This is a genomic window from Streptomyces mangrovisoli, assembly GCF_000974985.2.
GTDB classification, from domain to species: domain Bacteria; phylum Actinomycetota; class Actinomycetes; order Streptomycetales; family Streptomycetaceae; genus Streptomyces; species Streptomyces mangrovisoli.
Genome location: NZ_LAVA02000070.1, coordinates 1 through 46,177 on the forward strand (window position 1 = coordinate 1; position 46,177 = coordinate 46,177).

The window sequence follows — 46,177 nt, forward strand, 5'->3', positions numbered from 1 at the left end:
GCTGGGAGGGGGCGGCGGCCGCCGTCGGGGGCGTGTGGCGGGGGCCTGCGGCGGGGGCCTGCGGTGGGTGGGGCGGCGGGCCGGGGCGGAAATTCGTGAGGGGAGCCTGGGCTGAAATTCGTGAGGGGAGCCGGGGCGGAAACTCGTGGGCGGAATCGTGAACCGATCGTCGGGGCTCGTCCGATGAGGGGGTGTGAGGCGGATGAGGGACGGGGGTGGGCGGCGGATGCACGAGGGGGGTGTGCGGGAGATGCGGAGCGTGAGCGACGGGGAGCTGCTGCGGGCGATCGCGGCGGACCGTGACCGGCGCGCCTTCGAAGAGCTGTACCGGCGGTACGCGCCCTGGCTCACCGCGCGGATGCGCGGCAGGTGCGCCGACCCGGGCACGGTCGACGACGTCGTGCAGGAGACCTTCCTCGCGGTCTGGCGCGGCACCGCCCGCTACCGCGAGGAGGGCGACGTGGCGGGCTGGCTGTGGCGCATCGGCGCCCGCCGGCTGGTCGACGCGCTGCGGGGCGACGGCGCCCGTGGCCGGCTGCGCCAGGCGCTGGCGCGGCTGCGCCACCGGGACGAGGCGTCCGCCGAGGAGCGCGTGCTGGCGGGGGTCGAGCACGGCGACCTGGCGGGCGCTCTCATACGGCTCTCGCCGGAGCTGCGGGCGGTGCTCCAGGCCACGGTCGTGGACGGCCTCAGCACGCGGGAGGCGGCCGTCCTGCTCGGCATCCCGCCGGGCACGGTCAAGACGCGGGCGCTCAGGGCCCGCAAGCAACTGCGGGAGGAGCTGGCATGACCTGGCATGTCACCGAGGAGGACCTGCGGGCCTACGCCCGGGGCGAGCTGACCGCACCCCTGCTCTGGTCCGCCGACACGCACCTCATGACCTGCGCCGACTGCCGCGAGGCGCTCACCCGGACGAGCGACCCGCAGACCCTCGACGCGGGCTGGGAGCGGCTCGACGCCGAGCTGGACGCCCCGCGCCCCGCGCTCTTCGAGCGGCTACTGCTGCGCCTCGGCGTCGCCGACCACACGGCACGGCTGCTCACCGCGACGCCGGTGCTGCGCCGCTCCTGGGTGTCCTCGGTGGCGCTGCTGCTGATGATGACCGTGGTCATGGTGCGGACGGCGGACTCCCCGGTGCTCTTCCTCGGCCTCGCCCCGCTGATGCCGCTCGCGGGCGTCGCCCTGTCCTACGGCCCGGTCCTCGACCCGACCTACGAGATGACGGTGGTGGCCCCCCTCGCGGGCTTCCGCCTGCTGATGATCCGCACGGTCGCGGTGCTCACCGCGGGCCTGGCGCTCAACGGCCTGGCGACCCTCGCCCTGCCGGGGTACGGCCTGCTGGCGCTGGCCTGGCTGCTGCCCGCCCTCGCGCTCACCGCGGTGGGCCTCGCCCTCGCCGCCCGCCTGGGCCCGCTCGCCGGGCCGCTGCTGGTGGGCGGCGCCTGGATCGGCACGCTGCTGGTCGCCCAGGCCCGGGAGAGCGGCACGCTCGCGCCGTTCACCCCGGCCGGCCAGTCGGCCGCCGCCGCCGTCACCGTCCTGGCGGCCTTCCTGCTGTACCGGGCGCGGGACCGCTTCGACGCCCGGCCCGCCGGGGGTCTCGCGAACGGCCCCGGACGGTGACCCGCCGCGCCGCCACGACCGGCCCGCGCAGGAGCGCCCCGCGGAGCGCCCGGCCGCAGACAGGCGGGACCCCTTCACCCCGTTCGCACCCCCGGCCGAACCGCCGTACCTCCAGGAGCCCCGCATGACCACCACCGTCTCCGCCACCGGCCTGACCCTGCGCTACGGCGGCACACGCGCCCTGGACGACGTCTCTCTGCAGCTGACCCGCGGGGTGACCGGCCTGCTCGGGCCGAACGGGGCGGGGAAGACCACCCTGCTGCGCGTGCTGGCCACGGTCCTGCCGCCGGACCGGGGCGAGTTCACCGTCCTCGGCCATGACCCCGGCACGGCGGGCGGCCGTCGGAGCGCGCGCCGCACGATCGGCTATCTCCCGCAGAGCCCCGGCTTCCACCCCGACTTCACGGCGTTCGAGTTCGTGGACTACGTGGCGATCCTCAAGGAGCTCACCGACCGCGGCGCCCGCCACCGCGAGGTGCGGCGGGTGCTGGAGGAGGTGGGCCTGGGCGAGGTGCGCGGGCGGCGGATGAAACGCCTCTCCGGCGGGATGAGGCAGCGGGTGGCGCTGGCCGCGGCCCTGGCCGGCGATCCCGGCTTCCTCGTCCTGGACGAGCCCACCGTCGGCCTCGACCCCGAACAGCGGATGCGTTTTCGCGAACTGGTCGCCCGTCGCGGCGAGGGCCGCACCGTGCTGCTCTCGACCCACCAGACGGAGGACGTGGCGATGCTCTGCCACCGCGTCGTGGTCCTGGCCGAGGGCAGGGTCCGCTTCGAGGGCACACCGGCGGAGCTGACCGCGCGGGCGGCGGGCCGGGTCTGGCGCAGCACGGAGCGCGACCCGGGCGCCCGCGCGGGCTGGCGCACCGGCACCGGCGACTTCCGCAACGTCGGCCACCCGCCCGAGGGAGCCGACCTGCTGGAACCCACGCTGGAGGACGGCTATCTGCTGGTCCTCGACGCGTCGCGCGCGGAGGTGACGGCCCCATGAGCACCACCGTCCTGCGACCGGCCGGCCCGGTCGCCGCGGCTGCCCGTGCCGCGTACCCGGTCGCCGCGGTCCTTGCGCTCGCCCGCTTCGAGGCGCGTGAGCTGTCCCGGCAGATCTCGGTGGCCGCCTACCTTCTCCTCTACACCGGCTACACCGCGTACGTGCTGATCGCCCGGGGCGGCGGCATGGCCGACTTCCCCGTTCTCCAGGACGCCGACCGGAACACCCAGACCGCGCCGCTGCTCCTCGCCATAGCGCTGCTGGCCTGCGTCAACCGGGCCGCCCTGCGCTCGCGGCGGTGCGGCACCGACGAGCAGTTCGGTGGCCTGGTGGTGCGGCCGTGGCAGCGCACGGTCGCGCACGCGCTGTCGGCCGCGCCGTACGCCGTCTACACCGCGCTGGTCGTCGCCGTCCGGTTCGGCCGGCAGGCCGTCGAGCCCGGGGCGGTGGGGCACGGTTCCCTCGCGGAGCTGGCCGTGGGGCCGCTGTCGGTGCTGCTCGCCGGGGCCCTCGGCGTCCTGCTGGCCCGGCTGGTGCCCTACTCGATGGCGTCCCTGCTGTTCGTCGCCACCGCGTATGTCCTGGCGATCTACCTCTCCGCGACGACGGACCTCCCGCACGGCGTCCGCTGGCTCTCCCCGGTCGTCTCCGAGCCGGGCGAGACACCGGTCCCGTCCGCTCTGCTGGGCCGTCCGGCCGGGTGGCACGCGCTGTATCTGGCGGGCCTGTGCGTGCTGCTGCCGGGGATCGCGGTCCTGGTGGACGGGGGCCGTACCCGCGCGGTGAAGACCGCGACCGTCCTCGCCCTGCTCGCGACGGCCGCCGGGGCGATCGGTCAGGCGCCCGGCGGGGCGGGCGCCCTGCGGGCCGCCCGCGCGCGGGCGACCGACCGGCCCGCGGCCCTCCAGACCTGTGTCGCCCACGCCGGATCGGCGTACTGCGCGTTCCCGGAGTGGGCGGGTCAGACGGACGACTGGGCCGCGGTGGTCGACCGGGTCCGCTCCGCGGCGGGCGGTACCGCGGCGACCACCGCGCTGACCGTCCGGCAGCGGGTCGACGCCCGCGGCCACGGTGACGGCACCGATATCGCGCTCGCCCCCTCGACCACCCCCGGCGAGGTCACGGTGGGCACGCGGTGGGGCGGCGACCGGGTCCCGGAGTTCGCGGCGGGTGTCGCGGGCGTGCTGGTCGCGGGGCGGGAGGACGCGGCGGGTGAACTGTGCGGGGCCCGCGCGGTGACGGCCGTATGGCTGGCCGTCGGCACCGATCCCCATCCCTGGGCCGCCTATCGCGCCCTGCGGCCGGCCGAGGACGACGTCGAGGCGGCCAGTGTGGACACGCCCACCGAGCCGCTCACGCTGAGCGCCGCTCAGAGCGAGGTGCTCGCGCAGCTCCTGCGGCGGCCCGCGGCCACGGTGGCCGCCCGCGTCAGGGCCCACTGGAACGAACTGACCGCCCCCCGGACGACCACGGCGGAGGTGGCCCACCTCCTGGCCGTCCCGCCTCTGCGAGGAACGGACAACTGCGACCCCTGACCCTCACGCAGTCCCCCGCGCCCCTTGACCCTGCGGCCCGGTGGGGGTCGTTCGCGCAGTTCCCCGCGCCCCTTGATCCTGCGGCCCGGTGGGGGTCGTTCGCGCAGTTCCCCGCGCCCCTGACGGGTCACGGCCGCGAGAGCCCCTGAAGGGGGCGCGGGGAACTGCGCGAACGACCCCCACTCAGCCGCAGGTGATCAGGGGCGCGGGGAACTGCGCGAACGGTCCCACCGGCCCGCAGCCGGGTGCGAAGCCCGCCTCGCCGAAGCCCGCCTACGCCGAAGCCCGCCGACAGCGAGCCGCGCCTACCGCGAACCCCGCATACCGCGAACCGCGCCTGCGCATCACGTCTCCGTGCGGTACATCAGGTCCGTCTCATGCGTGGTGAACCCCAGACGCTCGTACACCGACACCGCCGCCTTGTTGTCGGCATCGACATAGAGCATCGCCGTAGGCAGCCCCAGCCCGGAAAGATGCCGCAGCCCGATCGTGGTCAGGGCCTTGCCGAGGCCACCCCCCTGCGCGCCGGGCCGGACGCCGAGGACGTAGACCTCGCCGAGCTGTTCGGCGGCGTGGACCTTGGTCCAGTGGAAGCCGACGAGCTCGTCGCCGCGGACGGCCAGGAAGAACCCCGCGGGGTCGAACCACGGCTCGGCCATGCGGTCGTCGAGGTCGCGCTGGGTCAGGGAGCCCTGCTCGGGATGGTGGGCGAAGGCAGCCGAGTTGACGGCGAGCCAGTCCGCGTCGTCCCGGCCCGGGACGAAGGCCCGCACGGCGACCCCGTCGGGCAGCTTCGGCTCGGCCAGGTCGAGCCCGGCCAACGGGCGCCGCATCTGGCGCAGTTCACGGAAGAGGGTGAGGCCGAGAACCTGGGCGAGGTGCCGGGCGGCGGCGTGCCCGCCGTGCGCCCACACCCGCAGCCGCTTGCCGGAGGCGGCGAGCAGGGCCGTGCCCAGCGCCCGCCCGTGGCCCCGGCCGCGGTGGGCGGGGTGCACGACCAGCTCGGCGGCCGGGGCCTCCACCGGGTCGGTGTCCTCCAGCTGGGCGTAGCCGACGAGTTCGCCGCCGCTGTGCAGCAGCAGATGCGAGACACCCTCCCGGGCACCGCCGCGCAGCTGGAGCCGGCCCTGCTCCGAGACCGCCTGCTGCCCGTCGTCGCGGGCGGCGTCCGCGAGCAGCGCCAGAACGGCCTCGGCCTGGTCCGGCCGGAGCGCGGAAAGGGTCTCGATGGATCGGGATGCGGGAGCCGGGAGTGCGGAATCGTCGCTGGTCATGCGTACGAGGGTAAGGGGAGTTCAGGGCAAAGTGGCGGCAAAAGGGAAACCAGGAATTAACCACGAACCTCCTTCCTCGCTACGCGCGTTGACCCTAGGCTGCGCCCCGACAAGGCCATCCTCAGCCGACTCACAGGGGGGCTCATGCCAGCCACATCCCAGCCGTACCGGCGCGCCGGACGCAGAGTGCGGGGGCTGCTCGCGGCGGCCGCCGTGCTCGCCACCGCGGGCGCGCTCGGCGCGGCGGTCCCGGCAGACACTCTCGGGCACGGCACCGGCCACCGGCCGGCGCCCGGCCGCTACCAGGACGTGCAACTGCTGTCCTTCAACGACCTGCACGGCAACCTCGAACCGCCGTCCGGCTCCTCGGGCCGGGTCACCGAGCAGGAGGCGGACGGCACGACGAAGACGATCGACGCGGGCGGCGTCGAGTACCTGGCCACGCATCTGCGCCAGGCCCGCGAGGGGCACCCGTACTCGATCACGGCGGCCGGCGGCGACCTGGTCGGCGCCTCCCCGCTGCTGTCCGGCCTGTTCCACGACGAGCCGACCATCGAGGCGCTCAACAAGCTGAAGCTGGACGTCACTTCGGTCGGCAACCACGAGTTCGACGAGGGCGCCACGGAGTTGGCCCGGCTGCAGAACGGCGGCTGCCACCCCACCGACGGCTGCTACTCCGGCCAGAAGTTCAAGGGCGCCGACTTCCCCTATCTCACGGCGAACGTGCTGGACGAGAAGACCGGCAAGCCGATCATGAAGCCGTACTGGGTGTGGAAGAAGAACGGCGTCAAGATCGGCTTCATCGGGGTGACCCTGGAGGGCACCCCGAACATCGTCTCGGCGGAGGGCGTCAAGGGCCTGAAGTTCGAGGACGAGGTGACGACGATCAACAAGTACGCCAAGGTGCTGGAGCGCCAGGGCGTGAAGTCGATCGTGGCGCTGATCCACGAGGGCGGCTACCCGGCGTCGTCGTCGTACAACTACGACTGCGACTCCGGGGGCGCGGGCTCGGGCATCTCGGGTCCGATCGTCGACATCGCCAAGAACGTCTCGCCGCAGGTGGACGCCCTGGTCACCGGGCACACGCACACGGCCTACGTGTGTACGATCCCCGACCCGTCGGGCCGGCCGCGCATGGTCACCTCGGCCGCGTCCTACGGCCGCCTGTTCACGGACACGACCCTGACGTACGACCGCAGGACGGGTGACATCGCGCGTACGGCGGTGAGGTCGGCGAACCGCGTGGTCACCCGGGACGTGCCGAAGGCCGCCGACATGACCGCGCTGATCGCGAAGTGGAACGCGCTGGCCGCGCCCATCGGCAACCGGGCGATCGGCTACATCTCCGGCGACATCGAGAGCACCGGCACCGAGTCCCCGATGGGCGACCTGATCGCGGACGCGCAGCTGGCGTACGGCAAGGGGCTCGATCCGGAGACGGATCTCGCGCTGATGAATCCGGGCGGCGTGCGGGCCGGGCTGACCTACAAGGCGTCGGGGTCCGAGGGCGACGGCGTGGTGACGTACGCGGAGGGGTTCACCGTGCAGCCCTTCTCCAACACGGTCAATCTCCAGGACTTCACCGGTGCGCAGGTGATCCAGGCGCTCAAGGAGCAGGTGAGCGGCGCCAACGCGGCCGCGCCGAAGATCCTCCAGGTCTCCTCCGGGCTCACCTACACCCTGGACCTGACGAAGACCGGAGCCGACCGGGTCGTCACGGACTCGATCCGGCTGAACGGCGCCGCGATCGACCCGGCCGCCACCTACCGCGTCGCGACGAACAGCTTCCTCGCGGGCGGCGGCGACGGCTTCACCACCCTCGGCCAGGGCACGAACGACCTGGTCGGCGGCGACGACCTGGCGGCCCTCCAGCAGTACCTGACCGCGAACTCCTCGCCCGCCGCGCCGATCGCCCCGCCGGCGACGGACCGGATCACGCTCGTGCAGTAGCCGTGTGACGGGCCCGAGGGCCCGATCCGCGCCCACCACGGCGCGGACCGGGCCCTCTTTCGTGTTTCCGGGCGGCCCGGAATTCATTTCGGCCCCGATTTAAATTCTGTGTGAGTGCCGTTCAATTCTGTGTGAGTGCGGCATTGGTTCCGGGATCCGCCTGAAAATCGTTTCAGGCGCAATTCATCGACGTCTCAGCCGTTTCGGGCTTTTCCGGCTTGCGGGTGCCGTAGTGTTTTCCATGTCGACAGCGAACGACGCGAAAGCGAAGGTCGCGAACGATCAACAAGCTCTCTGCCTGCCCGTTCCTTCCGGAATGGACTTACAGAGAATTCACCAAGGCAAATCAAAGGAAAGGCGGAACGCCATGAGCTTCCACAAGATCGTCCCCGTCAAGAAGCACCGCAAGCACACCCCGGCCCCGAAGCCGCTGGCCAGGAAGAAGCCGGCCCCCGCGAAGCCCGCCCCGCAGCGCCGCCCGGTCGGCCACCAGGGCTGAGCAGGCTGAGCCGATCCTCGAGGCGGGGTCACCGGAATGCGTGGTCGCACCGGTGACCCCGCCTCGGCCATGTCCGGAAAAGGACAAAAGGCCCGCACCGGCGGGCCCCTCCCGGACCGCGCACCACCCCCACGCACCCAACGGAGCCGACGACCATGAGGGAATCCCTCGCCGCCTTCCGCCGTTTCTGGCCGCTGACCCGCGGGGACCGCAGATGGCTGCTGGTCGTCGTGGCGTGCGTGGTGGTGGCCGCGCTCGCGGAGACCGCCGCGATCCTGCTCTTCTCCGAACTCACCGACACCGCCCTCCAGGCCGGTTCGCTGTCCGCCTTCTGGGGCCCGGCCGGCGCCTGGCTCGGTGTCGCCGTGGCCGGGGCGGTCGTCGGCTACCTCGGCAACTCGCTCGCCACCTGGACCGCGGAGCGGTTCGTGCTGCGGCTGCGCGCCGGGGTCTTCCGGCACGTCCAGGGCCTGCCCCCGCACTTCTTCCAGAAGCACCGGCGGGGCGACCTCGTGGAACGGCTGACCGGCGACGTCGAGGCCATCGAGCAGATGGTCGTCTCCGGTGTCGTCGGCGCGGTCTCCGCCGCGTTCTCCGCCGTCTTCTACGCGTGCGCCGCGTTCTGGCTGCGCTGGGACCTCGCCCTCGCCACGTTCGTCCTCGCCCCGCTCTTCCTGATCGCCGCGCGCCGCTTCTCCGGCCGTATCCGCGCCGCCTCCCGCGACGAGCGGGTCGCCGACGGCGCGATCACCTCCGTGGTCGAGGAGGCCCTCGGCAACGTCGTGCTCACGCAGGCGTACAACCGCGGCGCCGCCGAGGAGGCACGGCTCGACCGGGAGGCCCGCGCCTGGATGCGGGCCAGTGTGCGCGGGGCCCGGCTGAGCGAGATGTACGAGCAGTTCGTCGAGGTCGTCGAGACGCTGTGCGTGCTCGCGGTGATCGGCCTCGGGGTGTGGGAGATCTCCGCGGGCCGCATGACCCTCGGACAACTGCTGGCGTTCGCGGCCTTCGTCGGCTACCTCTACCCGCCGGTGCGCAGCCTCGGCCAGCTCGGCCTCACGCTCACCGCGGCGACCGCGGGCGCCGACCGCATCGGCGAGATCCTGGACGCCGAACCGGCCGTCACCGACCCCGTGTCACCCGTCCGCCCGTGGCCGGTGCGCGGACGGATCAGCCTGCACGGCGTGTCCTTCCGCTACCCGGACGCGCCGCGCGCCGCCCTGCGCGAGGTGTCCTTCGCCGTGAACCCCGGCGAACTGGTCCTGGTCACCGGCCCGAGCGGCGCCGGAAAGTCCACCCTCGCGGGGCTCCTCACCCGCTTCTACGACCCCGGCGCGGGCGCGCTCCACCTCGACGGCGTCCCCCTGGACGCCGTACCGCTGGAGTTCCTGCGCGAGAACGTCACGCTGCTGCCCCAGGAGACGCTGATCCTGCGCGGCACCGTCCGCGAGAACATCGCGTGCGGGCGGCCCGGCGCGAGCGCCGCCGAGATCGAGCGGGCCGCCCGCGCGGCGGCCGCGCACGACTTCGTCACCGCGCTGCCCGACGGCTACGACACCCTGATCGCGCCCGGCACGGCCGCCCTCTCCGGCGGCCAGCTCCAGCGGATCGCGATCGCCCGCGCGATGCTGCGCACGGCCCCGGTCCTCGTCCTCGACGAGCCCACGGCGGGCCTGGACGCGGTGGCCGCCCGGCAGGTCGTCCAGCCGCTCAGGCGACTGGCGGCGGGCCGTACCACCGTCATGATCACCCACGATCTGAGCCTCGCGCCCGACGCCGACCGCATCCTGGTCGTGGACGGCGGCCGCCTGGTCGAGGAGGGCACCCACACCCAGCTCCTCGCGCGGGGCGGCACCTACGCCCGGCTGGCGGCCCCGCTGCCGGCGGCGGTCGCCGAGACCCGGTCCCCGGTGGACGGGGCGGCCGCGGCGGTCGCCGAGACCCGGTCCCCGGCCGGCGGGGCGCCGGAGACGGTCCGCGACAAGACCCTGCTGCTGCGCCCCCGCCCGCCTCAGGCCGCGGCGCCCCGCAGGCTGTAGCCGAGCCCGCGCACGGTGTGGATGAGCCGCGGTCCGCCGCGGCTCTCCAGTTTCCGGCGCAGATACATGACATACACGTCCAGCGTGTTGGACGAGGGCTCGAAGTCGTAGCCCCACACCGAGTGCAGGATCTGGCTGCGGCTGAGCACCTTGCCGGGGTGGCGCAGCAGATACTCCAGCAGCGCGTACTCCGTCTTCGTCAGGTCCAGCGCATGGCCGGCCCGGACGACGGCGCGGGTGCGCTGGTCCAGCGTCACGTCCTGGAAGGCCAGCAGGTCGGCGTCGTGCGCCACGGGCTCGGCGGGCCGCGGGCAGCGCCGGAGCAGCGCCCGCACCCGCGCCAGCAGCTCCTCGCTCGCGAACGGCTTCATCAGGTAGTCGTCGGCACCGTTGTCCAGTGCGACGATCCGGTCGCCCACCGCGTCCCGCCCGGTGATCATGATGATCGGTACGGTGCACCCGGAGGCCCGCAGCCGCCGGGTCGCGGCCAGTCCGTCCAGGCCCGGCATGGTCACGTCCATGAGCACCAGGTCGGGGCCGCCCTCGGGTGCGGCGATGAGGTCGAGTGCCATGCGGCCGTCCCCGGCGAGGACGGTCTCGTATCCCTCGAACCTGAGCAGCCGGCCGATCCCCTCTCGCACGGCCGCGTCGTCGTCGGCCAGAAGTATCGTGCGCGCCATTGTTCAAAAATGTGACAGCCCGCTGTGCCGGAGCTGAGATCGGCGTGTGCGTGAGCTGGGGGAAGCGGTGCCGCGGGCGGCGGGGTGTGCGGTCTAGTGGGAGGAGATGTACACGACACCCCAGGCCATCAGCCCGACCACCAGCGTGATCACCACGACGACGCTGATCCTCTCGCGCCGCTTGCGCTGTGCCGCCGCGAGGAGGATGCGCTCCTCCACCTCGGGCCGCGTCGCCCACACCGCGCCCCATTGTTCGGTGGCCGCCAGGCGCAGCGCTTCGATCTCGGCGACGGGGTTCGGCAGCTGCCAGTCGTCGACGTGCGGGAGCAGGGTGCGGCGGCCGTCGTCGGTGTAGGCGTGGGCCAGGCACTTGCGGGCGTTCCCGGCGGCCTTCGGGATGAACTGGACCCGGATGTCGTAGATCTCGTGCCAGGACAGGGTGCGCCGGGTCAGGGCCCGCTGGACCGTGATCCCGTGCTGGTCGGCCAGGGTGCGTCCGCGCGTCATGACCAGGCACCAGTAGCCGATGCCGACCACGAGGAAGCCGCCGTAGGCGTACATGAGCCAGTCCGGAGTGAAGTGGTCGGTCGTCATGCGCATGGCGCTGATGAAGGCCGGCACCATCGCGAGGGCCAGCGGCCCTAGCGCCTTCCAGGTCCGCCTGCGGTACTCCCGCTCGATTCCCCCCGCGCACACGTCCATGAGCCCTCCCCGGCCAACGCTGGCGTGATCATATGGTGAACTCCCGCCGGTCGCCTACGTATTCGACCGGCGAGACGACGTGCGAGACGGCGTGCCGGGCGCCCGGCCGTATGCGATGCGCCACGCGGGCCGACGATGCCGTCAGACCGTGTCCGGCGGCGGCGTAGCCGCGCCCGGCAGCCGGATCGTGGCGACCGTGCCGCCGCCCTCGGCGGGGCCGAGCGCGACCTCGCCGCCGGCCTGCTGGACCGTGCGGGCCACGATCGACAGACCGAGGCCGGAGCCGGGCAGGGCGCGGGCGGTCGGCGAGCGCCAGAAGCGGTCGAAGACGTGCGGGAGTTCGTCCTGCGGGATGCCGGGCCCGTGGTCGCGCACGGTGAGCACCCCGTCGTTCAGGCGCACGTCGATGGTGCCGCCGTGCGGGCTGAACTTCACCGCGTTGTCGAGGATGTTGACCACGGCGCGCTCCATGGCCGCCGGTTCCGCCCGTACGTACCAGGGCCGCACGTCGGCGGTGATGGTCAGCTCGGGGCCGCGCAGCCGGGCGCGGCGCAGGGCGGCCTCCACGGTGTCCTCCAGGGCGATGACCTGGACGCGCTCGCCGCGCTGGCCCTCGGAGCGGGACAGCTCCTGGAGGTCGCCGATCAGCGAGGCCAGCTCGGTCATCTGCGCCGTCACCGAGGCGAGCAGCGCCTTGCGGTCGGCGGCCGGGATGGGCCGGCCGGTCTCCTCGCTGCGGGTGAGCAGTTCGATGTTGGTGCGCAGGGAGGTCAGCGGGGTGCGCAGTTCGTGGCCGGCGTCGGCGATGAGCTGCTGCTGGAGTTCGCGGGAGCTGGCGAGGGAGGCGGTCATCGAGTTGAAGGACCGCGACAGCCGGGCGATCTCGTCCTCGCTGTCCTCGTCCACGGGGATGCGGATGCCGAGGTCCTCGGTGCGGGCCACGTGCTCGACGGCCTCGGTGAGTTCGTCGACGGGACGCAGGCCCGCACGGGCCACGGCGAGACCGGCGGCGCCCGCTCCTATGACGCCGAGACCGGAGACGAACAGCAGGATCAGGGCGAGGTCGTTGAGGGTGGACTCGGTGCCCTTGAGCGAGACCGCCACCGACAGAGCCGTGTTCGAGCTGGTGTCGGTCTGCTGGTTGGTGACGACCAGGGGCAGGGGCGTGGTCAGGATCCGCACCGGGGTGCCGTCGCTCGCGGTGCCGTTGTGGAAGACGCTCTTGCCGCGGCCCGCCTGCTTGGCGATCTGCTTGTCGATCTGCGACACCTTCACCCAGCCGACCGACCCGGGCAGGACGCAGCTGGCCCCCTTCTCGGTGATCGCCTGGGAGTAGTTGTTGTTGAAGTTGAAGAAGTTGTTGTTGGTCTGCGTGGTGTGGGTGCAGTTCTTGAGGGCGGCTGCGGCCTGGTCGAGCCCGCCCCCGCCGCCGTCCCCGCCGCGCATGGAGGCGGCCCGCTTCAGATCGTTGTCGAGCTGGTCGACGAGCTTGCCGCGGACGATGAACCAGCAGGTCACCGAGACCGCCGCCACCGCGAACGCCACGGCCGCCGCGACGAGCATCGCGAGGCGGGTCCGGATCGGCAGGGACCGGTAGCGCCGAAGGAACCTGCTCACTCGGCCCCGCCCTGGCGCAGCACGTACCCGACGCCGCGCACGGTGTGCACGAGCCGAGGCTCGCCGCCCGCCTCGGTCTTGCGCCGCAGATACATCACGTACACGTCGAGGGAGTTCGACGACGGTTCGAAGTCGAAGCCCCAGACGGCCTTCAGGATCTGCTCCCGGGTGAGGACCTGGCGCGGGTGCGCCATGAACATCTCCAGCAGGGTGAACTCGGTGCGGGTCAGCTCCACCGGCCGCCCGCCCCGGGTGACCTCGCGGGTGGCGAGGTCCATGCGCAGGTCGGCGAAGGTGAGCGCCTCGTCGTCGTGGGCGGCGCCCGCCACCGCGGCCGCGTAGGAGCTGCGCCGCAGCAGCGCGCGGACGCGGGCGAACAGCTCGTCCAGCTCGAAGGGCTTGACCAGGTAGTCGTCGGCCCCGGCGTCGAGCCCGGTGACCCGGTCGCCGACCGTGTCGCGGGCCGTCAGCATGAGGATGGGCGTGGTGTTGCCCGCGCCGCGGATGCGCCGTGCGGCGGTCAGGCCGTCCATGCGCGGCATCTGGATGTCGAGGACGACCAGGTCGGGCTGGCAGGCCGTGGCCTTCTCCAGCGCGTCCGCGCCGTCGACGGCGACCTCGGTCTCGTAGCCCTCGAAGGCGAGGCTGCGCTGGAGTGCTTCGCGCACCGCAGGCTCGTCGTCGACGATGAGGATGCGCTGGGTGTCACGGTCGCCGTCGGCGGGGCTCATGGCTTCGGGTTCCTCTGGTGCGGTGGGACAACAGGGGCTGCAACGCTTCAGCCTCGCATGTTTCCCGGCTGGTGCGTGAGGAGGGACGGTGCGGGGTCAGCCGCGAACGGGAGTACGGCGCCGGCGGGCGGTGGTGCGGCGGCCCGCGGCCCGGTTCGCCGAGGCGGCGGGGGCCGCGACCTCCGGGGCCCGCGGCACCGGCGGGTGCAGGGCGTACGCCACCTCGAGGGCGAGCCGGACATCGGTCGGGCCGGTGCCGGCCGCCTGGTGGGACACCTGGTGGATCATGACGTACTCCCTGCGTACGGGGCCTGCGCGGCCGGTGGGGGGTGGCTTCAGTTGTTCGCGCCCGACCGGAGGCTGGCCAGGTCGGACTTGACGGTGTTGATCGGGATGGCGAAGCCGAGGCCGACGCTGCCCGCGTCCGAGGAGGACTGCTGGGAGGAGTCCGAGCTGGCCGAGTACATCGCGGAGTTGATGCCGATGATGTTGCCGCCGGCGTCGATCAGCGCGCCGCCGGAGTTGCCCGGGTTGAGGGACGCGTCGGTCTGGAGCGCCTTGTACGTCGTCGTGGACGAGCCGGTGTCGCCGTTGAACTGCTGGCCGCCGAACTGGAACGGCCAGTTGCCGTCGCCGCCCTGGTTCTGGCCCTGGTTCTCGTCGGTGGAGACGGTCACGTCACGGTTGAGGGCGGAGACGATGCCGCTGGTGACGGTCCCGGTCAGGCCCTCGGGGGAGCCGATCGCGACGACCTGGTCGCCGACCTGCACGCCGGAGGAGTCGCCGAGGGTGGCGGCCTTGAGGCCGGAGGCGCCCTCCAGCTTGATCAGCGCGAGGTCCTTCTTGCTGTCGGTGCCGACGACGTCGGCGGTGTAGGACTTGCCGTCGCTGGTCTTCACCTTGATCGACTGGGCGCCGGAGATCACGTGGTTGTTGGTGATGATCTCGCCGCCGGAGGTGATGATCACTCCGGAGCCGGTGGAGGTGCCGTTGGAGAGGGTCGCGTTGACCTCGACGACGCTCGGGCTGACCGCGGCGGCGATCGTGGCGACGTCGCCCTTCTTGCTGGAGGGCACCACGTTGGTCGTGGTGGAGCTGGTGGCGACGGTGTCCTTGCCGGTCAGCTCCTGGAAGGCGTACGCCGTTCCGCCGCCCACGGCCGCGGCGACGATCGCCACCGCGGCGAGCAGGGCGAGCGGGCCGCGGGTGCGCTTCTTCGGCTCGGGGGCGGTCGCGGTGGGGAGCAGGGCGGTGTTGCCGCCGTTCCCGTCGTGACCGCCGCCGTAACCGCCGTGGCCCGCGTCCCCGTAGCCGCCGTGGCCGCCGTAGCCGCCGTGGCCGAAGGCGGCCTCCGGGGCGACGGCGGGGGGCTGGGACGGCCAGACCGTGGTGCCGGGCTCGACGGTGACCGGCTGAGCGGGACCGTGCGCCGGCGGCGGCGGCCACTCCGGGTCCACGGGGGTGGAAGCGTGCTGCTGCTGGGCGTACGCGTTCTGGTGCTGGGCGTCACCCGTGTAGTCGTACTCGCCGCTGCGGCGGAAGCTCTCGGTCATGACATTGAGCTTGTCCCGCGACCATGAGAGCTTCCTGAGTGCGCGCTGAGAAGCCCGGCAGAACCTCGTATGCCCGATATAAAGGCGCTTCTCGCAGGTGAGCGGGGCCTCTCAGGAAGCCCTCACACGCGCGGCCGCGCCTTCAGCGAGCCCTCACTCGCAGCCGCAGGACCGCCGCAGCACCAGGCGGGAGGGGAAGACCTTCAGGCGTTCGCGGCGCGAGCCCGCGACCCGCAGGCCGTCGTCCAGCACCAGGTCCACCGCGGCCCGCGCCATCGCGGAGCGGTCCGATGCGATCGTTGTCAGAGGCGGGTCGGCGAGCGCCGCCTCCTTGATGTCGTCGAAGCCGATGACCGCCAGTTCGCCCGGCACGTCGATGCGCAGCTCGCGGGCGGCCCGCAGCACGCCGATCGCCTGGTCGTCGGTGGAGCAGAAGACGGCCGGCGGGCGGTCGGGCCCGGCGAGCAGCTCCAGCGCTATCTGATAGGCGTCGTAGCGGTTGTACGGCGCCTCGAACAGCCGGCCCTCGGAGCTGATGCCCGCCTCGCTCAGCGCGCGCCGCCAGCCCTCGACGTGGTCGGAGACGGGGTCGCCGACGGAGGGCGTCTCGGCGGTGCCGCCCATGCAGGCGACGTACTCGTAGCCGTGCTCCAGGAGGTGGCGCACCGCGAGCTGGGCGCCCCCGAGGTCGTCGGTGACGACGGCGACGTCGTCGATGGCCTCCGGGCGCTCGTGCAGCAGCACCACCCGGGCGTCCCAGGCCTCGATCTCGGCGGCGGCCAGGTCGTTCAGCGCGTGCGAGACGAGGATCAGGCCGGAGACCCGCATGCCGAGGAACGCGCGCAGATAGTGGACCTCGCGCTCGCCGATGTAGTCGGAGTTGCCGACCAGCACCATCTTCCCGCGCTCGGAGGCGGCCTGCTCGACCGCGTGGGCCATCTCCCCGAAGAAGGGCTGGCGGGCGTCGGGCACGATCAGGCCTATGAGATCCGTCCGCCGCGAGGCCATGGCCTGGGCGACCCGGTCGGGCCGGTACCCCAGCTCCTTGATCGCGGCGAGGACACGCTCGCGCGTGGCCGGGGCGACCGGCCGGGGTCCATTGTTGATGACATAGCTGACGACGGCAGTCGAAGTCCCTGCCAGCCGCGCCACATCATCGCGAGTCACCTTGGCCACGCGCGGAGTCTACGCGGAGAGATCCGTGCTGGGCAGGGCGTATCGCAGCATCTCTGTGCGGAAGCAATGCCCTGCCCGAGCGACGGCTATGCGTCCGCGGGGACCTCGGTCTCCTCCAGTGCGGGCACGGTGTCCGCCTCGCCCGCCTTTGCCCGGTCAGCCCTGGCCTTCGCCTCGTCCGTGGAGACTCCGCCCTTCTCGGGCGTAACGAATCGATAACCGACGTTCCGGACGGTCCCGATCAGCGACTCGTGCTCGGGGCCGAGCTTGGCGCGCAGCCGCCGTACGTGCACGTCCACCGTCCGGGTGCCGCCGAAGTAGTCGTAGCCCCAGACCTCCTGGAGCAGCTGGGCGCGGGTGAAGACCCGGCCCGGGTGCTGCGCCAGGTACTTCAGCAGCTCGAACTCCTTGAAGGTGAGGTCGAGCACGCGGCCCTTGAGCTTGGCGGAGTAGGTCGCCTCGTCGACGGAGAGGTCGCCGTTGCGGATCTCCATGGGGGAGTCGTCGTTGACGATCTGCTGACGGCCCATGGCCAGCCGCAGCCGGGCCTCCACCTCGGCGGGGCCGGCCGTGTCCAGCAGGACGTCGTCGATGCCCCAGTCGGCGGTGACGGCGGCGAGGCCGCCCTCGGTGACGACCAGGATGAGCGGGCAGCCGGGGCCCGTGGAGCGCAGCAGCTGGCACAGGCTGCGCACCTGGGGCAGATCGCGGCGGCCGTCGATGAGGATGACGTCGGCACCGGGGGTGTCGACGAGGGCCGGTCCTTCCGCCGGGGCGACCCGCACGTTGTGCAGCAGCAGGCCGAGGGCGGGAAGCACCTCCGTCGACGGCTGGAGGGCGTTGGTCAGGAGCAGCAGAGAACTCATACGTCTGGTTCCTCCTCGGTCCCTGCGAGGACGTGGGTGGTTCGGCACAGCTCTGCGATCCCGGGGCCCCGTACACCGGCGGTTTCCCGCTTCGTATACAACGCTTCCGAAAGCACAAAAGGACCCGGGGGCAACGATGCCCAGGTCCTCTGCGCAGCAGAATAGCCCACATGAGCATTGATCCGGCAGGTCGTACGGCCCGATCCCCCATCGGTCCGGCATATGAGACGAGCAGACGCACATCTATGCGGACGTTTCTGCACACGGTCGACGGCGTGACGATCGATTCCGTATACAACCCGGGGACGGCCGTATACGACGCCTCCGCGCCACCTGCCGATGACCTCGTGTTCGTCGTGGCGCACGGTTTCACCGGCGACGTCGACCGGCCGCACGTGCGCCGGGTGGCGGACGCGCTGGCCCGGCACGGCGCCGTCGTGACCTTCTCCTTCCGCGGTCACGGCGCCTCCGGCGGGCGCTCCACCGTCGGCGACCGCGAGGTCCTCGACCTGGCCGCCGCGGTCGGCTGGGCCCGCGAGCTCGGGCACGCGCGGGTGGCGACCGTCGGCTTCTCCATGGGCGGCTCGGTGGTGCTGCGCCACGCGGCGCTCCACCAGGGCGTCGACGCGGTGGTCTCGGTCAGTTCCCCGGCCCGCTGGTACTACCGGGGCACCGCGCCCATGCGCCGGCTGCACTGGCTGGTGACCCGCCCGGCCGGCCGGCTGGTCGGCCGCTACGGCTTCCGCACCCGCATCCACCACCGCGAATGGGCGCCCGTGCCGCTCTCCCCGGTCGAGGCGGTGCCGCGGATCGCACCCGCCCCGCTGCTGATCGTGCACGGCGACCGCGACGGCTACTTCCCCCTCGACCACCCCCGGATGCTGGCCGCCGCCGCGGGGGAGCACGGAGAGCTGTGGCTGGAGCACGGCATGGGCCACGCCGAGCACGCGGCCCCCGACGACCTGCTCCGCCGTATAGGTGACTGGACCGTTTCCCGGGCGGGCTAGCCTGACCGTGTTCACAGCCGAACCCGAGCAGAGGGACGACATGCCCAAGGTCACGGTGCGCTACTGGGCCGCAGCCAAGGCTGCCGCCCAGGTCGCGGAGGAGTCGTACGAGGCGGTGACGCTCGCCGAGGCGCTCGACGCCGTGCGCGAGCGGCACCCGGGCGAACTGACCCGCGTCCTGCGGCGCTGCTCGTTCCTGGTCGACGGTGACCCCGCCGGGATGCGGGATCATGAGACGGTACGGCTGGCCGAGGGCGGCACGGTCGAGGTGCTTCCGCCGTTCGCAGGAGGGTGACGACACACCGATGACCGATCAGCAGCCGTACCAGCAGCCGTACGAGGGGTACGACCCGCACGGCCGTGCCGCCGAGCCGCAGCCGCAGGCGTGGCCCGGTCAGCAGCCCCAACGGCAGCCCTACGACGACGACCCGCTGCAGCACACCCAGCAGTGGCAGGGCCAGACCTGGGAGACCCAGACCCACGCGCCGGTGCCGCCCGCGCCCGCGGGGCAGGGATACGCGCAGGGTCGGTCCCAGGCGCAGGACGCCGGATACGCGGCGGGCGGGCAGGCCCCGGCCGCCTACCAGGACCCCTACGCCCAGCAGGCGCAGGGGGCCGCCGCCCGGCAGGCGCCCGCCTACCAGGACCCGTTCGCGCAGCAGGACCCGCAGGACCCGTTCGCCCAGCAGGCTCCGCAGGACCCGTTCGCGCACGGGGCGGTCCAGGAACCCTTCGCACAGCCGCCGGTCCAGGAACCCTTCGCGCAGCCGCCGGTCCAGGAACCCTTCGCGCAGCCGCCGGCCCGGGACTCCTTCGTGCAGCAGGCCGCCCAGGACCCCTTCCTGTCGCCGGGGGCCGCGCCGCAGCCGGCCCCCGCCGCCGCGGACGGCTCGCCCGGACCCGCCTACGGGCCCGCGACCCTGGCCGGCAACAGCAGGATCACCGACGCGCAGCGCGCCCGGCTGGAGGGCCGCTCCCCGATCATCGACCCCGGTATGCAGCCGGCCGCGCTGACCGCCCTGCTCGGCCTGCTGCTGTCGGGCACGGCCGCCGTCGGCAGCTACGCGCTGCTCGTGCCGCTGGTGGCGCTCCAGGGCGTCACGGCGGCCGGCTGGTTCCGGCTGAACGGCATGTGGCCGGCCCGCCAGGGCATCGCGCTCGCCTTCCTCGGCGCGCTCGTCGCGGACGTGGCGCTGCTCGCCGCCGGACGCGGGAACGGCCCCGCCGCGATCCTCGGCACGCTGGGCGTGTGGGTGCTGCTCTGCCTGATCCTCCAGCTGCGCTCGCACGCCGACCCCGACACCCGGATGTACGGCCTGATGGCGACCGTCGCCTCCTCGGCGCTGGCGATCGTCGCGGGCGGCTTCCTCGCGGCCGACCCGGACGCGGTGACGACGGGCGCCGCCGCGGTGGCCGTCGCCGTCCTGGCCCGCGCGCTGCCGCTGCCGACCCCGGCCTCCGTGGCGGTGTCGCTGCTGGCCGCCGCCGGCGCGGGCATCGCGGTCGGCGGGATGACCGGGCTCGGCTCCGGGGGCGCGTTGCTGGGCGCCGCCGCCGCGGTCGCCGCCCTGATCGGCCACCGGGTCGCCGCCTACGACTACCCCTCCCGCTTCGTGCACTTCACGGCGGGTGTGGCGCTGCCGCTGGCGGCGTCCGCGCCCGTGGTCTGGCTCATCGGCCGGGCCATGGGCTGAACCTGACCTCGTGTCACAGGTGATCAACAATCCCCGGGCCGCCGGCGCGTGAAGGATTACGCTCGCGCTCGGCGGCCACCCGGTCGTCAGGACCGTCCCCGGTGGCCGTCGACTCCGACCGCTCCCGGTGACCGTCGCCGAGCGGACCGCCGAGGGTGGGGGAACGAGCATGCGCGCCTTACGAATACTCCTGATCGTGGTGGTGATCCTGGGCGGGCTGTTCGTGCTGGTGGACCGGGTCGCGGTGCACTTCGCGGAGGGCGAGGCCGCCGACAAGCTCAAGGCGACCCAGAACCTCGCGGACACCCCCGACGTGTCCATCGAGGGCTTCCCCTTCCTCACCCAGGTCGCCTCCGGCTCGCTCGACGACGTCCACGTCGGCATCAAGGACTACGAGGCGGCCACCGGCCAGAGCGGCCGCACGATCCGCATCGACGACCTCCAGGCCGACATGAAGGGCGTCGACTTCTCCGGCGACTACAGCTCCGCGACCGCGAGCACCGCCACCGGCAGCGCCCTCATCTCCTACGCCGAGCTGATGAAGGCCGCGCAGTTCAAGACCACGGACATCATCCCGGGCGTGACCGCCCTGGTGACCGGGCTCTCCGACGGCGGCAACGGCAAGATCAAGGTCGCCGTGAACCTCAAGACGCCGCTCGGCACCCAGACCGTCTCCGTGCTCAGCTCGGTGACCGTCGACGACGACCGGATCCAGGTGCACGCGGACTCCCTGCCCAAGGCGGTCGTCGACTTCGCCGAGTCCAAGGTGCGCAGCGTCACCGACTTCCGCCAGACCGTCGGACAGCTGCCCGGCGGGATCAAGCTGGACACGGTCCGGGCCGCGAAGGACGGCGTACGGATCACGGTGCGGGGTTCGCACGTGGAGCTGGCGGGGTAGGCGGGTAGGCGGGCCGGGACCGGGGTCAGGGCCGGGAGCAGGGCCCGAGACCGAGGCCGGGTGGCCGGGGAGACGCCGTGGACACGGATGACGCGTCCGAAAGGCGAGACGCGCCCGTCCGTACCGCAGATGCCGAGACCCCCGCACCGGCCCGACGGCCGTGCGGGGACGGCCCCGACCCGTCATCCGTCCCACAGTACGGACGATCGCGTCTCATCATGCGACACACCGGTGACATGCCCGCCTTTCCGTCCTTACGATCGACGGCATGAAGCGACAGGCGGATCTCACGAAGCGGCGGGCAGTGGACCTGTGCCGCGTTGCCGCCATGCTCTGTCGCCCCTGCTGAGCGGAAGCGCCGAAGCGCTGTTCTCCGCGCACCCCAGCCGCCCCGACCAGGGCACCCTTGCGCGTCGCTCCCGTCCGGTGAGCCGCGCCCCCTCGCACTTGCACGCCCCGCCGCACCTGCCCCGGAGGAGAAAGAGCATGAGCCGCAGCGACGTCCTCGTAGACGCCGACTGGGTCCAGGAGCACCTGGACGACCCGTCCGTCGCCATTGTCGAGGTGGACGAGGACACGTCCGCCTACGAGAAGAACCACATCCGCAACGCCATCCGGATCGACTGGACCAAGGACCTCCAGGACCCGGTCCGCCGTGACTTCGTCGACCAGGAGGGCTTCGAGAAGCTCCTGTCGGCCAAGGGCATTGCCAACGACACCCTGGTGATCCTCTACGGCGGCAACAACAACTGGTTCGCGTCGTACGCCTACTGGTACTTCAAGCTCTACGGCCACGAGAACGTCAAGCTGCTCGACGGCGGACGCAAGAAGTGGGAGCTGGACGCCCGCGAGCTGGTCGAGGAGGTCCCGGCCCGCGCGGAGACCACGTACTCGGCCAAGCCGCAGAACACCGCGATCCGCGCCTTCCGCGACGACGTCGTGGCGGCCATCGGCTCGTACAACCTGGTCGACGTCCGCTCGCCCGACGAGTTCTCCGGCAAGCTGCTCGCCCCCGCGCACCTGCCGCAGGAGCAGTCGCAGCGCCCCGGCCACGTGCCGTCCGCCAAGAACATCCCGTGGTCGAAGAACGCCAACGACGACGGCACCTTCAAGTCGGACGACGAGCTCAAGGAGCTCTACGCCGACGAGAACGTGGACCTGGCCAAGGACACCATCGCCTACTGCCGCATCGGTGAGCGCTCCGCGCTGACCTGGTTCGTCCTGCACGAGCTGCTCGGCGTGGAGAACGTCAAGAACTACGACGGCTCCTGGACCGAGTACGGCAGCCTCGTCGGCGTGCCGATCGAGCTCGGCGCCGGCAAGTAACGACCCCCGACCGACCTTTCAAGACCCTCTCTTCAGGAGTACGACATGTGTGGAGCGAAGGCCGGCGGCCCGGACGCCTCGACGATCAAGCCCGGTGAGACCACGATCCAGGGCCAGGTGACCCGCGACGGCGAGCCGGTGGTGGGCTACGTGCGCCTGCTGGACTCGACCGGCGAGTTCACCGCGGAGGTCCCGACCTCCGCCACGGGCCAGTTCCGCTTCTACGCGGCCGAGGGCACCTGGACTCTCCGCGCCCTCGTCCCCGGCGCCACCGCCGACCGCACGGTCGTCGCCCAGCAGGGCGGTCTCGCGGAGGTCGCGATCGCGGTCTGACCGACCGGGACGCCGGAGCGCACGGTCGTACGGGGACCGGGCGCCGAGGCGCAGGGCAGTGCGTGAAGGGACCGCATCCTCGCCGGATGCGGTCCCTTCGCACGTCCGGCTGCGGACCGCCGCGGCGGACCTACCCTGGAGCTATGTACGCACGACGGCGTCACGTGTACTTCGGCATGATGAGTGTCTGCATCGTGCTGTTCGTGCTGGCCTGGGCGGTCGTCCGGCTCTGGTCGGTACCGGCCGCCGTGGGCATGTGCGTGGCCGCGATGCTGATCCCGCCGGTGGCCGCGATGGTCGCGAACCGGCGGGGCCCGGAGGACCGCTGGTGGGACGACCCCTCCGGGGACCGCCAGTCCGACGAGTGGTGGGACGAGCTGGACGGCAAGAAGCGTCCGCGTCAGTGAGCGGGGCGGCCCGGCGGACCGGCCGGGCCGGGGCAGTGGGCGAGCCGGGTCAGTAGACGAGAGCCTGGGTGTCGTCGGCCAGGGCCTCCTGCACGAACACCTGCGCCCCCGCGATCCGTACGCCCTCGATGACGTCCTTCTCCGTGATCTCGCGGCGGGCCGCGCACTGCGTGCACAGCGTCAGCCGGCCGCCCGCGAGGAGCGAGGCGATCAGGTCGGGCAGCGGGGCCGCGTGCGGCAGCTCGAATTCCGCGGCCCGCCCCGGCAGCGCGAACCACGCGGACTCGCCGGTCAGCCACAGGGACACGTCGACTCCGCTGGCCACGGCCACCGCCGCGACCGTGAACGCCTGCGAGCAGCGTTCGGGGGCGTCGGCCCCCGCGGTCACCTTGATCACGAGTTTCTTCGCCATGGCTGAATCGTAATCAACTCGCTTACAACTACATGCGTTACCCATGGGTCTGCTGTGAAGCGCGGATATGGAATCCGCGCTTCACCTTCTGTGGGGGGACGTCTTGGAAGTATCGGAAGTACCGGAAGATGCCGAACGCCCGGAAGGGGGCGAAGAGTCGACCGGCGCGGTCGGCGCCGACACCACGGCCCCCGAGGCTCCCGGGGCGTCCGGCGAGGCACCTCGCCCCCGGCGCCGGGGGCGGACCACGCTGCTCATCGCCGGCGCCGCCGCTCTCGGCGTGGTGGCGGGAACCTGCACGGGCTTTCTGATCCAGGCCGACCGCGAGCCCACCCGGCTGCCGTCGCTCTCCCAGCCGGTGCTCGCCCAGGCGAAGGGCGCCGGCCCCGAGCCGCTGTCCGCCGCGCAGGACCGCCAGGTCAAGACCGACGGCGACCTGCGCAAACTGCTGCTGAAGCGGCCGTCGGGGGCCCGGGACTGGCCGGTCAGCATCGGCGACGACGGCTGGTACAGCCTCGACGCCATCGCGGAGACCTACGAAAAGCCGGCCCGCGGCTACCACGACATGGTCGACCACGACTTCCGTCGGGCCGCCGTCGCCACGTGGACGATCGGCCACTACGCGGTCGAGATCCGGCTGGTCCAGTTCCACCAGGACGAGGCGGTCCAGGCGGCCGACTACAGCAACAACGACTACTACTGGGCCGAGCAGGAGGGCAGCACCGACAGCTGGTCCGTCCCCGGCACCGGTGACGGTCAGGCGTACGTCCACCACAAGCCCCACACCGAGGCGGGTTACCTGCCGGAGTACCAGGCCGAGGCGCACGCCTGGCGCGGTGACATCTCGATGGAGATCTGGATCACCGACACCAAGCCGGTCCCCAAGAACAAGATCATGGACCTGGCCGAGCGGCAGATGGAGCGGCTGTGACCGAGCACATCGAGAACGAGGAGAGCGGGGCGCCGCCGCAGGAGCCTTCGGCGGCGGCGGTCGAGGAAATCTCCCTGATGAAGGAGCCGGCCACGGCCGAGGAGCCCGCCGAGGTGCCTGCGGAGGGCCTCGCGGAGGCGCCTGCGGAGGAGCTGGCCGAGGTGTCCGCGGAGGCGCCCGCCGAGGAGCCCGGCAAGCCGCGCCGTCGGCTGGGCGCGCGCCGGATCGTCGCGATCGCCGCGTCCGTCGTCGTGCTCGGCGCCGTCGCTGGCGGCGTCGGCTACACGGTCGACACCGTGCGGAGCGCCGACGTCGACGCCGGCGCCCCCGTCTGGAAGCTGCCGAAGCAGGCCAAGGACACCACGGCCAAGAAGGCCGACGCCAAGGGCCTGCTCGGCGCGCTCGTGCCCTTCGGCACCGACGACTGGAACCGCGGCCCGGACCTGGACCAGTTCGGTGCCGAGGTGGACCTCACCGGGCGGCAGGCCACCGAGCTGAGCAAGCAGGCGCTGAAGGACCTGCCCCGGACCCAGCGCAAGCAGCTGGAGAAGGCCATCGACGACGAGCACATCAAGGGCATCGCGATGCGCAGCTACGTCAGGAAGGCCGTCGACGTCGACGCCACGTCGGACACCGACACCGTCCTGAACATCGAGCTGGCCGAGATGCCCGACGCGCGGAACTCGACGGAGTACAGCGAGTTCCTCACCGAGCTGGGCGTCTTCCGCAAGGGCCCCGCCATCAAGGGCTTCCCGCACGCCAAGTGCTTCCTGCCGTCGAAGGACGCGAAGGAGAAGCTCGACGGGATGTACTGCTCCGCCGTGCAGGGCGACGTCGCGGTCACCCTGCACGCCACCGGTGCCAAGCCGTTGCAGACGAAGGAGGTCGCTCAGCTGCTCCAGCAGCAGCTGGAGCGCATCAAGGACCCGGGGAAGGCGGTATGACGACCGAACAGAGCACCACCGAGCAGACCGAGACGCAGCCGGAGGCCCCGGAGCCGGCCGAGGCCGTGGCGGTCGAGGCGACCCCGGAGACCCCGGAGCCGGCCGAAGCGGTCAGCCCGGCGGCGGAGGCGAAGACGGAAGCGGAGTCGAAGACGGAAGCGGAGGCGGAGTCGCCCGAGGCCACCGCCTCCGAGGCCATCGTCCCCGAGGCCACCGCCCCCGAGGCCACCGCCCCCGACCCCGCCGTGGTCCTCCCGCCCCTCCCCGACGCCCCGCCCCTCGTCCCGGTGGCCCCCGTGGCAACCGTGGCCCCCGTGAAGAAGGACCGGCGCGTGCTCCGCGCCGTTCTGCGGTGGAGCGCCGCCGTCGTGGTGTTCGCCGTGGCGGGCGCCGGGACGGCGTACGGCATCACGCGCATGGACCGCACCGACGTCCCCGGACTCGCGACGCAGTCCGACGGGCGCTGGGACTACCCCACCCTCGTCAAGCCGCCGCTGCCCTCCGGCAGCCCCGGTCCGCTGGTCAAGAGCAACACGGCCGGCGCCCACTACGCCGACCTGCGCAAGCTGGTGCTGCCCGCGCCGAAGGGCGCCAAGGCAGACAAGACGCTCGCCGGCGACGACGGCTGGCTGGATCGCAAGATCCTGCTCGCCGAGTACGCGTCGAAGACCGACCGCGAGGCCCTTGGCGGCAAGCTCACCGACTACGGCCTGCGCCACATCGCGGCCCGCGGCTGGACCATGCCCGACGGCACCCGCACCCGGATCTACCTGCTCCAGTTCGACACCGCCGCGCTCGCCGACGACATGATGTCGAAGGAGATCACGGGCTACTCGGAGCCGGTGTACCCGATCACCGGCGAGGGCACGTCCGCACGCGACGAGGTCTTCCCGGAGAAGGCCCAGGTCGCGGACCTCGTGGTGAACCCGTACGTCGAGCAGAAGCCCTACGGCGCCGAGCAGGTCCGCCAGGCGTATCTGTCGGCGGGGGACACGGTGGCGATCGTCCTGCAGTCCCGCAAGGGCGAGGCGCTCGCCGTGCCCTTCGAGCAGACGGTGACCCTCCAGAGCGAGCTGCTGTCCTGAGCCCGCGCGGGGGTGCACCTCGCCAAGTGACCCGGGCCCCAGCCGCGTAAGCTGGGGCCCGGTCCCGTGTACGTACCGCACCGCTCAGCAAGGAGCAACCCCGTGGAGATCTTCTTCGAAACCCTGCTGGTCCTCGTCTGCGTCGGCGTTCTCGCCTTCGCGGGGCTGACCGTGAAGAAGCTGTACCAGGGCCAGCGCTGACCCAGACCTAGGAAACCGTCGCCATGATCGAGATCCCTTCCGACCTCCACAAGGACCTGGTCCCCCTCGCCTTCCTGCTCGGCACCTGGGCGGGCGCGGGCGTGCACGACTTCCCCGGCTCCGAGAAGTGCAACTTCGGGCAGGAGGTCACCTTCACCCACGACGGCCGTGACTTCCTGGAGTACCACTCCCGCACCTGGGTGCTCGACCAGGAGGGCAACAAGGTCCGCCCCCTGGAGACGGAGTCCGGTTTCTGGCGCATCGACGCCGACCGCAAGGTCGAGATCACGATGACCCGCGACGACGGCGTCATCGAGATCTGGTACGGCGAGATGGCCGACAAGAAGCCGCAGATCGACGTGGTGACGGACGCCGTCGCGCGGACCGCCGCGTCCAGCCCGTACACCGGCGGCAAGCGCCTGTACGGCTACGTCAAGAGCGACCTGATGTGGGTCGGCGAGAAGCAGACCCCCGAGGTCGAGCTCCGCCCCTACATGTCGGCGCACCTGAAGAAGGTCGTCACCCCGGAGGAGGTCGAGCGCTGGGCCAAGGCCCTGCCCGACGACATGCCGGACGACGGGATCGCCTTCTTCAAGTAGTCCTAGACTTTCCGGTGTGGTGAGCACCGATTGGAAGAGCGACCTCAGGCAGCGCGGCTACCGGCTGACGCCGCAGCGGCAACTCGTGCTCGAAGCCGTGGACACCCTTGAGCACGCGACCCCCGACGACATCCTCGTGGAAGTGAGGAGGACGGCGTCGGGGGTCAACATCTCCACGGTCTACCGCACCCTGGAGCTGCTGGAGGAGCTCGGCCTGGTCAGCCACGCCCACCTCGGCCACGGCGCCCCGACCTACCATCTCGCCGACCGGCACCACCACATCCACCTGGTCTGCCGCGACTGCGAGAACGTCATCGAGGCCGACATCGACGTGGCGTCCGAGTTCACCGCCAAGCTCCGCGGCGCCTTCGGTTTCGAGACCGACATGAAGCACTTCGCGATCTTCGGCCGCTGCCGGGACTGCGCCGCGAAGCGCAGGACGGCCGACAGCGCGGCCACCGGCAGCTCGACGGCCGACAGTGCGGCCACCGGCAGCTCGACTGCCAAGACTTCAATTACCGAGTCGTAGGCTTACGCGTATGAAGAGCCCTCTGCTGTCCCTGCCCGGCGCCGTCCCCGCCGAGGGAGCGGACGAAGGTGTCGCCGCGCACTACGGCGACCTGTTCCGTGAGCAGCGCGCCCTCGCCGACGGAAACGGATTCGTCGACCTCTCGCACCGCGGGGTCGTCGCGGTCACCGGTGCCGACCGGCTCGGCTGGCTGCATCTGCTGCTCACCCAGCATGTGAGCGGCCTGCCGGTGGGCGAGGCCACCGAGGCGCTGATCCTGTCCGCGCACGGGCACATCGAGCACGCGCTGTACCTCGTGGACGACGGCACCACCACCTGGGCGCACGTCGAGCCCGGCACCCAGGACGAGCTGGTCGCGTACCTGGAGTCGATGAAGTTCTTCTACCGGGTCGAGGTGGCCGACCGCACCGACGACTTCGCCGTCGTGCACCTGCCGGCCGGCTCCATCGCCGAGGCCCCCGAGGGCGCCGTCGTACGGCAGACGGCGTACGGCCGCGACCTGTTCCTGCCGCGCGCGGACCTGGAGTCCTTCGCGGCGCAGGCGGGCCCGCCGGCCGGCATCCTCGCCCACGAGGCCCTGCGCGTCGAACAGCACCGCCCGCGGCTCGGCTTCGAGACCGACCACCGCACCATCCCGCACGAGCTGGGCTGGATCGGCACCGCCGTCCATCTCCAGAAGGGCTGCTACCGGGGCCAGGAGACCGTCGCCCGGGTGCAGAACCTGGGCAAGCCCCCGCGCCGCCTGGTCTTCCTGCACCTCGACGGCAGCGAGGTGCATCTGCCGGCCCCCGGCACGGAGCTGCGCCTCGCCACGGAGGAGCCCGACGGGCGCCGGATCGGCTTCATCACGTCGTCGGTACGCCACCACGAGCTGGGGCCGGTCGCCCTGGCCCTGGTGAAGCGGAACGTGCCCGTGGACGCGCCGCTGGTCGCCGGTACGACGGCGGCGGCGCAGGAGGTCGTCGTAGAGCCGTAGCCGTAGCCGTAGCCGTAGCCGTGGGCGTAGCTGTAGCCGCGGCCTCGGGTGCGGTGGGTGGCCGGGAACGGACTGGGTGGCCGGGAGCGGGCCGGGAGCGGGCTCACATCTCCAGCAGGACCGTGAACGGGCCGTCGTTGGTGAGCGAGACGCGCATCTGCGCGCCGAAGCGGCCCGTCGCCACCGTCGCGCCCAGCGCGCGCAGCTGCGCCACGACCTCCTCCACCAGCGGCTCGGCGACATCGCCCGGCGCGGCGGCGTTCCAGGTGGGGCGGCGGCCCTTGCGCGCGTCGCCGTACAGCGTGAACTGGCTGACGACCAGCAGCGGCGCGTCGATGTCGCTGCACGACCGCTCCTCGTGCAGCATCCGCAGCGACCACAGCTTCCGGGCCAACTGGGCGGCCTTCTCCTTGGTGTCGTCATGGGTCACGCCCACCAGGACGCACAGGCCCTCGCCCTCGATGGAGCCGACCGTCTCGCCGTCCACGACGACGCTCGCGCCGTCGACCCTCTGCACCACTGCACGCATGCGGACCATGATGCCGGGTGCCGCACCCGCGTTCGCAGGGGGACTGTTTTTGTTCCTTAACCCCCCATGTGGGGCCGTTCGGGGGCACTCGGTCACATTGTGGCCACTTGGGGTGGCACGATGCTTCCCAACGCGGTCGAGGGGACGGTTGAGGCACATGAGCACACCGAGTACCGGGCGGCTGGACCTGCACCGCCCGCCCACGCAGCGCGCCGGCAGCCCCACGCCGCCGGAGGCGCCGCCCGTCCGCGACGTGGCCCTGCTCAGCCTGCCGGAGCTGCGCACCCTGCGCCGGGACGCGCAGCGCGACGAGGCCGACCTCAGCTATGTGCGGCGGCTGCTCCAGGGCCGGATCGACATCCTGCGCGCGGAGCTGTCCCGCCGGGGCCCCGCCGCGGTGCCGCGCCCGGCCGAGGCGCCGCAGGCCGACCGCCTCCCCGTCGTGGACCGCCTGCCGGAGATCCTCAGGGACGCGCCGGCCCGGCACCGTTCGTCGGCCCGGCACGTCACGCTGGGCACGCCGCACAACGAGGAGTACCGGCAGCTGGCGGCGGACATGCTCGCCGAGGTCGAACTCTCCGACCTCGCGGCCCGCACCGACCTGGAGCTGAACACGGCGATGGGCCGCCTCGTCCGCTACGAGCAGCAGGTCTCGCGCCGCCGCCAGGAGCTCCAGCTCACCACGGACGACTGCACGACGGAGATCGCGCGACGCTACCGTGAGGGCGAAGCACAGGTGGACGACTTGCTGATGTGAGGCGCGGGGCCGGGTTCGGGTCCTGGGTCCGGTCCGGGTTCGGCTCCGGTTCCTGGGTCTCCGGCTCGGGGTCCCGGGTTCGGCTCCGGTTCCGGGGTCTCCGGCTCGGGGTCCCGGCTCGGGGTCCGGGTTCGCGGTCTGGCTCCGGGGCACGGGTTCGGCTCCCTGCCCGGGGTCCCGGGTTCGGGTCGGCGGGCGTCCTGACGTACCCCGGCCCGTGACGGTCCGGCCTGCCTGCCTTGGAGGGCCCCAGCCCATGTCGTCGACGCCCACCGAGCCCTCCGAACCAGCCGGACCTCCCGGGCTCGCCGGACCTCCCGGGGTCGCCGGGCTTCCCGGGCTTCCCGGGCTTCCCGGGACCGCCGGGATCCTCGAGCTCCCCGGGTCCGCCGAGCCCGCGGCAGCGCCTCCCGTGCTGGCCGAGGTCGTCCGGTCCGGGTTCGTCGAGGGGCGGCACCGCGGGAGCCTGGTGCTGCTCGCGCCGGACGGCACGGTGGAACTGGCCCTCGGCGACGTGACCACCCCCGTCTTCCCGCGCTCCGCCAACAAGCCGATGCAGGCGGCGGGCGTGGTGCGGGCCGGGCTCGACCTCTCGGGGGAGCGGCTGGCACTGGCCGCCGCGAGCCACTCCGGCGAAACGTTCCACCGCAGGCTGGTGGCCCAGATGCTCGCCGAGCACGGCCTCACCCCCGAGCACCTGAAGTGCCCGCCCGATCTGCCGCTCGACCCGCAGGAACGCGAGGCGTGCCTGAGTTCCGGCGCCGCCCGCGACCGGCTGGCGATGAACTGCTCCGGCAAGCACACCGCGATGCTGGCGGCGAGCGCCCGGCGCGGCTGGCCGCTGGACAGCTACCTGGACCCGGGCCACCCGCTCCAGCGGCTCATCCACAGGGTTGTGGAGGAGTCGGCGGGCGAGCCGGTGGCCGCCGTGGGAACGGACGGCTGCGGCGCGCCCCTCCTCGCGATCAGCCTGACCGGCCTGGCCCGCGCCTTCCGCTCGTACGTCCTCGCCGACCCGGGCAGCGTGCCGCGCCGGGTCGCGGACGCCATGCGCGCCCACCCCGAGTACGTCGCCGGCACCCGCCGCCACGACACCTGGCTGATGCGCGAGGTCCCCGGCGCGCTGTCCAAGACCGGCGCCGAGGCGGTCCAGGCGGTGGCCCTGCCCGACGGCCGCGCCCTGGCCCTCAAGGTCGAGGACGGCGCGACCCGCGCCCTCGGCCCGGTCCTGGCCCGCGCGCTCTCCCTCGCGGGGGTCGACTCCCCGGTACTGGACCGCGTGGGCCGTGCGCCGCTGCTCGGGGGCGGCCGGGAGGTGGGGCGGATCCGGGCGGCGTTCTGAGCGCCGGGGGAGACCCCTGGCCGTGGGAAGGCGGCGGGCGGGGGCCGTAGGAAAGCAGCGACCGAGGCCGCACGGAGGCGGCGTCCGAGGCCTCACGGAGACGGCGTCCGAGGCCTCATGGAGACGGCGACCCAGGCCTCACGGAGGCGGCGGCCGTGACCGCGTGCAGCGAACGTCGCAGCCGTACGAAAATGTGAGGACACCCGGCGGTACGCCGACCTACCGTGGCCCCATGACCAGCGAAGCCGCCCGTGCGACCGGTACCACCGACCTCGACATCCGGCCCATCACGGAGTCCGAACTCGCCGACTGGCACCGCGCCATGAGAGTCGGCTTCCTGGACGATCCCGCGGTGACGGAGGAGGTCCTGGAGCCGCGCCGCGCGCTGTTCGTCCCCGGGCGGCTGCTCGGCGCCTTCGACGGGTCCCGCTGCGTGGCGACCTTCCGCAGCTTCGACCAGGAGGTCACCGCCGTGGGCGGGGCCCCGGTGCAGGCGGACGCGATCTCGAACGTCACCGTGTCGCCGACCCACCGCCGCCGCGGCCTGCTCACCCGCATGATGGGCATGGACCTCGCGGCGGCGAAGGAACGCGGCGACGTCGTGGCCACGCTGATCGCCGCCGAGTACCCGATCTACGGCCGCTACGGCTTCGGTGCCGGCACCCACAGCGCCCTGTGGACGGTCCGGGTCCCGCGCACCGGCCTGGACCTCCGCTGGTCGGCCCCGGAGGGCGGCGGCCGCATCGACCTCGTCGACGGCGAGGACGTCCGCAAGCTCGGCCCCGAACTCCACGACCGCGTCCGCAGGCAGCAGCCCGGCATGGTCAGCCGCACCGAGCTCAACTGGCACAGCCTCACCGGCCTGGTGCGGTTCTCCCCGTCGTGGACGGAGCCGTACTACGCCGCCTACCGCTCGGCGGACGGCGAGGTGCAGGGCCTGGTGTCGTACAAGGCGAAGAGCGAGTGGCGCAGCAACCAGCCCCACGACACCGCCGAGGTCGACTGGCTGCTGGCGTCGACCCCCGCGGCCGAGCGCGCCCTGTGGCACTTCCTGTGCTCCATCGACTGGATCACCGAGGTGAAGTCCGGCCGTCGCGCCCCCGACGACCTGCTCCCGCACCTCTTCCCCGACGCCCGCGCCGCGGAGCTGACCTCGCTGACGGACTGGCTGTGGATCCGGATCCTGGACGTCGTGGCGGCCCTGGAGGCGCGGACGTACGACACCGAGGGCGCGCTGGTCCTGGAGGTCACCGACGACCTGGTGGGCGGCCGCTACCGCCTGGAGGCCGGCCCGGAGGGCGCCACCTGCACCCGCACGACCACGCACGACGCCGACCTCACGGTGGAGGCCGGCGCGCTGTCGTCGCTGTGGCTCGGTGACGAGTCGGCCGTGCGCCTCGCGGCGCTGGGCCGGATCCGTGAAGAACGAGCGGGCGCCGCCCGGTCGGCCGACGCCCTGCTGCGCACGTCCAGGCGGCCTTGGTGCCCGGACCTGTTCTGAGGCTCCTCCCTGACGGCGATGCGGGTGACGCTCGATATCCGTAGCGAGCTGTGTCTGTGAAGCGATGTCTGTGAAGTTGTGGCTGTGCCGGCGTTGCGGCCGTGGCCGCAACTGTTCAGTTGTCGATGTGGAGTTGTGGCTGTGCCGTACGGACGTGACCGAGCTCCCGGCTCCCCTCCGGAAGGGAGCTTGGCCAGCCGGATCCGGGGCCCGGCTCAGCCGGGCTGGGAGAGCAGCATCACGAGGATGACCGCCCCGATGCCGCCGATCGCGACGCTCTTGGCCCGGTAGCCGACCGTCAGCGTGACGAGGGCGACGATGCCCATCACGCCGTACTTCCACTGGACGAGCTCTTCGAAGCCGACGGCGAGGGCCGCGAGAGCGATGGCGATGAGCGGCATGGCGTTCCCCCTTCGGGACGGCGTCCCTGACTGTCACCCTGGTGGCCAACGCCCTGCGGCTCTGACCATGTTGTGCGAGTTGGCAGCCAACTTCACTGTGGTTATCCCACTTGGGGGAGCTGCATAACCACCTTCCCGTTAACTGCCCAAAGATGGCGGGAAGTTGTAGGGTTTGTATGTGGACCGGGAACCCGCCCCCGTCAATGGACGGCAGAGGCCACACCAGTCACTTCGGTCACCGCGGTCACATCGCGAGGTGGCCGACGAGCTGCGCACCCGGATCAGGTCCGGAGTGCTGCGGCCGGGCGAGCGCATGCCCACGCAGGCCAAGCTGGCCGACGAGTTCGGGGTGGAGCGCGGCGCCGTACGGCAGGCGCTGCGCATCCTCCAGGCCGAGCGCCTGCTGACCGGCGTGTCCAAGGGCAGCCCGGCGACGGTCGCCCCTGACCTGGGCCTGCGTCCGGTCGCGAGCGGTCCGCAGGCTCCGCCGCTGCCCACCACGGTGGCGCTCGCACCGCGGATAGCGCAGGCGTTCGCCGCACCGCACGTCGAGATCGAGGCGCTCAGCCTGACCGCGATCTCCCTGAACCTCGCCCTCGGCGAACCACTCGGCCGGATCCACGCCGGGCAGCTGAAACCGGCCAAGATCGACGTCCGGGTGCTGCTGCCGAGCAACGACATCCCGCTCGCCTTCCCGTCCCCCGTGCACGCCTCGGCGGCGGACGCGCTGCACCGCCGCTGGGTGGCCCAGCGCAACGCACAGGGCCAGGTGCTGCGGCACAACCTGCTGGCCCTGCGCTCGACCCACGGCATCGACGTCCATGTCTCCTTCCGCGCCCTGCCGTTCACCCCGCCGGTGAAGCTGTACCTGCTCAACGGGGCGGAGGCGCTGTTCGCCTACTACACCGTGAGCCGGCGCGCGGCGGAGGTCGACGAGGAGCACCTGGAGATGTACGACGCCGAGGGCACGCGGTCGGTGCTGTTCCCGTTCGAGCAGGGGACGGGGCTGCGGGACACCACGTTCGTGGAGCAGTCGCAGCTCTGGTTCGACGCGCTGTGGCGCACGATCAGCACCGACCTGGTCCTGACCGGCTGAAAGCCGGTCCGGCGGGCCGGTCACAGGGCCGGCCCCGCGACCACGCAGGTGAGCAGGACGGCACCGACGGAGGCCACGGCCGAGTTCCGGGCCTTGATGCCGATGGTGAACAGGAGAAGGCCGATGAGGCCGGCGGCGCCGTACTTCCACTGGACGGTCTGCTCGAAGCCGCTCTGGAGAACGGCGGAGAGGATGGCGAGGACAGCAGGCACGGTGGATTCCCCCTTCTGGCTGCCGGGCGGGACGGGGTGGGGGGTGGAGCGAGGAGCTGTGGGCCGTGTGCGGCGAACTAGGAACCAGGAAGCAAAACTTCCGCCAACTAACTCAAGTTGGTAACCAACTCTGACTATGTTGTCCCCACTTGGCTACTACTCATAAACAACTCTCAAACAACTCCACATAGATGGATCAGAGTTGTAGTTTTTGGTCGTGACCCAGGAGAACGTGGCAGTGAACGGCAGCAGAAGGCTCACGCCCCAGGAGATCGCCGACACCCTGCGGGAACGCATCCGCGCCGGGGACCTCAAGGTGGGAGACCGCCTGCCCACCCAGGCCGAACTCGCGGACGAGTTCGGCGTGGAGCGCGGCGCCGTGCGCCAGGCGCTGCGCGTGCTCCACGAGGACGGCCTGCTGAGCAACGTCAGCAAGGGCAGCCCGCCGCGCATCGCGGAACCCCCGCGCGTCCGCGACGAGCCACAGCCGACGATGGTCGGCCTGGCCCCCCGCCTGACGGAGGCGTTCGCCGCCCCGCACGTCCGCATCGACGCCGCGTGCCTGACGGCGGAGACCCTGATGCTCGCCCTCGCCGAGCCGATCCGCCTGATCCACGAGGGCCGGCTGCGCCCCGACTCGATCGACGTCCGCATCCTCCTGCCGTCCCGGGACATCAACCTCGCCTTCCCGGTCCCGGTCGAGGGCCGCACCGACGACGACCCGGTCCACCGCCGCTGGCTGTATCAGCGCAACGCCCAAGGCCACGTTCTCCGGCACAATCTTCAGGCGCTGCGCAGTTCTCACGGCATCGACGTCCGTGTCACCTTCCGGGCTCTGCCGTTCACGCCACCGGTGAAGCTGTACCTGCTCAACGGTACGGAGGCGCTGATGGCGTACTACATGATCGCGAGACGAGAGGAGACGACGGACGCCGGAACGCTCGACATGTACGACACCCTGGGCACCGAGTCCCTCCTCTTCTCCTTCGAGCGACGTTCCGGTCAGCGGGACACTTCCTTCATCGACGAATCCCAGAAGTGGTTCGACGCCCTCTGGGAAACCATCACGACGGACCTGACACTTTCCTAGTGACTTCTGATGCGAGGCAGACTGAACGGGCGGCGACGGAGGGGGAGACCCTGCGGGAACTGAGCTCACGTGCACGGGTGATCCTCTGGGACTTCGACGGGCCGATCTGCTCGCTGTTCGCGCGGCATTCGGCGACGACCGTGGCCGACGAGCTGATCGGCTGGCTCGGCGCGCAGGGCCTGCACGACCTGCTCACGGAGGACGAACGAGCTTCCCTGGACCCGCACTTCGTGCTGCGCGCCGTGGATCGCCGGCATCCCGGCAGCGACCTGGTCGCGGAGCTGGAGGAACGTCTCACCACCCATGAACTGAAGGCGGTTCCCACGGCCATGCCCACCGGGTACGCCGACGTGCTGATCCGTACCTGGTCGACGCTGGGCCCTCGGATGGCGATCACCACGAACAACTCGCCGTCGGTGGTGCGGAAGTACCTCGCCGGCCGGGACCTGCTGGACCACTTCGCCCCGCACATCTACGGCCGGACCAAGGATCTCCACCTGCTCAAGCCGGACCCGCACTGCCTCAACCGCGCTTTGCGGGGCCTGGGTTCGTCCCCGAAGGACGCACTGATGATCGGCGACACGCCTTCGGACTTTCATGCGGCGGAACAGGCCGGCGTCCCGTTCCTGGGCTACGCGCGTAATCCGCGCAAGGAGAAGCTGCTTCGGGAAGCCGGGGCCGTGGATGTCGTGGGTTCGCTGGAGCCGGTGCTGACCGCTGTGCGGACCAGGCCGTGACGTGCCGTTCATGCCGGTCCACCTCCTTCCCGATTCGGTGAGGTCTCCAACTAGCTGTCCAATTGGCCTACTTGCCTCATGGTTGGTCTGCCCGGAGGGGAAGATCCCTTAACCAATTGGTTTTATCGCTGGCCTGGTTGACCGGAATTGGTTTGCGGGTGGGCTGTGCCAGGTACGGTCGTCATGTGAACGAACAGCAGGCGGGTGACGGCAGCGGCGTCAAGGAGTTCGAGAGGGTCGCCCGAGAGCTGCTGGACCGCATCGGCCGGGGCGTCTACCCCGTCGGCACCCATCTGCCGGCGCAGCGCGAACTGTCGGACGCGCTCGGGGTCAGCCGCGTCACCTTGCAGCGCGCGCTGAAGATCCTGGCGGCCGAGCGCTGGATCGAGTCCCGCCGGGGCAGTGGATCGAGGGTGGTCAAGAGTCCGACGACGTCCCCGTCGAGGGCGGAGGTCACCGGCGCGACGGTCGGCGATTCGATCGAGGCCGTGTTCGACTGGGCGTTCGAGCAGCCCGAAGTGTCCCTGGACGTCTACACCTTGACGTCGGAGACCCTGCACTGGCAGATCCAGGCGCAGGCCCTGCGCATCCGGCGACGGCAGATCAACCCCAGCAGCATCACGCTGCGCATGCTGCTGCCCGCGGAGGGGATTCCCCTGCCCTATCCGAGCGTGAAGGACAGCCCGGACGACCAGCGCCTGCGGTTCCGGCTCGACGACATCACCAAGCAGTACACGTCCCTGCTCGACCAGTCCCTGCGCGCGCTGCGCGCCGAGAAGCTGGTGCCGGACGTCGACGTCCAGATCCGCCGGGTGAAGCTGACACCCACCTTCAAGCTCTACGTCTTCAACCGGACGGTGGCCGTGATGGGGCCGTACGAGGTGGTCGAGCGCGACATAGAGCTGGACGACGGCGATGTGACGGCGCTTGACGTACTGGGTTTCGAAGCGACTCTCACCCAATTTGGTGAGCCCGGAAACCCGCAGGTGGCACCCAGTCGTTTCGGGGCCAGCATGAGGTCCTGGTACGAGTCCGTATGGGATCGCCTCGGAGTGCCCGAAGAGGGACCCGCCGTGCGCTAGGATGCGCGGATTCCACGCGAACCGTGCGAGTGAGAGTTCCTGTTCGGGAAACGCCGAACGGCCACTGCCGTGCGGCCCGGCGCTCGGAGTGGCGATCACCCGTTCAGCTCACTCCAGTGCGCCTTTGGCTGCCCGGAGTAAAACTGATCAGAGAACTGACGTTCACTTACCCATCCTCGTGATGGAAAAACTCCGGAGCGGCCAGTGGGCGCACCTCCTGTTTCCCGGGACGACGTGATCGGGGAACTTGCCCCTGTTGCACCACCCGACGCCGGCCTGGCGTTTCTTCAAGTCGCCAAGTCGTTTCCGGCGACCAGCGGTTACCACAACCGCAACCACGTCGTCTCCCTGACGGAGGCCGCGGCCGCACTCGTGGGCCGGGAGCCAGGTACGCGGGTGACGGTGCGGATCCCCCGCGCGGACGCCCTGCCGGTGGTGATCAGGACCTGGCGGCGGGAGGCGGAGATCCTGCGGGCCGTGCGGGGTGCGCTGCCCCATGTCCCGGAGTGTCTTCTGGAGGGGGAGGGCTTCGCCGTCCACAGCTATGTGGAGGGCGTGCCGCTGTCGAGCGTGTGCGGCAACGGCAAGCCCCTCGACAGCCTCATCCTGCAGGCGCTCGCGGAGCTGCTCGCGCAGATGACCCGGGTGCGCCTCAGAGCCCTTCCCGCTCTGCCGGAGGGATGGCCGGGCAACCATACGGACAGCCAGGGCTTCCTGCGGATGCTGGCCCTGCTCGCCGACCGTCAGGTGCGGCAGCCCAATTGGCATGCGTTCGGTGGCCTGTTCGCCGCGCTCGGCATCCCGGAGGACGCGCTTCTGCGGCTGGCCGACCGGGTACCGCCCATGTCCCGGCGGCCCTTCAGCCTGCTCCACGCCGATCTGCACCGCGACAACCTGATCATGTCGTACGAGGGCGCCCCGCCCCTGATCTGCGTCGACTGGGAGCTGGCCACGTTCGGCGACCCGTTGCACGACTTGGCCACCCATCTGGTGCGCATGCAGTACCCGGCCCATCAGTGGCCGGAGGTGATCGAGGCGTGGCGGGTCGCCATGGCGCGGGTCCGCCCGGCCGCGGTGAACGGCCTCGCCAAGGATCTGCGGCACTACGTGGCCTTCGAGCGGGCGCAGTCCGTCTATCCGGACATCATGCGGGCCGCCCGAACCCTTGAGGCGAAGTCCGACCGGAAGAGCCTGGACGACGCGACCGCTGCCGTGCGGCGCGCGCTGCGCGTCGCCGCGGAACCGTTGCGGCTCGGCCGGCTGCCGAGCGACAGGGAGATCCAGGGCGCTCTGCTCCGGTGGCGGGCGTCGAACCGTACCCGGAGCGGGAGTTGTGGGGAACGGGTCTTCGACTGGAGTCCGGACAAGCGCCTCGGCGTGCACGCGGACTTCCCCGAGGAGGCCGTGACCGCGGCGCTGCGGCAGGAGGGCAGGGCTCCCGCCGGCAGGGTCTTCATGGGAACCGCCCACCTGAACTCCGTGGTGTCGGTGCCCGGTGTCGGCTTTCCCGTGGTGGTGCGCCGCAGGGTGGCGACGGTGTGCAGGCGTGAACCCAGTTTTCTGAGCGAGCACGCCGTGCTGCGCGCCATCGAGGAGTCCGGGGTCGCGGTGGCCGCGCCCCGCGTGCTGGCACTGGGCGAGAGCCATGAGGAAGAGCCCTTCGCCATCCACACCTACGTCGGTTCGAACGGAGCCGACGGCGCCCCGCGCCATCCCATCCACGGCCTGCTGCCGCACGAGGCCGACAGCCTCGTCGACCAGCTGTGCGCTCTGACGGACGTCGATTACAAGAAGATCGATCCGGCGGCGGGGGAGGGCGGCTTCTACGAGTGGCTCAGTGGCCAGCTCGTCCTCCTCGTCAGGAACCTGCCGAAGGACTCTCAGCAGATCGCGCGCGTCCTGGGGCTGCCGGACGCCCACCGCCTGCGCGAGATCCTCGCCGGACACCACGTCGGCGAACGCGTACCCGTGCTGCTCCACGGCGACCTCAACCCCTGGAACCTCGTCCGCCGTGGCGGCCCCCGGGCCCTGACGATCATCGACTGGGAGATGGCGCTGGTCGGTGACCCGCTCTACGACATGGTCCGGCACATGCATCTCACGCCGACCCTGCCGGAGATCCAGCGCCGCATGTTCCAGCGCTGGGAGCGCCTGCTGCCCGCCCGGCACACGCGGGCCTGGCGGCGCGACTCGGCGGTCTACCGGGGCCTGGAGGTCGTCCGCTCCGCCTACATCGACCTGGACCGCCTCGTGACCGGAGCGAGCCTCGACGCCCCGAACGTGCGCCGGGCGGTGGACTCGTACGCGATGACGCTGGAGAAGGCCATGGGCTTTCTGGGGTTGCCCGCCCGGCCCACCGCGAATCCCTATCTGGCGAGGGCGTTCGACCTGGCGGGGACCTTCGACTAGGGCCTTCTGCCAGGGCCTGAGACGGACGGGCGGATCCGCCGCCCCCGTAGGCTCGCCCCATGACCACCCCCGGCCTCCGCGAGCGCAAGAAGCAGCGGACCTATGAGCTGGTGTCCGAGACCGCCATCCGGATGTTTCTGGAGCGGGGCTTCGATGCCGTTTCCGTTGCCGAGGTGGCCGCCGCGGCCGAGATCTCCAAGCCCACCTTGTTCCGGTACTTCCCGGCCAAGGAGGATCTCGTGCTGCATCGGATCGCCGATCACGAGGACGAGGCCGCGCGGATCGTCAGCGGTGCCACGGAGCCGCCCGTCGAGGCGCTGCGGGCGCACTTCCTCGACGGGCTGCGGCGGCGCGACCCCGTCACCGGGCTCTGCGACCACCCCGCCGTCCTCGCCTTCCACTCGCTGCTCTACGGCACCCCCGCCCTCGCCGCCCGGCTGCACCAGTACCAGGAGCGTTCCGAGGCCGTCCTCGCCGACGCCCTCGGCGGGGATCTCGGCGCGCGGCTCGCCGCCGGGCAGATCACCGCCGTGCAGCGGGTCCTCGCCCTCGACAACTGGCGCCGGATCGCCGACGGGGAGCCGATCGACGTGGTGGCCCAGGACGCCCTGCCCGCCGCGGAGGCCGCCTTCGCGCGGCTCGCGGCCGCCCTGCCCGAGTTCGCCGCCGGGCAGTAGCCGGACGATAGAAGCGACCTGGTCAATTATTTAACTCGGTTGCGATTGGTGGGTACCCTGGTCCCATGAGCAGCCCCGCCGACGCCCTCACCCGCGCGCTCCACGACGAACGCGCCTTCCATGACACCTGCCGCGCCGCCCTCACCGCCATGGTCGAGGGCGCCGACGAGCAGGTCGACGTGGGCGAGGACGTCTCCGCCTCCGGCGCCGACGCCGAGGTGCTCGGCCGCCGGCTGCGCAGCCAGGCCAAGGCGCTGCACGAACTCCCCGAAGGCCCCCTCTTCTTCGGCCGGCTCGACTTCGCCCCCGGCGCGCCCGATCACGGCGGCCAGAGCTACCACGTCGGCCGGCTGCGGATCAGCGAGCACCCGGCCGCCCCGCCCCTCGTCGTCGACTGGCGCGCCCCCGTCTCGCGCGCCTTCTACCAGGCGAGCCCTCGGGATCCGCAGGGTCTCGCCGTCCGCAGGCGCTTCGGCTGGGCCGCAGGCAGCCGGGGCGCCTCCGGCGATCTGACCGGGATGGAGGACGAGCACCTCGCGGGAGGGGGCGGGCTCACAGGTCCCCCCGCCGGGGGAGAAAGGACCGCCGAAGCCCCCGTCAGCGCCCTCGTCGCCCGTGAGATCGAGCGCCCCCGCGTCGGCCCCATGCGGGACATCGCCGCCACCATCCAGCCGGAGCAGGACGACCTCGTCCGCGGCGACCTCGCCGACTCGGTCTGCGTGCAGGGCGCCCCCGGCACCGGCAAGACCGCCGTCGGCCTGCACCGCGCCGCCTACCTGCTCTACACCCACCCCCAGCGCATCCGCCGCGGCGGCCTGCTGATCCTCGGCCCCAACCGCACCTTCCTCTCCTACATCTCCGAGGTGCTGCCCTCCCTCGGAGAGACGGGCGTACGGCAGTCCGTCCTCGCCGACGAGATCGCCCGGCAGCCGGTCCGCCGCACCGACGCCGAGGAGACCGCCGTCGTCAAGCACGACCTGCGGATGGCCGAGGTGCTGCACCGCGCCCTGTACGCCCACGTGCGCCCCGACCTCGCCGACGCCGTCGCGGTGACCGACGGCCCGCTCCGGCTGCGGCTCTCCGCCGAGCGGGTGCGCGCCGTCGTCGAGGCCGTACGGCAGGAGGCACCGCCGTACGGGACCGGACGGGAGCGGGTGCGGACGCGGATCGGGCGGTGTCTGCGCGAGCAGGCCGAACGCCGGTCCGGGCCGCAGTCCGCGGCCTGGGTGCGCACCATCGAGCGCCGTATCGGCCCGCACGTCGACGCGGTCTGGCCGCGGATGCGGCCCGAGGAGGTGCTCGCGGACCTCCTCGGCGACGACGACACGCTGGCCCGCGCCGCCTACGGCCTGCTGGACCCGGACGAGCGGCGCGCGCTGCTGTGGGACGGGCCGAAGCGGTCGTACCGCTCCGCGCGCTGGTCCGCCGCCGACCTCGTGCTCCTCGACGAACTCGCCGGACTCGTGGAACACCCCGAGGGCTACGGCCATGTCGTGGTCGACGAGGCGCAGGACCTGTCGCCGATGGAGTGCCGGGCCATCGCGCGCCGGGCCCGCTTCGGCTCGCTGACCGTGCTCGGCGACCTCGCGCAGGGCACCACGCCCTGGGCGGCGCGCGACTGGTCCGAGCTGCTCGGACACCTCGGCAAACCGGACGCCGCCGTGACGCCCCTGACCACCGGTTTCCGCGTTCCCGAGGCCGTCGTGGGGCTCGCCAACCGGCTGCTGCGGCGGCTGGACGTGGACGTTCCGGTGCCCCGCTCGCTGCGCCGGGACGGCGAACTGCGGATCCGGGCGGCCGACGACGTCGGCGCCGAGGTCGTCGCGGCCGTACGGGAGGCGCTCGCGCGCGAGGGCTCGGTCGGGGTCGTCGCCGCGGACGCCGACGTTCCGTGGGTGCGCGCCGCGCTCGACGCGGCGGGTGTGCCGGCCGCGGGTCCGGAGGAGGTCGGGGCCCGCGTGGCGCTCGTACCGGCCGGGCTGGTCAAGGGTCTCGAGTACGACCATGTGGTGGCCGTCGAGCCCGCCGCCATCGCGGAGGCGGAGCGGCGGGGCCTGCACCGGCTGTACGTCGTCCTCACGCGCGCGGTGTCCCGCCTGGACGTGGTGCACGGGCGTCCGCTGCCGTTCTGAGGGCGTGGTGCACGGGCGGCTGCTGCCGTTCTCAGGGCGAGGTGTACGGGCGTCCGCCGGCCTTCGGAGAGGGCGCCGGTCGGAAACGGCCGGGCCGTCGCGCCGAAACTGCGCGATCCTGGCCAGTGATGCTGCTCTTCCTCGACATCGACGGGACGCTCATCCCGTTCGGCGCCACGCGGCCGTATCCGGTCTACGAGCCGCTCGTCGCCCTGCCCGGGACCGCCGTCCCTGCGCCCGCGAGCCCTCTCGTGTCCCGGATCGACCCCGCGCTGGGCGGTCGGCTGACCGCGCTCGGCTGCGAGCTGGTGTGGGCCACGACCTGGATGGACGACGCGAACTCGTGTGTGGCGCCCTGGCTCGGGCTGCCGCCGCTGTCGGTGGTGGAGTGGCCGGACGAGGACGAGGCGCCGGGCCGGCTGCACTGGAAGACGCGGCCGCTGGTCGCGTGGGCGGCCGGGCGGCCCTTCGTCTGGGTCGACGACGAGATCACGGAGGCCGACCTCGCCTGGGTGGCCGACCACCACCCCGGCCCCGCGCTGCCGCACCGGGTCGACCACCGCCACGGCCTCACGGACGCCGACTTCGCGCGCGTGGAGGAGTGGCTGAGGACCCAGGCGGACGCCTGAGCGCGGAGCGGCAGCGCGGGCCTGCGGGCAGTGGACCGCCGTCCGTCAGTGGACCGAGAATCCGCCGTCCACGAAGAGCGAGTGGCCCGTGACGTACGCGGAGGCAGGGCTCGCCAGGAAGACGGCCGCGCCCGCGAAGTCCTCGGCCAGGCCGTTGCGGCCGGTCATCGTGCGGGCGGCGAGCGCGGCCACCTTCTCCGGGTCGGACGACAGCCGCGTGTTCAGCGGGGTCATCACGAAGCCCGGCACGAGCGTGTTGCAGGTGACGCCGTACGGCGACCAGGCCTCGGCCTGCGAGCGGGCCAACGACTCCAGCGCCCCCTTCGACACGCCGTAGGCACCGCTCTGCACGAACGCCCGGTGCGCCTGCTGCGAGGTGATGTGGATGATCCGCCCGTAGCCGCGCTCGGCCATGCCGGGGCCGAAGCGCAGGCCCAGCAGGTAGGGGGCCTCCAGGTTGACGGCCATGGTGGTGTCCCAGACGTCCTCGCCCAGCTCGCCCATGGGCGGCCGCAGGTTGATCCCGGCGGAGTTGACGAGGATGTCCGGCTCCCCGAACACCGCGGCCGCCGCCTCTGCCGCGGCGCGCACCCCGTCGCGGGTGGCGAGGTCGCCGACGACCCACGCGGCCTCGCGGCCCTCGGCGGTCAGCTCGTCCACGGCCGCCTTCAGCTCCGGCTCGCGGCGGGCCACGATCACCACGCGCGCGCCCGCCCGCGCCAGGGCCCCGGCGATCGCCCGGCCGATCCCCGAACTGCCGCCGGTCACGACGGCGACCCGCCCGTCCAGCGAGAAGAGTCCGGAGAGGTACGTGTACGAGGTCCCGTTGGAGGTCATACGGGAACCCTAGGCGGCGCGTCGAGGGCTCCGGGGGCGGGGGAGCCGACATGATCGCCTGCGACGGTGCCGGACCTTCCGGAAACCGTGCGCCACGCCGCACGGGCCCGCCCGTTCGGGCTACCTGCCGGTAGTGACATGGCGCACTGTTGCAAGCAGATGCTTGCAATAGTTAGCACCGGTGCGGCAAGGTGAGGACATGGCATCGCTCAACGTCGGCAATCTCGGCGAGTATCTGCGCGAGCAGCGGCGCACCGCGCAACTGTCGCTCAGGCAGCTCGCCGACGCCGCCGGGGTGTCCAATCCGTATCTCAGCCAGATCGAGCGCGGGCTGCGCAAGCCGAGCGCGGAGGTGCTGCAGCAGGTCGCCAAGGCCCTGCGGATCTCCGCCGAGACGCTGTACGTGCGCGCCGGCATCCTCGACGCCGAGCGGGACCGGGACGAGGTGGAGACGCGCGCCGTCATCCTCGCCGATCCCACGCTCAACGAGCGGCAGAAGCAGGTGCTGCTCCAGATCTACGAGTCCTTCCGCAAGGAGAACGGATTCGGGGCGGGCGGCGGCGCGCAGGACGCGCACACGGACGTGACGACGGACGCGAAGGCGGACGTGGACACGGACGAGGCCGAGGACGCGGCGGACGACCCGGGCGGCATACGCCCCGCCGGCGGTACGGGCGGGGCCCGGCACAGCGACACCGCCGCACCCGGCACCCGCACGACCGGTGGCAGTGACATCGATCCGCAGCAGACGGCCAGTTGAACCCGGCAAAGGCGCCGGCCGTCCGACTGCGGACCCACAGACCCTCAGCCGAAAGCGAATCCGGGAGGACCATCACCATGGCCATCACCGACGATCTGCGCAAGACCTTCAGCGACCCCACCCCGCTCTACTTCGCCGCCGGCACCGCCGACCTGGCCCTTCAGCAGGCCAAGAAGGTGCCCGCCCTGGTGGAGCAGCTGCGCGCCGAGGCGCCGGCCCGTATCGAGGCCGTGCGCGGCGCCGACCCCAAGGCCGTGCAGGAGCGCGCCGCCGCGCGCGCCAAGGAAGCCGGTGCGCGGGCCAAGGAGGCCCAGGAGAACCTTCAGACGAAGGTCACGGACTTCATCACCTCCCTCGACGCCGACATCAAGAAGCTCGGCGGCAACCTGGACTCCGACCTCAAGAAGCTCGGCAGCACGCTCGACGCCGACCTCAAGAAGCTCGGCGAGTCCGCCCAGGACCTCGCGCTGCGCGGGGTGGGTGTCGCCGCCGAGTACGCGGTCAAGGCCCGCGAGGCGTACGAGAAGGTCGCCGAGCACGGCGAGCAGGCCGTGCGGACCTGGCGCGGCGAGGCCGCCGAGGAGATCGAGGACTTCGCGGTCGCGGTCGAGCCCAAGGCCGAGCCGAAGCCGGAGCCGGTCCCGGTCAAGGAGGAGCCGAAGCCGGCCCCGCCCGCCGCGGCCCCCGCCTCCGAGAAGAAGCCCGCGCCGCCGAAGAAGGCGCCGGCGGCGCGCAAGCCGGTGGCGAAGAAGAACACGCCGCCCGCGAAGTGACCCACGTGCGCATCGACGGGCCGGGCACCTCTGGGGTGTCCGGCCCGTTCAACGGGTACGGTGGCCGCACAGGAGTCGGAGAGAACGGGCGGTGGACGGCATGCTGATGTTGGGCTTCGCGGGGTTCCTGGGGCTCTTGAAGATCCTTCTGATGGCCCTGGCCGCGTTCGGGCTGCTCGACGCCGCGTTCCGCCGTGAGGACGCGTTCCGCGCCGCGGACAAGCAGAACAAGATGTTCTGGCTGGTCATCCTCGCCATCGCGCTCGTCGTCAGCTATCTCTTCTCGATCCTGTCGATCCTGCCCATCGCGGGCGTGGTCGCGAGCATCGTCTACATCGTCGACGTCCGGCCCGCCGTGAAGCAGGTCTCCGGCGGCGGTGGCGGCTTCGGCCGCGGTCGCCGCGGCGGCAGCAGCAGCGACGGCCCGTACGGCCCGTACAACGGCGGCCGCTAGGTCCCCTGCGGGGGGCTCGGCTGTGAACCCGGCTTCGTCGGCCGACGGCGTCAGGGGCGGGCCCGGGCTCCGAGAACGCCGACGGTTTCCCCGTGCCCCTTCGAGGGGCGCGGGGAACTGCGCGCTCAGCCCCCACCGGCCCGCGGTGAAATCCATTGGGCAGTGCCCGGCTGCGGGTCCGTAG

At 72.1% G+C, this 46,177-nt stretch carries 49 protein-coding genes; 35 read left to right on the forward strand and 14 right to left on the reverse strand.

The features are described from left to right. Positions 1 to 250 precede the first annotated feature (250 nt). The 4 genes from WN71_RS26730 to WN71_RS26745 all read left to right on the forward strand — a co-directional run bounded on the left by WN71_RS26730 (position 251) and on the right by WN71_RS26745 (position 4,146). On the forward strand, positions 251 to 790 hold the full coding sequence (locus WN71_RS26730; RefSeq protein ID WP_107469776.1) for an RNA polymerase sigma factor: 540 nt from the start codon (positions 251 to 253) through the stop codon (positions 788 to 790). Further along, positions 787 to 1,623 carry an anti-sigma factor gene (locus tag WN71_RS26735; protein ID WP_046590999.1) on the forward strand — a complete coding sequence of 279 codons (837 nt, stop codon included), beginning with the start codon at positions 787 to 789 and terminating at the stop codon, positions 1,621 to 1,623. Before WN71_RS26730 ends, WN71_RS26735 begins: the two co-directional genes overlap by 4 nt. Before the next feature lie 124 nt (positions 1,624 to 1,747). After that, positions 1,748 to 2,611, forward strand: a complete 864-nt coding sequence (locus tag WN71_RS26740) for an ABC transporter ATP-binding protein (RefSeq protein ID WP_046590998.1) — start codon at positions 1,748 to 1,750, stop codon at positions 2,609 to 2,611. After that, a complete protein-coding gene (locus WN71_RS26745) occupies positions 2,608 to 4,146 on the forward strand; it encodes a hypothetical protein (RefSeq protein WP_046590997.1) in 1,539 nt (512 codons plus the stop codon). The genes WN71_RS26740 and WN71_RS26745 overlap by 4 nt, the downstream gene beginning before the upstream one ends. A gap of 344 nt (positions 4,147 to 4,490) precedes the next feature. On the opposite strand, the gene mshD is transcribed toward WN71_RS26745, so the two are convergent. Next, positions 4,491 to 5,420 (reverse strand): mycothiol synthase, encoded by a 930-nt coding sequence (gene mshD, locus WN71_RS26750; protein WP_046590996.1) that lies wholly within the window; start codon positions 5,418 to 5,420, stop codon positions 4,491 to 4,493. Between the two features lie 144 nt (positions 5,421 to 5,564). On the opposite strand from mshD, the gene WN71_RS26755 reads away from it, so the two are divergent. The 3 genes from WN71_RS26755 (at position 5,565) to WN71_RS26760 (ending at position 9,908) form a co-directional block, all read left to right on the forward strand. Further along, positions 5,565 to 7,370 carry a bifunctional metallophosphatase/5'-nucleotidase gene (locus WN71_RS26755; protein WP_046590995.1) on the forward strand — a complete coding sequence of 602 codons (1,806 nt, stop codon included), beginning with the start codon at positions 5,565 to 5,567 and terminating at the stop codon, positions 7,368 to 7,370. 367 nt (positions 7,371 to 7,737) lie between these two features. Further along, positions 7,738 to 7,869 carry a hypothetical protein gene (locus WN71_RS43275; protein WP_276208137.1) on the forward strand — a complete coding sequence of 44 codons (132 nt, stop codon included), beginning with the start codon at positions 7,738 to 7,740 and terminating at the stop codon, positions 7,867 to 7,869. Between the two features lie 155 nt (positions 7,870 to 8,024). After that, positions 8,025 to 9,908, forward strand: coding sequence for an ABC transporter ATP-binding protein (locus WN71_RS26760; protein WP_079178134.1), 1,884 nt, complete (start codon positions 8,025 to 8,027; stop codon positions 9,906 to 9,908). On the opposite strand, the gene WN71_RS26765 is transcribed toward WN71_RS26760, so the two are convergent. The 8 genes from WN71_RS26765 to WN71_RS26800 all read right to left on the reverse strand — a co-directional run bounded on the left by WN71_RS26765 (position 9,881) and on the right by WN71_RS26800 (position 17,233). Beyond that, a complete protein-coding gene (locus tag WN71_RS26765) occupies positions 9,881 to 10,588 on the reverse strand; it encodes a response regulator transcription factor (RefSeq protein WP_046591449.1) in 708 nt (235 codons plus the stop codon). The genes WN71_RS26760 and WN71_RS26765 overlap by 28 nt on opposite strands. 93 nt (positions 10,589 to 10,681) lie before the next feature. Continuing rightward, positions 10,682 to 11,290 (reverse strand): PH domain-containing protein, encoded by a 609-nt coding sequence (locus WN71_RS26770; protein WP_079178135.1) that lies wholly within the window; start codon positions 11,288 to 11,290, stop codon positions 10,682 to 10,684. 141 nt (positions 11,291 to 11,431) lie between these two features. Further along, positions 11,432 to 12,907, reverse strand: coding sequence for a HAMP domain-containing sensor histidine kinase (locus WN71_RS26775; RefSeq protein WP_046591450.1), 1,476 nt, complete (start codon positions 12,905 to 12,907; stop codon positions 11,432 to 11,434). Next, positions 12,904 to 13,638: a response regulator transcription factor gene (locus WN71_RS26780; protein WP_046591451.1), complete on the reverse strand. Its 735-nt coding sequence runs from the start codon at positions 13,636 to 13,638 to the stop codon at positions 12,904 to 12,906. Before WN71_RS26780 ends, WN71_RS26775 begins: the two co-directional genes overlap by 4 nt. 96 nt (positions 13,639 to 13,734) lie before the next feature. Next, positions 13,735 to 13,926, reverse strand: a complete 192-nt coding sequence (locus WN71_RS26785; RefSeq protein WP_046591452.1) for a hypothetical protein — start codon at positions 13,924 to 13,926, stop codon at positions 13,735 to 13,737. 47 nt (positions 13,927 to 13,973) lie between these two features. After that, a complete protein-coding gene (locus WN71_RS26790; protein ID WP_046591453.1) occupies positions 13,974 to 15,191 on the reverse strand; it encodes a S1C family serine protease in 1,218 nt (405 codons plus the stop codon). Positions 15,192 to 15,344: 153 nt separating this feature from the next. Continuing rightward, positions 15,345 to 16,367, reverse strand: coding sequence for a LacI family DNA-binding transcriptional regulator (locus WN71_RS26795; RefSeq protein ID WP_079178136.1), 1,023 nt, complete (start codon positions 16,365 to 16,367; stop codon positions 15,345 to 15,347). 86 nt (positions 16,368 to 16,453) lie between these two features. Beyond that, the gene (locus tag WN71_RS26800; RefSeq protein WP_046591455.1) at positions 16,454 to 17,233 is read right to left on the reverse strand and encodes a response regulator transcription factor; all 780 of its coding nucleotides are present in this window, start codon (positions 17,231 to 17,233) and stop codon (positions 16,454 to 16,456) included. Positions 17,234 to 17,403: 170 nt separating this feature from the next. Here WN71_RS26800 and WN71_RS26805 point away from each other — a divergent pair, with 170 nt between their 5' ends. From WN71_RS26805 to WN71_RS26835, 8 genes are all read left to right on the forward strand, one after another. Continuing rightward, positions 17,404 to 18,240 (forward strand): alpha/beta hydrolase, encoded by an 837-nt coding sequence (locus WN71_RS26805; RefSeq protein WP_046591456.1) that lies wholly within the window; start codon positions 17,404 to 17,406, stop codon positions 18,238 to 18,240. 40 nt (positions 18,241 to 18,280) lie between these two features. Then, positions 18,281 to 18,535: a MoaD/ThiS family protein gene (locus WN71_RS26810; protein WP_046591457.1), complete on the forward strand. Its 255-nt coding sequence runs from the start codon at positions 18,281 to 18,283 to the stop codon at positions 18,533 to 18,535. Positions 18,536 to 18,545: 10 nt separating this feature from the next. Continuing rightward, positions 18,546 to 19,934: a hypothetical protein gene (locus WN71_RS26815; protein WP_046591458.1), complete on the forward strand. Its 1,389-nt coding sequence runs from the start codon at positions 18,546 to 18,548 to the stop codon at positions 19,932 to 19,934. A gap of 169 nt (positions 19,935 to 20,103) precedes the next feature. Further along, on the forward strand, positions 20,104 to 20,832 hold the full coding sequence (locus WN71_RS26820; RefSeq protein ID WP_046591482.1) for an LmeA family phospholipid-binding protein: 729 nt from the start codon (positions 20,104 to 20,106) through the stop codon (positions 20,830 to 20,832). A gap of 268 nt (positions 20,833 to 21,100) precedes the next feature. Further along, complete coding sequence (locus tag WN71_RS43505; RefSeq protein WP_373011276.1) at positions 21,101 to 21,181, forward strand: putative leader peptide; 81 nt, start codon at positions 21,101 to 21,103, stop codon at positions 21,179 to 21,181. 137 nt (positions 21,182 to 21,318) lie between these two features. Beyond that, the gene (locus tag WN71_RS26825) at positions 21,319 to 22,158 is read left to right on the forward strand and encodes a sulfurtransferase (protein ID WP_046591459.1); all 840 of its coding nucleotides are present in this window, start codon (positions 21,319 to 21,321) and stop codon (positions 22,156 to 22,158) included. 45 nt (positions 22,159 to 22,203) lie between these two features. Continuing rightward, positions 22,204 to 22,491 (forward strand): DUF1416 domain-containing protein, encoded by a 288-nt coding sequence (locus WN71_RS26830; RefSeq protein ID WP_046591460.1) that lies wholly within the window; start codon positions 22,204 to 22,206, stop codon positions 22,489 to 22,491. A 143-nt stretch (positions 22,492 to 22,634) separates the two neighbouring features. Further along, positions 22,635 to 22,898, forward strand: coding sequence for a DUF3099 domain-containing protein (locus WN71_RS26835; protein WP_046591461.1), 264 nt, complete (start codon positions 22,635 to 22,637; stop codon positions 22,896 to 22,898). Between the two features lie 49 nt (positions 22,899 to 22,947). On the opposite strand, the gene WN71_RS26840 is transcribed toward WN71_RS26835, so the two are convergent. Further along, the gene (locus WN71_RS26840) at positions 22,948 to 23,310 is read right to left on the reverse strand and encodes a DsrE family protein (protein WP_046591462.1); all 363 of its coding nucleotides are present in this window, start codon (positions 23,308 to 23,310) and stop codon (positions 22,948 to 22,950) included. Between the two features lie 103 nt (positions 23,311 to 23,413). Between WN71_RS26840 and WN71_RS26845 the strand changes: the two genes are divergently transcribed. From WN71_RS26845 to ygfZ, 6 genes are all read left to right on the forward strand, one after another. Continuing rightward, entirely contained in the window at positions 23,414 to 24,241 is an 828-nt protein-coding gene (locus WN71_RS26845; RefSeq protein WP_240529775.1) for a hypothetical protein, read from the forward strand. Next, on the forward strand, positions 24,238 to 25,185 hold the full coding sequence (locus WN71_RS26850; protein WP_240529776.1) for a hypothetical protein: 948 nt from the start codon (positions 24,238 to 24,240) through the stop codon (positions 25,183 to 25,185). The genes WN71_RS26845 and WN71_RS26850 overlap by 4 nt, the downstream gene beginning before the upstream one ends. A 245-nt stretch (positions 25,186 to 25,430) precedes the next feature. Continuing rightward, complete coding sequence (locus WN71_RS26855; protein WP_420856532.1) at positions 25,431 to 26,270, forward strand: hypothetical protein; 840 nt, start codon at positions 25,431 to 25,433, stop codon at positions 26,268 to 26,270. 224 nt (positions 26,271 to 26,494) lie between these two features. Further along, on the forward strand, positions 26,495 to 27,070 hold the full coding sequence (locus tag WN71_RS26860) for a heme-binding beta-barrel domain-containing protein (protein WP_046591463.1): 576 nt from the start codon (positions 26,495 to 26,497) through the stop codon (positions 27,068 to 27,070). Positions 27,071 to 27,086: 16 nt separating this feature from the next. Then, positions 27,087 to 27,599, forward strand: coding sequence for a Fur family transcriptional regulator (locus WN71_RS26865; protein WP_046591464.1), 513 nt, complete (start codon positions 27,087 to 27,089; stop codon positions 27,597 to 27,599). 10 nt (positions 27,600 to 27,609) lie between these two features. Beyond that, on the forward strand, positions 27,610 to 28,575 hold the full coding sequence (gene ygfZ / locus WN71_RS26870) for a CAF17-like 4Fe-4S cluster assembly/insertion protein YgfZ (RefSeq protein WP_046591465.1): 966 nt from the start codon (positions 27,610 to 27,612) through the stop codon (positions 28,573 to 28,575). A 103-nt stretch (positions 28,576 to 28,678) separates the two neighbouring features. Here ygfZ and dtd read toward each other — a convergent pair whose 3' ends face one another. Further along, positions 28,679 to 29,104 (reverse strand): D-aminoacyl-tRNA deacylase, encoded by a 426-nt coding sequence (gene dtd / locus WN71_RS26875; protein WP_046591486.1) that lies wholly within the window; start codon positions 29,102 to 29,104, stop codon positions 28,679 to 28,681. 157 nt (positions 29,105 to 29,261) lie between these two features. Here dtd and WN71_RS26880 point away from each other — a divergent pair, with 157 nt between their 5' ends. The 3 genes from WN71_RS26880 (at position 29,262) to WN71_RS26890 (ending at position 32,704) form a co-directional block, all read left to right on the forward strand. Further along, the gene (locus WN71_RS26880) at positions 29,262 to 29,861 is read left to right on the forward strand and encodes an RsiG family protein (protein ID WP_046591466.1); all 600 of its coding nucleotides are present in this window, start codon (positions 29,262 to 29,264) and stop codon (positions 29,859 to 29,861) included. A 256-nt stretch (positions 29,862 to 30,117) separates the two neighbouring features. Then, entirely contained in the window at positions 30,118 to 31,203 is a 1,086-nt protein-coding gene (locus WN71_RS26885) for an asparaginase (protein WP_079178137.1), read from the forward strand. A 232-nt stretch (positions 31,204 to 31,435) separates the two neighbouring features. After that, the gene (locus WN71_RS26890; RefSeq protein ID WP_046591467.1) at positions 31,436 to 32,704 is read left to right on the forward strand and encodes a GNAT family N-acetyltransferase; all 1,269 of its coding nucleotides are present in this window, start codon (positions 31,436 to 31,438) and stop codon (positions 32,702 to 32,704) included. A 215-nt stretch (positions 32,705 to 32,919) separates the two neighbouring features. Here the strand turns inward: WN71_RS26890 and WN71_RS26895 are convergent, their stop codons facing one another. Further along, positions 32,920 to 33,105, reverse strand: coding sequence for a hypothetical protein (locus WN71_RS26895; protein ID WP_046591468.1), 186 nt, complete (start codon positions 33,103 to 33,105; stop codon positions 32,920 to 32,922). Between the two features lie 172 nt (positions 33,106 to 33,277). On the opposite strand from WN71_RS26895, the gene WN71_RS26900 reads away from it, so the two are divergent. Further along, positions 33,278 to 34,201 (forward strand): winged helix-turn-helix domain-containing protein, encoded by a 924-nt coding sequence (locus WN71_RS26900; RefSeq protein ID WP_079178138.1) that lies wholly within the window; start codon positions 33,278 to 33,280, stop codon positions 34,199 to 34,201. Positions 34,202 to 34,221: 20 nt separating this feature from the next. Here the strand turns inward: WN71_RS26900 and WN71_RS26905 are convergent, their stop codons facing one another. After that, entirely contained in the window at positions 34,222 to 34,413 is a 192-nt protein-coding gene (locus tag WN71_RS26905) for a hypothetical protein (RefSeq protein WP_046591470.1), read from the reverse strand. A gap of 211 nt (positions 34,414 to 34,624) precedes the next feature. On the opposite strand from WN71_RS26905, the gene WN71_RS26910 reads away from it, so the two are divergent. From WN71_RS26910 to WN71_RS26940, 7 genes are all read left to right on the forward strand, one after another. Further along, positions 34,625 to 35,503: a GntR family transcriptional regulator gene (locus WN71_RS26910; protein ID WP_079178139.1), complete on the forward strand. Its 879-nt coding sequence runs from the start codon at positions 34,625 to 34,627 to the stop codon at positions 35,501 to 35,503. Then, positions 35,452 to 36,240 carry an HAD family hydrolase gene (locus WN71_RS26915; protein WP_079178140.1) on the forward strand — a complete coding sequence of 263 codons (789 nt, stop codon included), beginning with the start codon at positions 35,452 to 35,454 and terminating at the stop codon, positions 36,238 to 36,240. The genes WN71_RS26910 and WN71_RS26915 overlap by 52 nt, the downstream gene beginning before the upstream one ends. Positions 36,241 to 36,425: 185 nt before the next feature. Next, a complete protein-coding gene (locus WN71_RS26920; RefSeq protein ID WP_046591473.1) occupies positions 36,426 to 37,322 on the forward strand; it encodes a winged helix-turn-helix domain-containing protein in 897 nt (298 codons plus the stop codon). Between the two features lie 204 nt (positions 37,323 to 37,526). Further along, complete coding sequence (locus tag WN71_RS26925; protein ID WP_079178141.1) at positions 37,527 to 39,731, forward strand: phosphotransferase; 2,205 nt, start codon at positions 37,527 to 37,529, stop codon at positions 39,729 to 39,731. A gap of 59 nt (positions 39,732 to 39,790) precedes the next feature. Continuing rightward, a complete protein-coding gene (locus WN71_RS26930; RefSeq protein ID WP_046591474.1) occupies positions 39,791 to 40,408 on the forward strand; it encodes a TetR/AcrR family transcriptional regulator in 618 nt (205 codons plus the stop codon). 65 nt (positions 40,409 to 40,473) lie between these two features. Next, a complete protein-coding gene (locus tag WN71_RS26935; RefSeq protein WP_046591475.1) occupies positions 40,474 to 42,540 on the forward strand; it encodes a HelD family protein in 2,067 nt (688 codons plus the stop codon). A gap of 128 nt (positions 42,541 to 42,668) precedes the next feature. Then, positions 42,669 to 43,169 (forward strand): HAD domain-containing protein, encoded by a 501-nt coding sequence (locus tag WN71_RS26940; protein WP_046591476.1) that lies wholly within the window; start codon positions 42,669 to 42,671, stop codon positions 43,167 to 43,169. Positions 43,170 to 43,214: 45 nt separating this feature from the next. Here WN71_RS26940 and WN71_RS26945 read toward each other — a convergent pair whose 3' ends face one another. After that, entirely contained in the window at positions 43,215 to 44,006 is a 792-nt protein-coding gene (locus WN71_RS26945; protein ID WP_046591477.1) for an SDR family NAD(P)-dependent oxidoreductase, read from the reverse strand. Between the two features lie 199 nt (positions 44,007 to 44,205). On the opposite strand from WN71_RS26945, the gene WN71_RS26950 reads away from it, so the two are divergent. The 3 genes from WN71_RS26950 (at position 44,206) to WN71_RS26960 (ending at position 45,993) form a co-directional block, all read left to right on the forward strand. Continuing rightward, positions 44,206 to 44,766 carry a helix-turn-helix domain-containing protein gene (locus WN71_RS26950; RefSeq protein WP_046591478.1) on the forward strand — a complete coding sequence of 187 codons (561 nt, stop codon included), beginning with the start codon at positions 44,206 to 44,208 and terminating at the stop codon, positions 44,764 to 44,766. 77 nt (positions 44,767 to 44,843) lie between these two features. After that, the gene (locus tag WN71_RS26955; RefSeq protein WP_046591479.1) at positions 44,844 to 45,539 is read left to right on the forward strand and encodes a hypothetical protein; all 696 of its coding nucleotides are present in this window, start codon (positions 44,844 to 44,846) and stop codon (positions 45,537 to 45,539) included. A 100-nt stretch (positions 45,540 to 45,639) separates the two neighbouring features. Further along, entirely contained in the window at positions 45,640 to 45,993 is a 354-nt protein-coding gene (locus WN71_RS26960) for a DUF2516 family protein (RefSeq protein WP_046591489.1), read from the forward strand. Positions 45,994 to 46,177 lie beyond the last annotated feature (184 nt).

Excerpts from the sequence above, each read along its gene's own strand:
- WN71_RS26730 (WP_107469776.1), top strand. The coding sequence starts at position 251 with ATGCGGAGCGTGAGCGACGGGGAGCTGCTGCGGGCGATCGCGGCGGAC.
- WN71_RS26735 (WP_046590999.1), top strand. The coding sequence starts at position 787 with ATGACCTGGCATGTCACCGAGGAGGACCTGCGGGCCTACGCCCGGGGC.
- WN71_RS26740 (WP_046590998.1), top strand. The coding sequence starts at position 1,748 with ATGACCACCACCGTCTCCGCCACCGGCCTGACCCTGCGCTACGGCGGC.
- WN71_RS26745 (WP_046590997.1), top strand. The coding sequence starts at position 2,608 with ATGAGCACCACCGTCCTGCGACCGGCCGGCCCGGTCGCCGCGGCTGCC.
- mshD (WP_046590996.1), bottom strand. The coding sequence starts at position 5,420 with ATGACCAGCGACGATTCCGCACTCCCGGCTCCCGCATCCCGATCCATC.
- WN71_RS26755 (WP_046590995.1), top strand. The coding sequence starts at position 5,565 with ATGCCAGCCACATCCCAGCCGTACCGGCGCGCCGGACGCAGAGTGCGG.
- WN71_RS43275 (WP_276208137.1), top strand. The coding sequence starts at position 7,738 with ATGAGCTTCCACAAGATCGTCCCCGTCAAGAAGCACCGCAAGCACACC.
- WN71_RS26760 (WP_079178134.1), top strand. The coding sequence starts at position 8,025 with ATGAGGGAATCCCTCGCCGCCTTCCGCCGTTTCTGGCCGCTGACCCGC.
- WN71_RS26765 (WP_046591449.1), bottom strand. The coding sequence starts at position 10,588 with ATGGCGCGCACGATACTTCTGGCCGACGACGACGCGGCCGTGCGAGAG.
- WN71_RS26770 (WP_079178135.1), bottom strand. The coding sequence starts at position 11,290 with ATGGACGTGTGCGCGGGGGGAATCGAGCGGGAGTACCGCAGGCGGACC.
- WN71_RS26780 (WP_046591451.1), bottom strand. The coding sequence starts at position 13,638 with ATGAGCCCCGCCGACGGCGACCGTGACACCCAGCGCATCCTCATCGTC.
- WN71_RS26785 (WP_046591452.1), bottom strand. The coding sequence starts at position 13,926 with ATGATCCACCAGGTGTCCCACCAGGCGGCCGGCACCGGCCCGACCGAT.
- WN71_RS26790 (WP_046591453.1), bottom strand. The coding sequence starts at position 15,191 with ATGACCGAGAGCTTCCGCCGCAGCGGCGAGTACGACTACACGGGTGAC.
- WN71_RS26800 (WP_046591455.1), bottom strand. The coding sequence starts at position 17,233 with ATGAGTTCTCTGCTGCTCCTGACCAACGCCCTCCAGCCGTCGACGGAG.
- WN71_RS26805 (WP_046591456.1), top strand. The coding sequence starts at position 17,404 with ATGAGCATTGATCCGGCAGGTCGTACGGCCCGATCCCCCATCGGTCCG.
- WN71_RS26810 (WP_046591457.1), top strand. The coding sequence starts at position 18,281 with ATGCCCAAGGTCACGGTGCGCTACTGGGCCGCAGCCAAGGCTGCCGCC.
- WN71_RS26815 (WP_046591458.1), top strand. The coding sequence starts at position 18,546 with ATGACCGATCAGCAGCCGTACCAGCAGCCGTACGAGGGGTACGACCCG.
- WN71_RS26820 (WP_046591482.1), top strand. The coding sequence starts at position 20,104 with ATGCGCGCCTTACGAATACTCCTGATCGTGGTGGTGATCCTGGGCGGG.
- WN71_RS43505 (WP_373011276.1), top strand. The coding sequence starts at position 21,101 with ATGAAGCGACAGGCGGATCTCACGAAGCGGCGGGCAGTGGACCTGTGC.
- WN71_RS26825 (WP_046591459.1), top strand. The coding sequence starts at position 21,319 with ATGAGCCGCAGCGACGTCCTCGTAGACGCCGACTGGGTCCAGGAGCAC.
- WN71_RS26830 (WP_046591460.1), top strand. The coding sequence starts at position 22,204 with ATGTGTGGAGCGAAGGCCGGCGGCCCGGACGCCTCGACGATCAAGCCC.
- WN71_RS26835 (WP_046591461.1), top strand. The coding sequence starts at position 22,635 with ATGTACGCACGACGGCGTCACGTGTACTTCGGCATGATGAGTGTCTGC.
- WN71_RS26840 (WP_046591462.1), bottom strand. The coding sequence starts at position 23,310 with ATGGCGAAGAAACTCGTGATCAAGGTGACCGCGGGGGCCGACGCCCCC.
- WN71_RS26860 (WP_046591463.1), top strand. The coding sequence starts at position 26,495 with ATGATCGAGATCCCTTCCGACCTCCACAAGGACCTGGTCCCCCTCGCC.
- ygfZ (WP_046591465.1), top strand. The coding sequence starts at position 27,610 with ATGAAGAGCCCTCTGCTGTCCCTGCCCGGCGCCGTCCCCGCCGAGGGA.
- dtd (WP_046591486.1), bottom strand. The coding sequence starts at position 29,104 with ATGCGTGCAGTGGTGCAGAGGGTCGACGGCGCGAGCGTCGTCGTGGAC.
- WN71_RS26880 (WP_046591466.1), top strand. The coding sequence starts at position 29,262 with ATGAGCACACCGAGTACCGGGCGGCTGGACCTGCACCGCCCGCCCACG.
- WN71_RS26885 (WP_079178137.1), top strand. The coding sequence starts at position 30,118 with ATGTCGTCGACGCCCACCGAGCCCTCCGAACCAGCCGGACCTCCCGGG.
- WN71_RS26890 (WP_046591467.1), top strand. The coding sequence starts at position 31,436 with ATGACCAGCGAAGCCGCCCGTGCGACCGGTACCACCGACCTCGACATC.
- WN71_RS26895 (WP_046591468.1), bottom strand. The coding sequence starts at position 33,105 with ATGCCGCTCATCGCCATCGCTCTCGCGGCCCTCGCCGTCGGCTTCGAA.
- WN71_RS26930 (WP_046591474.1), top strand. The coding sequence starts at position 39,791 with ATGACCACCCCCGGCCTCCGCGAGCGCAAGAAGCAGCGGACCTATGAG.
- WN71_RS26935 (WP_046591475.1), top strand. The coding sequence starts at position 40,474 with ATGAGCAGCCCCGCCGACGCCCTCACCCGCGCGCTCCACGACGAACGC.
- WN71_RS26940 (WP_046591476.1), top strand. The coding sequence starts at position 42,669 with ATGCTGCTCTTCCTCGACATCGACGGGACGCTCATCCCGTTCGGCGCC.
- WN71_RS26945 (WP_046591477.1), bottom strand. The coding sequence starts at position 44,006 with ATGACCTCCAACGGGACCTCGTACACGTACCTCTCCGGACTCTTCTCG.
- WN71_RS26950 (WP_046591478.1), top strand. The coding sequence starts at position 44,206 with ATGGCATCGCTCAACGTCGGCAATCTCGGCGAGTATCTGCGCGAGCAG.
- WN71_RS26955 (WP_046591479.1), top strand. The coding sequence starts at position 44,844 with ATGGCCATCACCGACGATCTGCGCAAGACCTTCAGCGACCCCACCCCG.
- WN71_RS26960 (WP_046591489.1), top strand. The coding sequence starts at position 45,640 with ATGCTGATGTTGGGCTTCGCGGGGTTCCTGGGGCTCTTGAAGATCCTT.